The sequence below is a fragment of the Pseudomonas sp. Y3 TE3536 genome, from assembly GCF_053629175.1.
Genome location: NZ_JBRJHU010000001.1, coordinates 6,009,475 through 6,067,145, shown reverse-complemented (window position 1 = coordinate 6,067,145; position 57,671 = coordinate 6,009,475). Strand labels below are relative to the sequence as shown.

Genomic DNA, 57,671 nt, shown 5'->3' with positions numbered 1-57,671 from the left:
GCGGTGAAGCCTGCGCCCCAGTCCTCCCGTTCGAAGGGGATATCAAACTCGGCACAGGCCCAGAGGACTTTACGCACGTTGATCGAAGACGCTCTGCCCAATATCCGTAACATGGTATTCGTCCTTGCTTGTGGAAGGCTGATCGTCCGTCACGGCATGACCTCGGTCAAGGATTAACCGTGGGCGGTGGGCAGGGTTTTTCGTTCGTTAAAAATAATGCTGCAAGGCTGTCCCTTTTTTTCAGGCCGCCTGTCATTAGCGGTAGTAGAGAATAAAGGGAGCCTGTTTCAATGCCTGTCGTATTGCCTTGCCGCCCGCGTGCGGCGTCACTTCGTTCGCGTCCGTTGATGTACCTGGGTTTTGCCATCAGCCTGAGTGCCAACCTGTTGTCTTCGTCAGCCTGGGCCGACGACCTCGCGCGGCGTACTTACACCGTGCCCGCCGGCACGTTGGGCGCCGCACTGACCCGTTTCGCCCACCTCGCCGGGGTCAGCCTTTCACTCGATCCGGCGCTGGTCACTGGCCGGCAAAGCAGGGGGTTGTCAGGCAGTTACAGCGTTGACGAGGGCTTCATGCAGCTGCTTCAAGGCAGCGGCCTGCAGCTGCAATCAGTGGGTAACGGGGCGTTTACCCTGGTGCCTGTGGCGCAAGCGTCGGATGCGCTGGAGATCGCCCCGACCAGCATCGTCGGTGGCCATGTGGGTGCCAGCGACGCGCCGCCTTATGCCGGTGGCCAGGTCGCCCGCCAAGGGTCGCAAGGCCTGCTTGGCTCGCGCGACTTCATGGACACCCCGTTCAGCATGACCACCTACACCAGCGACCTGGTGAAGAACCAGCAGGCACGCACACTGGGTGACCTGATTGCCAGCGACCCCTCGGTGCGTGCGACCAACCCGGCAGGTGGGCGCTTCGAGCAGTTCACCATCCGCGGGTTCAGCTTGTTCAACAGCGATGTTTCCTACAATGGCCTGTTCGGCATCTTGCCGACCTACTCGATCGACATGGAGATGGCCGACCGGGTCGACATCATCAAGGGACCGAGCCAGTTGCTCAATGGTATTTCGCCGCGCGGCAGCGTGGGCGGCGGTATCAATGTGGTGCCAAAGCGGGCAGGTGATACGCCCATTACCGAGTTCACCGGCAGTTATGCCTCGGGCAGCCAGGCCGGCGGTGCGGTGGATGTCGGCCGCCGTTTTGGCGAGGGCGGGCAGTTCGGTATCCGCTTCAACGGCGTCAAGCAGGCCGGCGACACCGAGTGGGATCACCAGCGTGTCGAGCGGGACATGGCGGTGCTGGGCCTGGATTTTCGTGGCGAGCGGCTGCGCCTTTCGACCGACATCGGCCATACCGAGCGTGATACCGATGCCCCCCAGGAGCGTGTGCTGATTGGTGCCAACGCCAAGGTGCCGAGCGCCAATGATGTACACCACAACTACGCACAGGCCTGGAGCAAGGCGCGCACTAATGACACCTTCGGTGCCGTCAATGCCGAGTACGACATCAGCGACTCGCTGATGGCTTATGGCGCAGTCGGCGCGCGCAAGAGCAACCATGACTTCTTGCGCCACAACGTTTCGATCATCAACGATGCCGGGGACTTTACTGTTCAGCCGCGCGATTTCACCCGCGATGAAAGCGTGCGTACCGCCACGGCCGGTGTGCGCAACTGGTTCCATACCGGGCCGGTCAGCCACGAATTGAACCTGGCCGCCACGTACTTCTACATGGACTTCACCAACGGCGGCGCGCGCTATGCCTCCGCGCCCAGCAACCTCTACAACCCGGTGACCACGCCGACACCCGGCACCCCGACCCGGCTCGACCCCAAGGTTTACACCGAGAACCGGTTCAGCGGCGTCGCCCTGGCCGATACCCTTGGCTTTTTCGATGACCGCCTGCTGCTGACCTTGGGCGCCCGCTGGCAGCGGGTGCAGGTTGATGACTGGAGCGACGGCGTCAAAGGTGACACGGCCTACGACGAAGAAAAGGTGTCGCCATCGGCGGGCGTTCTGCTGAAGGTCAGCGAGCAGCTGTCGCTGTACGCCAACTACATGGAAGGCTTGAGCCAAGGCAAGATCGCGCCGTCGACGTCGGTCAACGAAGACCAGATCTTCCCGCCCTTCACCAGCCGGCAGGTGGAAGTCGGGGCGAAGTATGACCTGGGCAAGGTCGGCTTCACCGCCAGCGTGTTTCGCATACGCCAGCCCGCCTACGAAACCAATGCCACTACGCGGGTGTTCGGGCCCAATGGCAAGCGCGATAACCGAGGTGTGGAGCTCAGTGTGTTTGGCGAGCCGCTGGAGGGCGTCCGCCTGCTGGGCGGGGTGATGTACATCGACAGCGAACTGACCGATACCGTCGGCGGCGCCTTCGACGGCAACCGCGCACCGGCAACGCCCGAGTACAACGTCAATGTGGGGGCCGAATGGGATGTGCCGAGGGTAAACGGGCTGACCTTGACCGCACGGGGCATTCACTCGAGTTCGCAGTACCTGGACCAGAACAACAGCAAGCAGATCGACGGCTGGGAGCGTTTCGACCTGGGCGCCCGCTATGCCTTCAAGGTAGACGAGACCCAGGTCACGCTGCGTGCCAGTGTCGAGAACGTGCTGGACGACCGCTACTGGGCGTCGGCAGGGGCTTCGGACGACAGTGAGCCAGGGCTGACGCTGTCTACCCCAAGGACCTACCTGCTGTCGGCGACGCTGGGCTTCTGAGCCCAGGGTCAGAACTTCAACCTGTCGAGGCTGAGGGTGGCTATGCTCTGCTATCAGGGTACCGGTGTGGTCGCTTTCGGCTCCCAGGGCGTTGAATGCTTGCCTGGGCGCCACGAAATTGGCACCCTTGGGCGCCTTGAACCGTCAGTATCACGACAGAAGGAAGTTTGCGTTGAGCTGGGACAAAGTCGGCAAAGTCCTCGTAGCCCTGCTGATTGGCCTGATGGTCATGGTAGTGGCCTATGTGGTGATCAAAGGCAGCCCTCGCCTGGAGGCCTCCCTGACCTACGCCTACCTCACTTACCCGAGCCAATTCAGCGAACGCATCACCAAGGCCAGCGAGCAACTTAAGTACGAGCAATTGCAGGGCCGTATCAACACCATCAGCGAAGGGCAGTTGCATCAGGATCAGGTCGACAGGTTGATCGAACTGGCCCAGGCGCCTTACGCCCAGTTGTTCGCCAAACCGTTCGAGGCGGGGCTGGTGGACCACCGCACCGGTCTGCTCATCGACCTGCGCAACACCGGTAATGCGCCGGTTCGCCTGGTGAAGATTCGCCTGCCGGCCAAGGGCCTGGTGCAAGTGCGCGATGCGGCTGGCAACGACACCATTATTGAAGCCGCCACGCCCCTGGTCGAGATACCCTCCATCGAACCGGGTGGGGCGTGCAAGGTGTGGGTGTACTTCGATGCCGACTACTCGCAGATCCGCCAGGGCGGCGTCAGCATCCGTCATGCCGACGGCGTGGCCGATGTGCAGGTGTACCGCGAGTTCACCGGCTTCCCCGCGCAAGTGGCGCGCTACAGCCGCGAATTGATGGTGCTGTTGGCGGTGTTGGGGTTCAGCGTGCTGGGGTTGGCGTATGCCTGCCTGTCACGCCGACGCGTGCCAGTGTTGCCGTCCTGAACCTATCGATGGGTCACTGTAGGAGCAGCCTTGCGCTGCGAAGAGGCCCGTAGCACCAGTGAAGATTCACGGTGTTGTCGCGGGCCTCTTCGCAGCGCAAGGCTGCTCCTACACAACCGCTATTCGGTATTTGGTTGTGATATTCAGTAACGATCTAGAGAGTGCTGAATTGCTGTGTCTCCTATTGTTCGTAACGACAAGGATCGTTAAACGAGGGGCACACCATGGATTGGGCCAAAGCAAAACTACTACGGCGGGGACGGTTTTCGGAACCCGGCAGGCTATACCTGCTCACCACCGTCACTCACCAGCGCAGGCCGCTGTTTGCAAACCTGCGTGCTGCGCGCCTGGTCATCGGGCAAATGCGCCAATCGGAACGAGAAGATGCCTGCCATTCACTTGCCTGGGTGGTGATGCCTGACCACTTACATTGGCTGATTGAGCTTCACACCGACACACTGTGCAGCCTGATGCGGCAGTTCAAGTCGCGTTCTGGCACTGCACTATGCAAAGCAGGGGTAAGTCGCGGCCAAGTCTGGCAACGTGGTTATCAAGACCGTGCCGTACGCAAGGACGATGACGTGCGCAAGATAGCCAGGTACATCGTTGCAAACCCATTGCGTGCGGGTTTGGTTGAACACATAGGTGACTATCCCCATTGGGACGCAGTGTGGCTCACTGCGGACGTGACCAACCCACTTAACTCACTGTAGGAGCAGCCTTGCGCTGCGAAGAGGCCCGTAGCACCAGCGAAGATTCGCGGTGTTGTCGCGGGCCTCTTCGCAGCGCAAGGCTGCTCCTACACATCCGCTATTCGGTATTTGGTTGTGATATTCAGTAACGATCTAGAGAGTGCTGAATTGCTGTGTCTCCTATTGTTCGTAACGACAAGGATCGTTAAACGAGGGGCACACCATGGATTGGGCCAAAGCAAAACTACTACGGCGGGGACGGTTTTCGGAACCCGGCAGGCTATACCTGCTCACCACCGTCACTCACCAGCGCAGGCCGCTGTTTGCAAACCTGCGTGCTGCGCGCCTGGTCATCGGGCAAATGCGCCAATCGGAACGAGAAGATGCCTGCCATTCACTTGCCTGGGTGGTGATGCCTGACCACTTACATTGGCTGATTGAGCTTCACACCGACACACTGTGCAGCCTGATGCGGCAGTTCAAGTCGCGTTCTGGCACTGCACTATGCAAAGCAGGGGTAAGTCGCGGCCAAGTCTGGCAACGTGGTTATCAAGACCGTGCCGTACGCAAGGACGATGACGTGCGCAAGATAGCCAGGTACATCGTTGCAAACCCATTGCGTGCGGGTTTGGTTGAACACATAGGTGACTATCCCCATTGGGACGCAGTGTGGCTCACTGCGGACGTGACCAACCCACTTAACTCACTGTAGGAGCAGCCTCGTGCTGCGAAGAGGCCCGTAGCACCACCGAAGATTCCCGGTGTTGTCGCTGGCCTCTTCGCAGCGCAAGGCTGCTCCTACACGCTCGTGCTTAGCTGCATTCTTCGTGCAGCGCCAGGCTCTGGCGCTGCTGCTCCAGCAGGGCGGTGCGCAGTGATGCGGGGGCTAGGACACGAATCGACCCTGCCTGGGACAGTAACCAGCCCATCAGTGCACGGCTGTCGTCGACGGTAGCGGCCAGCGCGGCGCCGCCGTCTTGCTGAGGTGCCAGCTGCATGTCTGTGGACAGTGGCTGCTGTTCCAGGCGCCGTGCGAGCGCGTCGTCGACCCAGGCGCGTAGCCCGATCTTGCGAACCGGTGCGAGGGCATCCGGTTGCAGTTGCTGCGACTCGTCCAGGCTCAGCCCAGGTTGCCAGTACCAGCCATAAGGCATGCCTTTACTGTTGCAGTGCAGCGGAAACAACGCCGACAGTTCCACCAGGTCGCGCTCCACGGTGCGCTTGCTGGTGGTGTGGCCCACCTTCGCCAGCGCTGCCTGCAACTGCGTAGAGCTCATGCCTGGGTGGCGCCCCGGCAGCAGCTTGAGCAGCTGCCATTGGCGGGCGATGGTGTGGCGGGTAGGGTGGCTGGGCAAAGGAGGCTCGTCCGTGAATGCCAGGCACTGGGTGCGCCCGGATGGTGGCATTTGGCTATCCTGCAAGCATACCCTGCCCGGGGATGGGATCCAAACTTTTACGGGGCCGTCCCTTGCCATGCTTCTTAAATTTGACCAAAATATCGGTCTTAATTGAGGGCTGATAGCATGCAGAATATTTTCGCTGACGTAGCGGTAAGCGTTTCAGAGCTAAAAAAGAACCCAACTGCAGTAATGTCTGGCGCCGCAGGCATGCCCATTGCCGTACTGAATCACAATCGTGTGATGGGTTACATGGTGCCGGCCGAACTGTATGAAGCCATGATGGAAAAACTGGAAGACATCGAGCTAAGCGAGCTGGCCAAGTCCCGTCTTGGTGAGCAAGGTATACCGGTGTCTTTGGATGACTTATAAGCTTGAGTTCGTCCCTTCAGCGTTCAAGGAATGGGGCAAACTGGGCCATACGTTGCGTGAGCAGATCAAGAAGAAGCTTGGCGAACGTTTGCAGGCACCGAGGGTGCAGGCCGATGCTCTGCGGGAGCTGCCTAATCACTACAAAATAAAGTTCAAGGCTTAAGGCTACCGCCTCGTCTACCGGGTCGAAGATGAGCGGGTCGTTGTTGTGGTAGTTTCAGTGGGCAAGCGTGAACGCAGCGCGGTTTATCAGTCAGCCAAAAAGCGCTAGAGGGGCGTTCACAAGCAGCGTTTTTGCGATGTTGCGATGAACTCCCCCTCACTGTGTCCTACGATTCTTTGTTATCCCCGCACTGTTGCAGGGCCTCGATAAATACTCGCTCGGCCCGGCTCAGCCGTTGTTCCCTGTTCCACAGCAGGTGGATATCCACATCCGCAATCCCCTCCTGCGGTGGCAGCTTCCATAACAACCCCGCCGCCACATCCGCCGCCACCACGTGTTCCGGCAGGCAGCCGATGCCAAAGCCCGCGATCACCAGCCGGCGTACCTCTTCAAGGCTGGGCGAGGACGCCACGATCCGCCCGGAGAACCCTTGCTGGTCCCGGAAGATGGTCAGCGGCGAGAGCATCCCGCCGATCTGGTCGCTGGTGAAACTGACGAAGTTCTCACGTTGCAGGTCGCCCTCCAATTGGCCGAACAAGGCATGGTGCTTGCCGCAGAAAAACGCATAGCGCTGGCGCAGGAACAGCCGCTGCTCCAAACGCGGTTGCGGCCGTCGATTGAGGCTCAAGCCCGCCGTGGCAGTCTTCTCCTGCAAGGCGGCGACGATGTCGGAGCTGCGCATCACCTCGATTTCCAGCTCTACCCGTGGGTGCTGGCGGTGGAAGTCGGCGAGAAAATCGTCGAACTGCTCGCTTTCGATGCGGCTGATCATCAGCAAGCGCACCTTGCCCACCAGTTCGTCCGCCGGTTGCTCCAGCAGGCCGCCGATCTGCGACATTTGCCCATACACCTCGCCGGCCAGCACAAACAGCTGCTCGCCCATTTCAGTCAGCACAAAGCGTGGCCCACGGCGGGCGATGAGTTGCCGGCCGAGCTGATCTTCGAGGCGTTTGAGCGCCTGGCTCACCGCCGGCTGGGTAAGGTGCAGGCGGGCGGCCGCGCGGCTGATGGACAGCTCCTGGCCGATGACCCGGAAGGTGCGCAGCAGGTTCCAGTCGAGGCGGTCGTTGAGCAGGCGGTCGGACATGGTCGGGCTCGATGATAAGCATGGCTAATAATGCGAATAATAAATAGAAAATTGACTAATCATAGCCCTGGGACGATAAATCGCAGCCATGCACCGACCAAGCGCCACCAGAGCGCAACTGTGATGACCCACAACTCCTGCCAGAACAACAAGCAAAGGAGCTCACCATGAAGCCCACCGCTTCGCCCCAGCCACCGCGCAGCGATAGAGGCTCTACAGTGGATTCAAATGACTCCAGCAAAGGTTAGGGGGCTCTGCTCTGGGAAATACCCAAAGGTCCTGCAGGGTGGTGGATCGTGTCGGCGCTTGGGAATGTATTCAAAGGCGAATACCACTCTTCGGTTCCATCGGCTGTGTAAAATGCGCTGTCACGATTGACGCACGTCGTGTCCTATCTGCTCCAGATTGAAGTGAGTGTTGCCGACACTTGACCCGACAGGTTTGTTCTGGCTAGGTGGACTTGCCGTGATACCCCAGGGTGTTTGATAGATAGAACCCTCATCGAACGTATTGACAGGTCGCAGGTTGAACCCGGCGGCTACAAGTGAATTGTGGTGTGAGTGCATTAAACCAGGGTCTGGAGCACCTTCACGTTGGCCAAAGCCAAGTATCACCACGCCGGTAGTCTCGTTGGTGTAGTAATAGCCGGTGGGTATTAGTGGTTCAATCTGCGGGAGTTCAGAAGGATATTTAGCTTCCGTTCCTTTTGTATTGGTATTATATCTTAAGTATGTACGGCTATAACCTTTTGGGATTTTTGGACTTTTTATGTGGCTGAAACCAATTGCGTGTAAGCGCTGTTCCGAATTGTCAGCCAAAAACTGGAGTATTGAGCTACCTTGGGTGTTAAGTTGTTGGTTGAACGTTACAGGCCATCGCCCGGAGGGATCAGCGCTGTTTATTGGATCCCCCGCGCAGTAGGCGTACGCGTTAAAGCCCCCTTTGCCAAACGGGCTCAGCGCATCGGGGCTGCTGAAGCGCCGTAATTGTGGATGATAGAAACGGTGCCCATTTCCCAGCGGGTAGGTGCCAGATATAGGATCTATCCATTGTCCTGTGAAGCCCAATAGTGGCGCGCTCTCAGCAGCGAAACGATGGCCATAAGGCGTATAGACTGTCCCCTGATACTCATCGTTGAAACTGCCCAAAGCCGAGCCTTGCTGGTCTGTCTGTAGCATCTGATTGTGCCACGTTCCACTTACTGGCGTGCCCTGCGCCACTCCGATATTGAGTGCCCAGATTACGCGCTGACAACCCTGGGTGTTCAGCCGTGTTGCCAGGCGGTTACCGTTGTAAAAGTGATAAGTGTGAGGGCTGTTTAGCTGGGAAGCCGGCGGCGTTGAGCGTTGTGGCGTCAGCTGTTGAGCATGAAGGCTGCGTATTGAATCATTCATTATCGCGACCTGCTGGAGGGAGATGTCCCAGTTTGGATCGCTCCGGCCGCCCCTCACAACTGGCAGTTTTACTAGGCTCTGTCCCTACACCCCACCCCGCCGCACATGCTTCACCAGCACCTTCTCCAACAACTCCCACATCGCCGGGTCCGTACTGAACGCCACATTGAAGCGCATCCACCCGGTCGGCTTGGCATCGACCATGAACAGCTGCCCAGGCCCAAGCATGATGCCTTTCTCCAACGCATCATCCAGCAGCTCCGCGCTGTCGGGGATGGCGGGGTGGCGGGTCCAGATGTACATGCCTTCATCCGACTCGGTGAACAGCTCGAAGCCCAGCCGGTGCAGGTGCCGGCCCACTTCCTGGTGCGCCTCGGCCAGGCGCTGGCGCAGGCGTTTGAGGTGTTTGCGCCAGCGGCCGTCGATGATCGCGGCATACACCACGCGTTCCATCACCTGCGAGGTGGTGAGGCCTGAGCGCATTTTCAGGTGCACCAGTTTCTGCATCAGCTCCGGGTTGGCCATCATGTAGCCAACCCGTACGTTGGGCGAGATGCTCTTCGAATAGCTGCCGACGTACACCACCTGCTGCAGGTGGTCGAGGCTGGCCAGGCACGGTTGCGGTTCGGCGACCATGTCGGCGTACAGGTTGTTCTCGACCAGGCGGAAGCCATGCTGGCTGGCCAGTTGCAACAGCCGATGCAACTGCGGCAGCGGGGTGCGCGAGCAGGTCGGGCTGTGCAGGTGCGGCTGGGTGAAGAACGCGGTCGGGCGGTGATGCGCCAGCAGCTGCTCCAGCTGGTTCAGGTCGTAACCAGCAGGGGTGCGGGGTACGCCGACCAACGTCGCGCCCTGGGTGCGCAGGATGCTCATCAGGTTGGGGTAGCCGGGGTCGTCGACCAGCACCACGTCCCCTGGGCGCACCAGGGTGCGCGCGGCCAGGTCCAGGGCCTGGCTGGCGCCATGGGTGAGCATCAGCTGCGCCGGGTTGGCGACGATCGACAGCTCCTGCTGCAGGTTTTGTGCGGTCAGCGTGCGCAGTTCGGCCAGGCCCATAGGGTCGCCGTAGCCGGACAACTCCAGCGGGCTGCCAGCAACCTGGCGCAGGCCGCGGCGCAGGCCTTCCTCGTACATCCAGTCATTGGGCAGCCAGCCGCAGCCGGGCTTGAAGGGCAGCTGGCGGATCTCGAAGATCTGCTGCAGGTACCACTCGGAGTTGAACGTTGGTCGACTGGTGTCGGCCTCGACATTGTGTTTGTCCAGCAACTCGCCAGCCGCGCGGTTGATGAAAAACCCGGCATTGCCGCGGCTGACCAGCAGGCCCTGGGCGACCAGGCGGTCGTAGGCCTCGACCACGGTGAAGGTACTCACCGAGTAGGTCGCGGCAAAGGCGCGGATAGACGGGACCTTGGCCCCAGGCTTGAGCGTCTGGTTGTCGATCAGCTCGCGCAAGCCGTCGATGATCTGGTTGACCAACGGGGTGGGGGCGTCTGGGTGTAATTCGAACATTCGAGGGCCTTTCAGGGTGCGTAGCGTCAGGTGCCTGCAGGGTGTACTGCATTGGCGACCTGTACAGTGCAGTGCGAGATTCATGCCACTGTGCATGGCTCTCTGCGTCGGACATTTTTACATTAGGTGTCGGATATCGCCACATAAAGCATGTTCAGTTCGCTCGAAGGGCAAACCTTCGGGCGCGTCAGCAGGCCGCCATGGATGGCCTGCGTGTGTTTGCTCACACCATCCTGCCCGCATTAGCACTGATGTACAGGTGAGGCCGCTAGCCATCGGGGTCTCACAGTTTTCCTTGGATAAAAAGAAGCACGGGGTACACAACTGATGGACGCAACATCCACAACCACCACCGCGAAAGGCGGGCACGAGAGCAAGCTCAGTGCCTCCCTCAAGTCGCGCCACCTGACGATGATGTCGATCGCCGGGGTTATCGGCGGCGCCTTGTTCGTCGGTTCCGGCAGCGTGATCCACAGCGCCGGCCCGGCCGCTGTCCTGGCCTACCTGGCAGGCGGCATCCTGGTGGTGCTGATCATGCGCATGCTCGGCGAAATGGCGACGTCCTCGCCTGACACCGGCTCGTTCTCCACCTACGCCGACCGCGCCATTGGCCGTTGGGCAGGTTTCACCATCGGCTGGCTGTACTGGTGGTACTGGGTCATCCTCATGGCGTGGGAAGCCTATGTGGCGGGCAAGATCCTGCATGGCTTCTTCCCTGACGTCAGTGTCAACGTGTTCGTGCTGGCCACGACCCTGCTGCTGATCACCGTCAACTTCTTCAACGTCAAGCATTACGGCGAGTTCGAGTTCTGGTTTGCCTTGATCAAGGTGATCGCCATCGTCTGCTTCCTGGTGGTGTGCACCGCAGCGGTGATGAACGTCTGGCAGTTCGGTGAAGTGCGTGGCATCAGCCACCTGACCGCAGAAGGCTTCATGCCCAACGGCATCACCACGGTGATTGGTGCGTTGCTCGGGGTGATGTTCGCCTTCCTCGGCGCAGAGATCGTGACCATCGCCGCGTCCGAAGCCAAAGACCCGGCCGCGCAGATCGTCAAGGCCACCAACTCGGTGGTGTGGCGTGTGTGCTTGTTCTACGTTGGCTCGATCTTCCTGATCGTCTGCCTGGTGCCGTGGAACGACCCGCACCTGGGCGTCTCGGGCTATGGTGCCTACCGCCGTACCCTGGAGCTGCTGGGCGTGCCGTATGCCGAGTTGCTGATGAACTTCGTGGTCCTGACCTCGGTGAGCAGCTGCCTGATCTCCGGTCACTACACCGCTTCGCGCATGCTGTTCTCGCTGTCCCAGCGTGGCGACGCGCCGTCGTTCTTCAAGATCACCCGCGCCGGCACCGGCGTACCGGTGTACGCGATCATGGGCTCGTGCGCCGTGGCGGTGGTGTGTGCGCTGATCAACTTCAGCGAAACCCTGCGCCCGAAAGACGTGCTGGACACCCTGATGAACACCACCGGCATGATCGCGCTGCTGGTGTACCTGGTGATCGCCTTCTCGCAGCTGCGCATGCGCCGCAAGCTGATTGCCGAAGGCAAGGAAGTGCGCCTGAAGATGTGGCTGTTCCCGTGGCTGACCTACCTGGTAATCGCGTTCATCGTGGCTGCCCTGGTGACCATGGCGTTCATGCCTGACTACCAGATCCTGGTGATCTCCACCGGAATTGCTGCCGCAGTCGTGGTAGCCATGGGTGTGGTGCATCAGATCCGTAGCGCCAAACGCCACTAAGCTTCAGTTGTGGTTCGAGACGGCCGGCTCCCTTGGGGACCCGGCCGTTTCGCGTTGTTGGGCCGGGTGTTTGTCCGGCGGCATGTGAAAACGCTGGTTCATCCACGGCGAGCCGAGGAGGGCGGCAGCGGCGATCAGGGCCAGTATGGCGAGGGCCAGGAATGTTTTCATGGGCAGGCGCATATAAGGACTGACTTCAAGGATAGACGCTCGGTTCCGGCCCGCGAATAGACCCTAAGTGCCACTACTTGGCTTATGCTGGGCACATTGCCCGCCCAAAGGAGCCGCATATGGCCTGGTCCGCCACCCAGTATTCCCTCTTCGAAAACGAGCGCACCCGCGCCGTACGCGACCTGTTGACCGCCGTGCCGCCACGCCCGGTCCGCCATGCCACCGACCTGGGCTGCGGCCCGGGCAACTCGACCGAGGTGCTGCTGCAGCGCTACCCCGATGCCCAGGTGACGGCGTTGGACAGCGACCCGGACATGGTCGAAAAGGCCCGGGAGCGCAAAAGGCTGTGTGTACCACGCGTGCGCTGCGCCATTGCCGACATCGCCCAGTGGTCCGCGCCAGAGCCGCAAGACCTGATCCTTGCCAATGCCTCGCTGCAATGGGTGCCGGACCACGCTTCGCTGTATCCGCACCTGGTCAGCCAGCTGAGCGAGGGCGGCAGCCTGGCGGTGCAAACCCCTGACAACCTTGACGAGCCAGCGCACCGGCAACTGCGCGAAATCGCCAGCAAAGGCCCCTGGGCCGCCAAATTCGCCGATTTCCAGCTACCGCCCAGGCACAACGCCGCGTTCTATTACGACCTGCTCAGCCCGCGGAGCGCGCGGGTGGATGTGTGGCGTACTACGTACCATCATCCGTTGGAGGGTGGCGCCGAAGCGGTGGTGGAGTGGTTCAAGGGCTCGGCGTTGCGGCCTTACCTGGCCAGGCTGGACGAACAAGAGCAAGCCGCCTTCCTGCAGATGTACCTGCAGGCGATGCAGCACGACTACCCACCGGCCACCGACGGTAAGGTGCTGTTGCCGTTCCCGCGCTTGTTCGTGATCGCTACGCGGTAGGGCGGCGCCAGCGCCCGAGCACGTAGCCGTAGATGCCGAGGTTGAGCAGCAGGACGATGGCGCCCAGCAGCCATTGGATCTGCGGCGTCAGCCCGGCCGGATAGATCAGCGGCCAGATGTAATGTTCGACGAAACCGCCGTGGTAGCCCGCGTCGCCGGCGGCGAAGCGCATGCGGTTTTCCCAGTCGGTCAGCGGGCATTCCAGGTGCAGCCCTTCCACCGCCAAGCCCCAGGCCAGGGCGGGCAGGTGGACGAGCAGGGCGGGGCGCCACTTGAGAACCAGCAGGCCACCGAACAGCACCCACAAGATGAAGGCCAGGTGCAACAGCACCAGAGCGTCGGCGGCAAATCGAAAGAGCATGGGGCGTGATCCTCGTGATCCTCGTGATCCTCGCGATCCTTGTAGGAGCAGCCTTGTGCTGCGAAGAGGCCGGTACAGGCACCATACATCAATGCTGCCTGCACCGGCCTCTTCGCAGCACAAGGCTGCTCTTACCAAGCAAACATTGGGGATGCAGCTTTACAGCCCTTCCTCAACCATTTGCAAGAACGTCGCCACCACCCGCCGCGTACGCTGCTCGCTGAGGCACACCAGCGTCTCGGTCAAATGCCGCTGACAGTCGACAATCGGCAACGCACACACCCGCGCATCCGCGCCAAACTCCGCCGCCGACACAACCCCCACGCCAATCCCCACCACCACCGCTTCGCGCGCCGCCTCCCGGCCTTCCACCTGGATCGCCGGCCGAATCCGCAGCCCGGCGCGCTGCATTTCTTCTTCCAGCGTCTGCCGCGTCACCGACCCAGGCTCCCTCAGCACCAGCGGGGTATCATCCAGGTCCGCCAGGCTGATCGAGCCCCGGCTGGCCCAAGGGTGATGGTGGCTGACGAAGGCAACCATCGGGTCGCGGCGCAGCGGCAGGCAGTGCAGGCGCTCATCGTCGACGTCCCGTCCCAGCAGTGCCAGGTCCGCCTGGTAGCTGAACAGCCGGGCCAACGATTCATCAGTGTTGCCGGTTTCGACCTTCACCTGGATGCCCGGGTAGCGCTGGCAGAACCGCGCAATCTGCGGCAGCACGTGCACCGGCGCGTCAACCGCCAACACCAGGCTGCCGGTGTGCAGGGCGCGTGAGTCCTGCAGCAGCTCGTGGGCTTCGGCTTCGCAGGCGAACAGGCGTTGGCTGATGCCCAGCAGGCGCTCGCCCAGGTCGGTCAGTTGCACCGAACGCTTGTTGCGGTGGAACAGCAGCACGCCGAAGCGCTCTTCCAATTTGCGCACCTGGTCGGAGACAGCCGGCTGGGTCAGAATCAGTTTTTGCGCGGCACGGGTGAAGCTGCCGTGCACCGCCACCGCGTGAAAGGCCTTGAGTTGAGCGTGGGACACCGACATGACGACTCCAGTAACAAGCTGGGCTTATGAGTGAAATACGATAAATCGATTTTATTTATCAGTCATCAGCTGTTTCCATACCTCCCAGCCCCGTCGCAGCCACAAGCGCCGGTCGGGGCCATGGCGCTGATACAGCGCCATCTGACCCGATGACGGGCCCCGCCATCGCTGTGCGTAACACAAGAACAAGACAGGCGTTTCTTCACATTCTGCCGGCACACTTGAGCAAGAGGTCAGACTCACATGAACCATTCCCTAGCCACGTTCAAACGCTGGCGTATGCAGATTTTCGCAATCACCTGGCTGGCCTACGCCGCCTTCTACTTCACCCGCAAGGCATTCTCGGTCGCCAAGCTGGGCATCGCCGAAGACCCAGGCTTCATGCTCGACAAGGCCGCCATGGCCAACCTTGACGCGATCTACCTGGCCGCCTATGCCGTGGGCCAGTTCACCTGGGGCATGCTTGCCGACCGCTTCGGCCCACGTGTGGTGGTGCTTGGCGGCTTGCTGATCTCGGCGGCGGCGGCGGTGGTGATGGGCAGCTACGCCACCTTCCCAATCTTCGCCACCTGCATGTTGATCCAAGGCCTGGCGCAGTCCACAGGCTGGGCCGGTTTGTGCAAGAACATCGGCAGTTTCTTCCCAGCCGCGCAGCGCGGGCGGGTACTGGGGTTGTGGAGCTCGTGCTATGCCTTTGGCGGCCTGGTGGCCTCGCCGTTTGCCGGCTGGTGGGCTTACACCCTGGTCGGCACCTGGCACGCCGCGTTTTTCTCCAGTGCCGTGGTGGTCGCCCTGGTGGCTGTGCTGTTTTTCTTCCTGCAGCGCAACAAGCCAGAAGACGTCGGCTTGCCCGCCGTAGAGCCCGAGCCGCAGAGCATGGCACCGGGCGCGAACCTGTGCAGTGTCTGGGCGCCGTTGCGCGAGATCCTGCGTAACCGCACGGTGTTGACCCTGGGCCTGGCCTACTTCCTGCTCAAGCCGGCGCGCTACGCCATTCTGCTGTGGGGGCCAGTGATCGTCTTCGAGCAAATGCCGTCGGTGGGCAAGGTCGGCGCGGCGATCATCCCCACGGCCTTCGAACTGGCCGGGCTGCTGGGGCCGATCATGATCGGCCTGGCCTCCGACAAACTGTTCGGCGCGCGGCGCATGCCGGCGTGCGTGATCAGCCTGGTGTTGTTGACGGTGACGCTAGCCGCGTTCATGGCGGCCATGCACACCGGCAGCGTGATGCTGGTGGTGGGCCTGCTGTTCGTCATGGGCCTGACCTTGTATGGCCCTGACTCGATGATCAGCGGCGCGGCGGCCATCGACTTCGGCACCGCCAAGGCAGGTGCCACCGCAGCAGGCTTCGTCAACGGCTGCGGCTCGGTGGGCGCCGTGCTTGGCGGGCTGCTGCCGGGTTATTTCGACGGCGTCACGGTGTTCATCGTGTTCGCCGGTTGCGCACTGTTCTCGGCGCTGGTGCTGCTGCCGCACTGGAACAGCCGCCCGGCCACCGCGGTGCAGCGCAACGACGTGGCACCGAACACCAGCATGGCAATCAAGCCACTGCGTACCTAAAGGAAAGCGAGCGAATGAGACCCTTCTGGCTGCAACAGGCCCTGGATTCGGCGCAGGAAGCGGCGTGCCCGCCGCTGCAAGGCGACAGCCGTTGCGATGTGTGCATTGTCGGCGGCGGCTACACCGGCCTGTGGACTGCGTTGATGCTCAAGGAGGCGGTGCCGGCGCTGGATGTCGTGCTGATCGAGGCCGACATCTGCGGCGCTGGCGCCAGTGGTCGCAATGGCGGTTGTGCGCTGTCGTGGTCGGCCAAGTACTTCACCCTCGAGCGCCTGTTTGGGGCGGCTGAAGCGGTGCGCCTGGTGCGCGAGTCGGAACGCAGCATCGGTGCCATCGGCGCGTTTTGCGCGGCCAATGGCATCGACTGTGACTACCGCCTGGACGGCACGCTGTACACCGCCACCAACTCGGCCCAGGTCGGTGCCACCGATGCGGTGATCGCCGCGCTGGAGCAGCGGGGGGTGAATTCGTTCCAGCGGCTGCCGCTGGACCAGGTGCAACGCCTGGCGGGGTCGGCGCGGCACCTGGAAGGCTGGTTTTCGCCTGCCGCCGCCACCGTGCAGCCCGGGCAGTTGGTGCGCGGCCTGCGGCGGGTGGCGTTGCAGCGTGGTGTGCGCATTCACGAAGGCACGGCCATGACGAGCCTGGCACACGGTGCGCCGGTACAGGTGCGCACGGCCCACGGCACGGTGCACGCGGACCGTGTAGTGTTGGGCCTCAATGCCTGGATGGCGCGGGCGTTCCCGCAGTTCGAGCGCAGTGTAGCGATTGTGTCCAGCGACATGGTGATCACCGAGCCGTGCCCTGAGCTGTTGCACGAAATCGGCCTGGACAGCGGCGTCAGCGTGCTCGATTCGCGCATTTTCGTGCATTACTACCACAACACCTCCGATGGCCGACTGATGCTCGGCAAGGGCGGCAATACCTTCGCCTATGGCGGGCGCATGCTGCCGGTATTCGACCAGCCCTCACCCTACCGGCCGCTGCTGCGTGAAAGCCTGGGCGAGTTTTTCCCGGCGTTGGCGGGCGTGCCCTTGGCGGCCAGCTGGAATGGGCCGTCGGACCGCTCCGTCACGGGCTTGCCGTTCTTCGGCCGGTTAGACGGGCAGGGCAATGTGTTCTATGGCTTTGGCTATTCCGGCAGCGGCGTCGGGCCGTGCCACATGGGTGGGCAAATCCTGTCGTCGCTGGCGCTGGGCCTGGACAACCCCTGGACCCGCTCGCCATTGGTCAACGGGCCGCTGGGGCTGTTTCCGCCAGAGCCGATTCGCTACCTGGGGTCGCTGATGGTGCGCAATGCCATTCGCCGCAAGGAGCGCGCCGAGGACCGCGGGCTGCGGCCACGGCACCTCGATGTACGCCTGGCACGTTTTGCGGCGGCGGCGGGGAAGGCCGACAAAGCATGAGATTTCTTGTCGATCACATGCCCGAGGGCGTATAAACTGCACCCACTTTTGGCCGGTCGCTTCCTGAACTGGCCGTTGAAACAAGAGAGTCGACATGGGCGCACAGTGGAAAGCCAAACATAGAGAAACAGCGGCCAATGCCAAAGGCAAGATCATGGGCAAGCTGTCCAAAGAGATCCAGATCGCTGCCAAATCGGGCGCCGATCCCGACATGAACCCGCGCCTGCGCCTGGCGATCGTGCAGGCCAAAAAGGCCTCGATGACCCGCGAGACCCTGGACCGGGCAATCCGCAAGGGTGCCGGCCTGGACGGTGATGCCGTGCAGTACCACGCGGTCAGCTACGAAGGTTTTGCGCCGCACCAGGTGCCGCTGATCGTCGAGTGCCTGACGGACAACATCAACCGTACCGTCGCGCAGATCCGCGTGCTGTTCCGCAAGGGCCAGCTGGGTGCGAGCGGTTCGGTGGCCTGGGACTTCAACCACGTCGGCCTGATCGAAGCCACCCCGAGCGAAGGTGCCGACCCGGAAATGGCCGCCATCGAAGCCGGTGCCCAGGACTTCGAGGAAGGGGAAGAAGAGGGTTCGACCCTGTTCATCACCGACACCACCGACCTGGACGCGGTGCAAAAGGCCCTGCCGGAGCATGGTTTTACCGTGACCTCGGCAAAGATCGGCTACACCCCGAAGAACCCGGTAAGTGCTGCCAGCTTGAGCGCTGAGGCATTGGCCGAGGTCGAGGCGTTCCTCGAGGCGATCGATGAGAACGATGACGTGCAGAACGTCTATGTCGGCCTGACCGACTAAAAGCCGGGGCCGCTTTGCGGCCCATTCGCGGGGCAAGCCCGCTCCCACAGGCCTCCGCTAACCTCAAACACGGCGGAGCTCTGTGGGAGCGGGCTTGTCCCGCGAATGGGCCGGTGAATTTGATAAAGGGGAGCCTGCATGAACCCAACTTTCGCCTCCCTGAGCCTCGCCCATCTACGCACCCTCGACTGCCTCCTGCAGCTCAAGAACCTCAGCCACGCCGCCGAGCGCCTGGGTGTCAGCCAATCTGCCCTGAGCCGTCAACTGGCCCACCTGCGCGAAGCATTCGACGACCCGCTGCTGGTGCGCCAAGGCCGTGGTTACGTGCTCAGCGAGCATGCCGAAGCCCTGGTTGAGCCACTGCGCCAGGTCCTAGAAGAGCTGCACGCCCTGCGCCAACCGGCTGTGTTCGACCCCGCTCGCTGCGAGCGCCGTTTCTGCCTGGCGGCCTCGGACTACGTCGCCGAGCATATGCTGCCGCTGCTGGTGGCGGCGCTGGAGCACGAAGCGCCCGGCGTCTCCCTCGAGTACCGCACCTGGCAGGCTGGCCAGTACGCGTTGCTGGCCAGTGGCGAGATCGACCTGGCCACCACCTTGTTCGACGAGTCGCCGCCCAACCTGCATGGTCGTCTGCTCGGCGAGGACCGCGCGGTGTGCCTGATGCGCCGCGACCACCCGTTGACCGCCCATGACACGCTCAGCCAGGCAGCCTATCTGGCGCACAAGCATGTGCGCATTTCCGGGGGTGGCGACAAAGACAGCTTCATCGACCGCCACCTGCGCGCCCAGGGCCTGCAGCGGCGGGTCAGCCTGGAAGTGCCGTTTTTTTCGGCCACCGTGCAGGTGATCGGCAACAGCCAGGCGGTGGCCACGGTCCCGGAGCACATCGCCCGGCAACTGTGCCGTTTGCATGACCTGGCATGGCGACCGTTGGGCTTCATCGATCACAGCCAGCGTTACTGGGTGGTCTGGCACCAGCGCCTGCAGGCCTCGGCCGAGCACCGCTGGTTGCGCAACCGGGTGTTCGAGCTGTGGCGCCAGTCCCAGTTCGGCGTGCAAGGGGGGCATGCGCCAACGCCATAGGAGGTATGCACGAAGCGGGGTTCTTTGCAGGGCGGGTGGCACCTAGACTGATGGGCCTGTAGTGCCAGTGCCGGCCTCTTCGCGGGCAAGCCCGCTCCCACAGAATCCGCACAGTGCTCAAGCTGTGATTCACCTGTGGGAGCGGGCTTGCCCGCGAAGAGGCCGGCCCAGGCAGCAAACTGCCCAATGGAGACCGCCCGTGACCCCAGAACAATTCCGCCAGTACGGCCACCAATTGATCGACCTGATCGCCGACTACCGCCAAACTGTGGGCGAACGCCCAGTCATGGCCCAAGTCGAACCGGGCTACCTGAAAGCGGCCCTGCCTGAGTGCGCCCCGCAGCAAGGCGAACCCTTCGAAGCGATTCTCGACGACGTCAACAACCTGGTCATGCCGGGCCTGTCGCACTGGCAGCACCCGGATTTCTACGGTTACTTCCCGTCCAACGGCACCTTGTCATCGGTGCTGGGCGACTTTCTCAGTACCGGCCTGGGTGTGCTTGGCCTGTCCTGGCAGTCCAGCCCAGCCTTGAGCGAGCTGGAAGAAACCACCCTCGACTGGCTGCGCCAGTTGCTCGGCCTTTCAGGGCAATGGAGCGGGGTGATCCAGGACACCGCCTCGACCAGCACCCTGGTGGCGCTGATCTGCGCCCGCGAGCGGGCCAGCAATTACGCGTTGGTCCGCGGTGGCCTGCAGGCCCAGGCCAAGCCGCTGATCGTCTACGTCAGCGCCCACGCCCACAGCTCGGTGGACAAGGCCGCACTGCTGGCCGGTTTTGGCCGTGACAACATTCGCCTGATCCCCACCGACGCGCAGTTCGCCCTGCAGCCAGAAGCGTTGCGGGCAGCCATCGAGCAGGACCTGGCGGCAGGTAATCAGCCCTGTGCGGTAGTCGCGACCACCGGCACCACCGCCACCACGGCACTCGACCCACTGCGCCCGATTGGTGAAATCACCCAGACCCATGGCCTGTGGCTGCACGTTGACTCGGCCATGGCGGGGTCGGCGATGATTCTGCCCGAGTGCCGCTGGATGTGGGACGGCATCGAGCTGGCCGACTCGGTGGTGGTCAACGCGCACAAATGGCTGGGTGTGGCCTTTGATTGTTCGATCTACTACGTGCGCGACCCGCAGCACCTGATCCGGGTGATGAGCACCAACCCCAGCTACCTGCAGTCGGCGGTGGATGGTGAGGTCAAGAACCTGCGTGATTGGGGTATTCCGCTGGGCCGGCGGTTCCGTGCTTTGAAACTGTGGTTCATGTTGCGCAGTGAAGGCGTCGAAGCGCTGCAGGCGCGCTTGCGCCGTGATTTGGATAACGCTCAGTGGCTTGCTGGGCAGGTCGAGGCGACGCCGGGTTGGACGCTATTGGCACCCGTGCAGTTGCAGACGCTGTGCATCCAGCATCGGCCGGCGGGGCTGGAAGGGGAGGCGCTGGATGTGCATACCAAGGCTTGGGCCGAGCGGCTCAATGGTTCTGGGGAGGCGTATGTAACGCCGGCGACCCTTGATGGGCGGTGGATGGTGCGGGTGTCGATTGGCGCATTGCCGACCGAGCGGGAGCATGTTGAACAACTGTGGCAGCGGCTGCAGGAAGTGATCAAGGGCTGAAAACGCTGGGGCCGCTTTGCGGCCCATTCGCCGGCAAGCCGGCTCCTACAGGGATTTGCGCACACCTGTAGGAGCCGGCTTGCCGGCGAAAGGGCTGCGCAGCAGCCCCCTGCGATCGATCAGTGGCTTGCCGTCTGCAAGCTGCCTTTACGGCTGGCTTCGTACGCGGCCTTTTCCATCGGCTTGGCTTGCGGGTTGCCGAGGTCTTCCATCGACAGGCGATGGGTTTCCGGTGCGATGTACGCCGCCAGGGCGCAGATGCAGGTGATGAAGAACGCCATGCCACCCACGACCAGTGGAATGTTGTCCGAGCCCGGTGGCGCCACCAGGGCGAACAGCGCCGGCAGCATGGCCGTCAGCATGGTGCCGATGTTCTGCGCAATGGCCATGGCCGAAACACGGTAGCGGGTCTGGAACAGCTCAGGGTAGAAGCTTGGGAACACCGCGTTGTAGCCCTGGTAGACCATGCCCCACATCACGATCGAGGCGGCGAAGGCCAGCGGTACGTTCTGGATGCTGATCGCATACAGGTAGACGAAGGCCAGCAGGCCCGAACCCAGGCACCCGGCGATCATGGTCGGGCGACGGCCGATCTTGTCGGAAAGGTTGCCGACGAATGGAATCACCAACACCGCGACGATGTTGCCGACCACCGGAATCCACAGGTACACGCTCTTGTCGAAGCCGATGCCATAGGCCGGCTGCACCGCGTAGGCCGCGCCGAAAATGGTCGCGACAACCGGGATCACGTTCATCAGGGCCATGAACATCACCAGCACCATGTGTTTCCAGCTGTGGCGGAAGGCCTCGCTGACCGGCGATTTGGCGACTTTGTCCTGCTTCTCTTCTTTCACGAAGGCAGGCGTTTCGTGCACTTCTTTACGGATGATGAAACCGGCGATCAGCACCACGGCGCTCATCAGGAACGGAATCCTCCAGCCCCAGTCGTTGAAGGCTTCACTCGGCATGAAGTAGGCCAGTGGCAGGAACACCGCCGCCGCCAATACCTGGCCGGCTTGTACGCCCTGCAGGGTGAAGCTCGCGTAGTAGCCTCGTCGGCCGAACGGCGCGTGTTCCATGATCATCGAACTGGCGCCGGAGATCTCGCCGGCTACCGCGAAGCCTTGGACCAGGCGCAGCAGCACCAGCAAGGCGGGGGCGAGGATGCCGATGTCGTGGTACGTCGGCAGCAGGCCGACAGCCATGGTCGACACACCCATCAGGAACATGCACAGCAGCAGTACGTTCTTGCGTCCGCGGGTATCACCCCAGTGGCCGAGCACGATGGCGCCGACCGGGCGGGCCAGGTAGCCGACACCGTAAGTGGCCAGCGAGGCGATGATCGCCATTTTCGGGTCGGTGTTAGGGAAGAAGATTTGCGGGAAAATCAGGGCCGCAGCCTGGGCATAGATGAAAAAGTCGTAGTACTCGAGTGCCGAGCCTATCCATCCACTGGCGGTCGCTTTCTTGGCTTGAGAGCTGGAGTGAGCCATCGGTGTCTCCGTTGTTCTTGTTGGTTCCCGCACGGCGCAAGGCGAGCGTGGGGTTATCTCGGGAGTGGGGTCAAACGTGAAGTGCGGGCGTATTCCGCGCCAAGGCCGTGACAGGCAGCCAGGAGACAGGTGCGGATCGCAAGGCGAGAGCAGTGTTCATAGGTCGGTACCCGGTTTTATTGAACTTATTATGTTGTGGCGTTGGGCTTGTTAGCGCAGGTTCTGCCGAACGACCGTCTGGCAAGAAGGCGGCGGTCGGTGTGCCTGCGTCTGGTTTCATGTTGACCACGGGGTGGCGGTCTAGCAATTCGCGAAATCCGGTTTTGTTCGGTAATCGAACACAAAACTAACCATTCCGTACAAAGAGATTGATGAGGCGACTTTACCTGCGAATAATCCATCATGCCAGGCACCGTTACCGTGGTTTTCCTGCGCCGTCGTCCCCTAACAACAAGGAACTCCCGCCATGCAGCGTTCGATTGCCACCGTGTCCTTGAGCGGCACTCTGCCGGAAAAGCTCGAAGCCATCGCCGCCGCCGGTTTCGACGGCGTCGAAATTTTCGAAAACGACTTGCTCTATTATGCCGGTAGCCCGCGTCAGGTTCGCCAGATGTGCGCGGACCTGGGTATCGCCATCACCCTGTTCCAGCCGTTCCGCGACTTTGAAGGCTGCCGCCGCGACCGGCTGCAGCGCAACGTCGACCGCGCCGAGCGCAAGTTCGACCTGATGCAAGAGCTGGGCACCGACCTGGTGCTGGTGTGCAGCAACGTCCAGGCCGATGCCCTGGGCGACGAGCAACTGCTGGTGGACGACCTGCGCCTGCTGGCCGAGCATGCCGGCAAGCGTGGCCTGCGCATCGGCTATGAAGCGTTGGCCTGGGGCCGTCACGTCAATACCTACCAGCAGGTCTGGAACCTGGTGCGCCAGGCCGACCATCCGTCGCTTGGGGTGATTCTCGACAGTTTCCATACCTTGTCGCTCAAGGGCGACCCGAGCGCGATCCGTGACATCCCGGGCGACAAGATTTTCTTCGTGCAGATGGCCGACGCACCGATCCTGGCCATGGACGTGCTGGAGTGGAGCCGGCATTTCCGTTGCTTCCCGGGGCAGGGCGAAATGGACCTGGCCGGCTTCCTCGCGCCGATCCTCGCCACCGGCTACCGCGGCCCGCTGTCCCTGGAAATCTTCAACGACGGCTTCCGCGCCGCGCCACCTCGGCAGAATGCCGCCGACGGCTTGCGCTCGCTGCTGTACCTCGAAGAGCAGACCCGCCTGCGCCTGGAGCAGGAGGCCGTGGCGGTGGAACCGGGCGTGCTGTTCAACCCGCCGGCGGCGAGTGCCTATGATGGCGTGGAGTTCCTCGAATTCGCCGTCGACGAGGCGGTGGGTGCGCGCTTGAGCAACTGGCTGAAACGCCTGGGCTTCGCCGACGCCGGCAAGCACCGCAGCAAGGACGTGCAACTGTTGCGTCAGGGCGACATCAACATTGTCCTCAATGCCGAACCCTATTCGTTTGGCCACAACTTCTTCGAGGCGCATGGCCCGTCGTTGTGCGCCACGGCGTTGCGCGTCAAGGACCAACAAGCTGCCTTGAAGCGCGCCACGGCCTTCCGTGGCCAGCCGTTCCGTGGCCTGGTCGGCCCCAACGAGTGCGAAGTACCCGCCGTGCGCGCGCCCGACGGCAGCCTGTTGTACCTGGTAGAACAGGGCACTGCTGGCCAGACCCTGTATGACACCGACTTCAGCCTGGACAAAACCGCCACTGCCAGCGGTGGCCTGCGCCGTATCGACCACATGGCCCTGGCGCTGCCGGCCGAGTCGCTGGACAGCTGGGTGCTGTTCTACAAGAGCCTGTTCGACTTCGCCGCCGACGACGAAGTGGTGCTGCCCGACCCGTACGGCCTGGTCAAGAGCCGTGCGCTGCGCAGCCAGTGCGGCACCTTGCGCCTGCCGTTGAACATTTCCGAGAACCGCAACACCGCCATTGCCCACGCATTGTCCAGTTACCGCGGCTCGGGTGTGCATCACATCGCCTTCGATTGTGATGACATCTTCCGTGAAGTGGCGCGTGCCAAGTTGGCTGGCGTGCCGCTGCTGGAAATCCCGCTCAACTATTACGACGACCTGGCGGCGCGCTTCGACTTCGACGACGAATTCCTCAGTGAACTGGCGTATTACAACGTGCTGTATGACCGCGATGCCCAAGGCGGCGAACTGTTCCACGTGTACACCGAGCCGTTCGAGGAGCGCTTCTTCTTCGAGATCATCCAGCGCAAGGGCGGCTATGCCGGGTATGGCGCAGCGAACGTCGCCGTGCGCCTGGCAGCCATGGCCAAGGCCCGTAGCGGGGCAGCGCGCAAGCCGGTGCTTTAAGCGCCTTCAAGAGGCAGTCGCGTTCTGTGATTGTCACAACCCTGTGGGAGCGGGCTTGTCCCGCGAATGGGGCTACGCGGGGCATGGCACCGGCTTTGCCGGTGTTCGCGGGGCAAGCCCGCTCCCATAAGGGTCGGCAACTCACTGGCAATGCCACACAGGGTTCACCGCCCTTCGGCCACCATCAACAACGCCTGCGGCACCGCACTTTGCGGATGCTGCGGCTCCTGCAGGCTGACCAAGCGCAGCCCAGCCATGTCCAATGCATTCAGCCAACTGGCCAAAGTGCGGAAGTACCAAGGCATCGGCCGCCAGTCCCCGGCAAACCCTGCGAACGACTCTTCCCGCCAGCCATCCTGATAATCGCCCGCAGCCACACTCCAGGGGTGCAACGTCTGGATCACCACTGCACCACCCGGAGCCAGCAGCCCATTCATCGCCGCCAACAAGGGGATGACGTCCTGCTGCAACAACGCAAAATTGGCACAAACCAAATCGTAGTCACGGCCAACGCTGACGTCGCCCTCGGCCAGCTGTGCGTAACTGGCAAGGTGTACCTCGGTGGAGCCTGCCGCACGGGCCGCCTCCACCAGGGTGTTGTCGCCATCTACGCCGACCGCCTCGATGCCGCGATCAGCCAGCGCCCGCAGCAACCAGCCTTCACCACACCCAAGGTCGAGCACGCGCTCGGGTTGCTGGCTGAGAATGGCCAGCAGGATAGCCTGGTCTGTCACCTGCCGACGGCTCTCGATGGCGCCACTGCGCACCGCGTCGATCCAGGCCTGGGCGTTGTGCTGCCAGCTGTGCAGCAGGTTGTCTTCGGGGTTGTGCATGGGGGGGCTCCGCCGCCTTGGGTGAGTTGAAGCATAGGCCGCGAGCGCGCGCCTTTGCGGCTGAATGCTGGCCCATATTGAACTTGCTTTGCGCGCCAGCGCTAACTTACCATTGAAAATAGTTCTCACTTGCGTAGACAAGACCGCCCATGAGCGACGTGCTGCCCAGCCCTGACAATCACATACGCAATGTCGAGGCGCTTTACACCGGCCACCAGGGCTGGTTACACGCGAAATTGCGCAGGCGCCTGGGCAACGCGGTGGATGCGGCCGACCTGGTTCAGGACACGTTCACCCGTATCCTCGCCTCCAAAGCCGTCGTATTCGATGAGCCCCGCGCTTATCTGAGTTGCGTCGCTGGCGGCATTCTCGCCAACTGGTGCAAACGTAAATCGCTGGAGCGTGCGTACTTGGCGGCACTTGAGCACCTGCCTGCCCCTGAAGTGCCTTCGCCAGAGACGCGCTTGCTGATCCTGGAAACCCTGCACGAGATCGATGCCATGCTCGATACCTTGCCGCCATTGGTCCGGCGCGCGTTTCTGCTGTCGCAGTTGGCTGGCATGAAGTACGAGGCGATTGCCGAGCAGCTCGGTGTATCGCTGATTACCGTCAAACGCTACATGAAGCAGGCATTCGTTCAGTGCTTGAGGCTGGTCGACTAGATGGCCGATGCACAGCGCGCCGAGCCGGTAGACGCCGAAGCGCTCGAAGAAGCCGCCGAGTGGTTGATGTGCATGAGCGCAGGCGACGTGACCGATGCGCAGCAGGCCGACTGGCTGGCCTGGCGCAACAGCAGCCCGGCCCGAGCAAGCGCTTGGCAGCGCGCGGAGCGGTTGATGGGCAAGTTGGGTGGCCTGCCACCGGCACTGTCGATGCCTGCACTGGACCGCCCGGCCGACCCTGGCCGTCGTGCACTGGTCAGCCGGCTGGCCCTGCTGCTGGCCCTGGCCCCGGCCAGCTGGGCAGGTTGGCGGCTGACCGAGCAACAAGGTTGGGCAGCTGATTACCGCTCCGGCATTGGCGAACGCCTTGACCTTACCCTGGCCGATGGCACGCAGGTTGTGCTCAATACCGACTCCGCGATCGATGTACGTTTCAATGCCGGCGAGCGGTTCATTCGTTTGCTCCGTGGCGAAATCCTGGTGCAGACGGCCCCCGACATCGTGGTCCCTGCTCGCCCGCTGTGGGTAGGGACGCGGGAGGGGCGCATGCAAGCCTTGGGCACCCGGTTCACCGTGCGGGAGGGCGGCGGGCGCACCTACCTGGCGGTCATCGAAGGTGCGATTCGCATCGAACCTGGCAATGCCGATCACCTTGCCCGCCGCGTCGTGCAAGCCGGCCAACGCGCTGACTTCGACGCCAGAACGATCGCTGCACCAAGGCCGGTAGACGAGGCTGTCACGGCCTGGACCCAGGGCATGCTGCTGGCGGACAAGATGAGGCTGGACGCTTTCGTTGCCGAGCTGGCGCGTTACCAACGGGGGTTCATACGTTGTGATCCAGGCATTGCCGACCTTCGCGTATCGGGGGCATTTCCCATCAGCGACCCGCGTCGAACGTTGAGCATGCTGGAGTCGACTTATGCCCTGCGGGTGGAGGCGCACATGGGGGGCTACTGGACGATGCTTGCGCCGCGCTGACCGCACTGCAAAAAAAGTCGTGCCCAGGTGATACTTTTTTCCGCCTCGGCTGGCAGTAGGAGTGAACACCTCCATTCCTGGTCAGAAGGACCCTCCTGTCATGCCTGTTGCAAGTCGTCCCCAGCTCGCCATTGCAATCCGTCGCGCCCTGTTCAGCTGTGTGCTGGTAGCAGGTGCCAGCCATTCATGGGCGGCGCTCGCACAACCACTGGAGGCGACGGCTACCAGGCCGTACGACATCGCCCCAGGGCCGCTCGGCCGGGTCATGGCCAGCTTCGCGCTGGCCTCGGGTGTGGCCCTGTCGTTCGAGCCTGCATTGACGGAAGGCCTGTACAGCCCAGGCCTCAACGGTCGCTACTCCCCGCGTGATGGCATGGCGCAACTGCTCGCCGACAGTGGGCTCGAACTGGTCGAGCTGGGCGACGGCAGCTTCAAGCTGATCAGGCAAGTGGCAAGTGGCGACGGCCTGACCCTGGCCGCGACCACCATCGACGCCAACAGCATGCGCCACGAAACCCTGCCAGAGGCCTATGCCGGCGGGCAAGTTGCCCGTGGCGGGCGGTTGGGCATGCTGGGCAACAAGGATGTGATGGACACGCCCTTCAACGTCACCAGCTATACCGCCAAAACCCTGGCGGACCTGCAGACGGTCACCGTCGCCGATGCCCTGGAGCGTGACCCTTCGGTGCGCTCCACGGGGCAAACCGGCGGCATCGTCGATTCGTTTTTCATTCGTGGCTTCCCTGTCGGTGAGGGCAACCTAGGGGAGCTGGCTTTCGACGGCGTGTATGGCGTGGCGCCCAACTACCGCGTGTTTACCGAATATGCCGAGCGCGTCGAAGTGCTCAAAGGGCCAGGCGCGCTGATGTACGGGATTTCGCCTAACAGCGGGGTCGGCGGCGTGATCAACATCGTCCCCAAACGCGCCCTGGCCGAGGACCTGACCCGTTTCACTGCCAGCTACAGCTCCGACACACAAACCGGTGGCCACCTCGACATCAGCCGCCGCTTTGGTGATCAGCGGCAATGGGGCGTGCGTTTCAACGGCAGCCTCGCCCAGGGCGACACGGCCATTGATGACCAGCAACGGGCCTTGGATATCGGTGCCATCGCCCTGGATTACCAAGGTGAGCGCCTGCGCCTGAACCTGGACTTCATCAGCCAGCGGGAGCGCTGGGATGCCGCGTCGCGGCCCTTCACCGTGGCGCCGGGTGTCGACGTGCCTTCGGCCGCCAATGGCCGCACCAACCTGCCACAGGACTGGGGCTGGTCGGACACCCGCGAGCAATCCGCGCTGCTGGGTGGGGAATACGACCTGAGCGATTCGTTAACTGTGTTTGCCCATGCGGGTGGCGGCAGGGCGGATGTCGCGCGGATGTCCGACCAGGTGCCGAAAATCCTCAATGACGCGGGCGACACCAGCAATACTCCGGGCTACTACAAGTTCAATGTCGACCGCTCCACCGCCGACGTGGGCGTACGCGGGCTGTTCGAAACCGGGCCGATCAACCATACCGTCACGCTCATGGCGACCCGTTACCAGGATGAGCTGTCGCGGGGCATCAACAATGGCACGGAAATAATCTCGAACATCTATCACCCCGTAGCGGTGCCCAAGCAGTACATCAGTGCGCCAAACGTGAATCGGGTGTCTGAAGCCGAGTTGTCCGGCGTAGCGATGACCGACACCTTGGCGGTGCTCGATGACCGCGTGCAACTGACCCTGGGCGTGCGCAGGCAAGCGATCGAGTCGCGTAACTACAGCACCGCAGGCGCGATGACTACCCGCTACAAAGACAGTGCGACAACGCCCGTTGTCGGGGTGGTGGTGAAACCCTGGGAGAACGTCTCGCTGTACTACAACTACGTCGAAGGCCTGAGCAAAGGCGATGTGGCACCGGCCACGGCGGGCAATGCCGGTGAAGCCTTTGCCCCCTATGAAACCAAGCAGCACGAACTGGGGGTGAAGTTCGAACGGGACACCTTCATGACCACCTTGGCGCTGTTCCAGATCGAAAAACCCAGTGGTGAACTGGGCGCTGGCAACCTGTTTTCGGTGCAGGCGCAGCAGCGCAACCGTGGCATCGAGTTGAGCTTGTTCGGTGAAGTCGCGCCCGGTACCCGCTTGCTGGGCGGCGTAACCCTGCTGGACGGCGAACTGACCGATTCGGCCACGGCGGCCAACAAGGGCAATGAGCCTGTGGGCGTGCCCGATGTGCAGGCCAACCTCTGGGCCGAGTGGGACACGCCTTGGGTCGAAGGTGTCACCTTGACCGGTGGCGCGATCTACACCGGCAGCCAGTACATCAACCAGGCCAACACCCAGGAGCTCGATGCTTGGACACGTTTCGATGTGGGCGCGCGCTACACCACCCACATCGAAGGCCGTCCTACCACCTTCCGGGCCACGGTGCAGAACGTCTTCGACCGTGAGTACTGGTCGGGGGTCGCTTCGTATGGCGCGATATCGCCTGGCTACCCACGCGCCCTGCAGCTGTCGGCGACGGTCGATTTCTGAGGCCGGTTCGGCCTGGGCGCACTCAGGGTTTTGCGGTCACTTGTTCATACGCCAGGGTCATGGTGTGCCAGGTATGCGTGTCTGCAGGTATCAGGTGTTCTATGCGCAGCGAGGCCACGGTCACGTCCAGCGGCATGCCAAAGGTGGTGAAGGTGGAAAGGAACTTCAGCTCACCGTGGGCCGAGCGCAGGCGCGTCAACACGACCGGCGAAGGCGATGGGGCAATCGCCAGCGCGGCGGGGCAGGGCAGGTCTTGCAGTAGCTGCGCCAACTGAGGGTTGCCCGCCGCTTCCCGCGAGGCCCTATGCCACGCGGTGGCGCGGATTTCATCGGCATTGATCAACTGGTCGCCCAGGCCCTCGGGGCACAGCAGCGTTTCCAGCAGGTTGAGCGGCGCATCATCACGGGGCTGTACCCCCGCCATCTGCAACAGCAGCCCGGCGCTGGTGTTGGCGGCGGAGATGTACCACATGCTATCCAGGACGATCGCTGGAGCGGGGTTGTTGGCCTGCAAAATATGCGCAATCGCCTCGTGCACCATTGCCATGGCGGGCGCATTCAGCGGCGACGCGGTGTAGCGGGGCGCATAACCTGCCGCGAGGAAAACCTCGTTGCACTCCTCCAATGGTAAGTCCAACGCAGAAAGCAGGGCATGCAACGTGCCTGGGCTTGGTTTGGCGCGACCGGTCTCCACGCAGCTCAGGTGACGCTGGGATACGTTGGCGCGTAGCGCCAGCTCAAGCTGACTCAAACCTGCCTGTTGACGGTGCCGGCGCAAGTGGTTGCCTGCCGGGTTACCGGCTGAGGCGGTCGGGTGGAAAGGGTGGTTACTCATGGGGCAACTCTGACGGGTCGTGAGCGGGGCGTCGATGACCTGTGAGGTCATTGAGCAGGCTGCAACCATAGCACTACCTTGGCGCGGTATTGGTTAAGGAGCGTTGCAGATGAAAAGCACGTGGATCGCGCTGGCTACCCTGATGTCGTTTTCGCTATACACCGGCTGGACGATGTTCATTGCAGAGCAATCATTGCTCGCATTTGGCCTTGAACTGATGGCCCGGCCTGACACTGCGCAGGTTGTAATCGACTTGTACGTGATGGCTGGGCTTGCGTGCGCCTGGATGATCTCGGATGCCCGTTCGAAAGGGCGATCGTGGGTACGGGTTGCCCCTTTTTTGCTGCTCACGGCTGTGTTTGTGTCGGTGGGGCCGCTTCTGTACATCGTGTTTGAAGGCTTTGGCAGGCGCTCGGCACATCCTGCTCAGGAGGGGGCGTGATGCACGGCGCCCTGTCGGTCTATGCGGTCTGTGTGGTCGCGCTGTTCCTGAAGATGCTGGCGATCTCTTGCTATCAAGGCTACTACCGCCTTCGTTACAGGGCCTTCACCAATGGTGAAGACGCAGCGTTCTTTGGGCGCTTGGCCAATGTTGAAGAACTGCCGCAGGTCAGCCGGGCGGGCAGGGCTTGGGCGAATGATCTGGAGAATATTCCGGCGTTTTTTGCCTTGGCCGGCTTGGCTATTGCGCTGAATGCTGCTGCGGTCGTCATTGTTTGGCTGAGTGTGGTGTTCACCGTTGCCAGGGTGGCGCATACGGTGTGCTACTTGAGGGGGTTACAGCCCTGGAGGACAGTCAGCTTTGCGGTGGGGCTGCTGTGCTTGCTGGGGCTGGTGGTAACGGTCTTGCAGGCTTGTTGATTGTAAGTAGGCTTTAGGAACTTGGTGCGCAAAGCGCCCCAACAATCTCAAGCTTAAACAAAGCGAGAGCAGGTCAGTTACTCACCATCAACTCCGGCCCAAGGTAATTGTTGACCAGCTCGATATCGTCATCCCCCAGGCTGCCCACCGATGACGCCAGGCGCAGGCGCGACATCAGGTAGTTCAACTTGGCCTCGAACAGGTCATGCCGTGCGTCGAACAGCAATTCCTCGGCATTAAGCACATCCGAGTTGGTACTGGTACCGCCCTCCTTGAAGCCCTTGCGTGTCGAGGTCAGCGAGCGTTCGTTGGACGCGACGGCCTTTTCCAGCGCATGGATACGCATGGCGCCACTCTGTACACCTCGGTACTCACGGGTAGTGCCGGAGATGACTTCCTGGCGGGTGGCGTCGAGCTCGTCCAGCGCTTTCGAACTGTTGGCGCTGGCCTGGCGGGTCAGCGCGCTGGTGCTGCCGCCGCTGTACAGCGGGATGTTCAGTTCCAGGCCGATCGACCTGTACTGGTTGCGCTGGTTCAGCTCTGAAATCGATTGGCTGCTGCCCGCGGTGTAACCCGCAACGAAGTCCAGGGTCGGCCAGTGCCCGGCCTTGGCCCGGTTCACCTCTTCTTCTGCCAGTTCGTAGCTGTGCCGGCGGGCGTGAATCAGCGGGCTGTCGGTTTGTGCTTTGACCAGCCAGTCCTGCAGGTTGCCCGGCAGCAGCGGCGGGGTGGTGAAGCCTGGCTGCAAGGTGGTCAGCGATGCCGGGGTTTCACCGATGTACTCCTCGAGCTTGCGGCGGGCGTTGACCAGGTTGTCCTGCGCCTCGATCAGGTCGGCTTCTGCCAGGTCGCGGCGAGCGACCGACTCGTCGATGTCGGTCACCGTGCCGGCGCCCAGCTCCATGCGCCGTTTCGCTGACGCAAGCTGCTCCTCGAAAGCGTTCAGCTTGGCCCTGGCCAGGGTGATGGTTTCGCTGGCCAACAGCACATCGAAATAACTGTCTGCCAGGCGCACGGCGGCATCCTGGCTCTTGGCATCGAACACCGCGACGCTGTAGTCGGCACGCTGCTGGCCCTGGCGGTATTCGGCCATCTTCTGCTTGTTGAACAGCGGTTGGCGCAGGCGCACGCTGGCGCCTTTGGAGTCGTAGTCCAGGTCGTTGTCCTGGCCGCTCTGGCGCTGCGAGCCATTGACCTTGTTGTAATAGGCCGTGGCATTGATCTGCGGCAGCAGGCCGGCTTGGCCGATGGCCCGGTTTTCCAGGCCGGCTTGTTTCTCATGCTCGGCGGCATGGTAGATGGGCCCTTGGTACTGCAGCAGGTCCCAGGCTTGCTTCAGGTCCATGGCACTGGCTGGCACGGACAACCCCAACAGGCACAACATCAGGCAGTGGCGGTTCATCTCATTGCTCCTTGAAAGCGCTGTCGACGCGTTCGAGCATGGGTTTGAGCAGGTAGCTGAGCAGGTTGCGCTCGCCGGTCTTGATGGTGACGGTGGCCGGCATGCCGGGGCGTATGTGGTTGCTGCCCAGCAGGCTCATGCCGGCGGGTGAGACGTCAACCTGCGCCAGGTAGAACGGCTGCTTGCTTTCTTCATCAAGCAGGCGGTCGGCAGAGATGGTTTTGACCCGGCCGGGGATGTTTGGGGTCTGGGCGTGGTTGAAGGCCGGGAAGGCGATGTCCACGGCAAGCCCTGGGACCATTTTGTCGATGGCCTGCACCGGGATCATCGCGTCGACCTGCAGCGGCTCGTCGAGCGGGACGATTTCCATCAGCTTGGCGCCAGGCTGGATAACCCCGCCGACCGTGGCGATGCCCAGCGCCTGGACCATGCCATCGATGGGTGAGCGGATCACCGTGTGGGTCACTTCGTAGTCCAATGCACGCAAGCGGTCGGCCAGGGTGGTGTTTTCCTTGGCGGTGTCGGTCAGTTGCGACTCGACCTCTTTCAAGTAATCGTGCTGGCGCTGAAGCATGCGCAGCTTGATCTCGGTGGCCTGGCTGCGTACCCGGGCGATGTTGTTGAGGTTCTCGGCCTGGCCGGCGGAGAGGTCGGCGTTGCTGCGCTCCAGTTCCAGCAGGCGGTTGCGCGGCACATAACCTTCGGCGGCCAGCACGCGGGTCCCTTGCAGCTCCTGGCCGAGGAAGTTGATCTGCGAGGCGCGGGCGCCGTACACCTGCTGCAGGCCTTTGAGCTGCACGGCCGATGCCGCCAGGTTTTCTTCGAGGATGCTGAGTTCGCCCGCCAGGCCGGCGCGGCGGGTGTCCAGCAAGCGCTGCTGCAAGTCCATTGCCGCCAGCAGGCGTGGGTCTGCGCCGAAGCGCTTGAGCAGCGCGGGGTCGAAGGTTACCGTGTCGCGGTTGTCGCGCTCGGCTTCGAGGCGGTTTTCCACGGTCTTGCTGACAATGTACTGGGCGCTGACTGCGCCCTGTTCGGCCACGGCCCGCAGGGCATCGAGACGAACCAGTTCCTGGTCCTTTTTCACCACGTCGCCTTCGCGCACCAGGATCGCCTCCACGGTGCCGCCGCTCAAGTGCTGCACGGCCTTGCGATTGCTGGTGACCTTGACCGTGCCGGTGGCCACCACGCCGGCATCCAGCGGCGCCAGCCAGGCCCACAGCAAAAAGCCGCCGAAGCCCGCCAGCACCAGCCACAGGCCCCAGCGCACCGGCTTGCCGGCATCCAGGTCGATCAGGCTCTTGGTCTCGGCAGGGATCAGCTCGGTCGGTTGGCTCATGTGCATGATCGGTTACTCCCGTACTTTTACCGAAGCCAGCGGCGCTGCTGCGGCCGCCGGTATCACGCTTGCCTTGCGCAGGGCGGCAAAGACTTCGTCGCGCGTGCCCAGCATCTGCACGCCGCCGTCACGCAGCATCAGCACCTTGTCGACGGCGCACAGCACGTTGGGCCGGTGAGAAACCAGCACCACCGTGGCGCCACGGCCTTTGAGTTCGCCCAGGGCATCGACCAGGGCCTTTTCCCCGACATCGTCGAGGTTGGCGTTGGGCTCATCCAGCACCACCAGGTTAGGTTCGCCATACAGCGCACGGGCCAGGGCAATTCGCTGTTTCTGGCCACCGGAAAGCGGGCTGCCATCGGTGCCCAGGCGGGTGTCGTAGCCCTGCGGGAAGCGCAGGATCATCTCGTGCACGCCGGTGCTCTTGGCTGCGCGGATGACCGCATCGCTGTCCACCTCGGCAAACCGCGCGATGTTGTCGGCGATGGTCCCTTCGAACAGTTCGACGTCCTGCGGCAGGTAGCCGAGCCACGGGCCCAGTTCGCCTTTGTTCCAGGTGAAGATGTCGGCGCCGTCCAGGCGCACCTTGCCGGCCTGGGTCGGCCAGACGCCAACCAGCAGGCGGGCGAGGGTGGACTTGCCCGAGGCGGAGGGGCCGATGATGCCGAGGCTTTCGCCCGGCGCCAGGCTGAAGCTCACCCCGCGCAGAATGGTGGTGTTGGTGCCGGGGGCGCCAGCAAACACGTTCTCCACGGCGAGCATGCCCAGGGGCCGTTGCAGCGACATGCTCGGTGGGCGGCGCGGGTAGTCCTGCAGCAGTTCGGTCAGCCGCCCCCAGGCTGACCGGCAGCCAAGCAGTTGCTTCCACGAGGCGATGACTTGTTCCACCGGCCCCAGTGCGCGACCGGTGAGGATCGAGCAGGCGATCATCATGCCCGGGGTGATCTTGCCTTCGATCGCCAGCAGCGCACCGGTGCCGAGGATCAGCGATTGCAGGGTGATGCGCACGAAGCGCCCGGTGCTGCTGATCAAGGCCGCACGGTCGGACGCCAGCGTCTGCATCTGCAGGATGCGCAGATGGCTCTGGTACCAACGCTTGCTGATCGACGGCAGCATGCCCATGGCCTCGATGACTTCGGCATTGCGCAGGTTGTTGTTGGCGTAGTTGGCAGACGACAGCGCCGCGTGGTTGGCCTCGGCCAACGGCTTGTGGGTGGCCTTCTCGGTGAGGTACGCCAGGCCGGCGAGGATCATCGAGCCGATCATCGTGACCAGCCCCAGCAGCGGGTGGATCAGGTAGCACACCAGCAGGTAGATGGGCGTCCACGGTGCATCGAAGAAGGCGAACAGGCCATTGCCGGTCAAGAACTGGCGGACCTGTGCCAGGTCTTGCAGGGCCTGGGCCGGGTTGCCACCAGCGCGGTTCAGGTTGCGCTCGAAGGCGGCGCTGAAGATGCGCCGGTTGAGGTCCATGTCCAGGCAGTTGCCGACCCGGATCAACACGCGGGTTCGGATCATTTCCAAGGCGGACATCAGCAGGAACAGCCCGACCACCAGCACGGTGAGCATCGTCAATGTGGTGACGTTACGGCTGACCAGGGCGCGGTCGTAGACCTGGAGCATATAGACAGCTGGCGTCAACATCATGACGTTTATCACGCCACTGAAGCCTGCCAGTGAGTAGAAGCTGCGGCGCAGGCGAAAGAGCGCCTCGGCCAGCTCGGAACGGGTGCGCGGCTGCTTGTGCATCTGGGGCCTCCCTCTGTACCAAACCGGAGGCCGTTGCGGCGCTCTGGACTGCTCTAGATGTGGCTTCTGGACGGCACGCAGGCGGGTCGCTCTGTAGGCGAATCATCCGAAAACGCTGCGGTGCCCCACAAGCACGAGCGTAGGTTGCAACGAAACATCTTGTAATATCATTTCGCTCTATAAATTCTTTGAACTTTTTATAAGTCACGTAAAAACAGCGAGTTGCAACGCATTATCATCGAGAGTCATTTTTTCGACGGCTTATTGACAAGGTTTGAACCTACGACTTTAGTCTTGATTATTCGGGCCGCTCCAACGGGCCGCGCTTGACCAGATGTCATCGCACCACCGATTCCGGAAAACCGAACCACGAACTGCGCACGTCAGTACTGACTGGGCGCGGGATGGACCCTGTTGCCCTGTGTCTTTCTCCCGATAGATCGAGGGCAATCTAAATGGCCAATTTCAGCAAGTCGGACCTGGAGTTCATCCTCAAGCAGATCTTCATCGCCGAAGCCCACGCCAAGGGCGCCAATCTCATCGATCTGCTGCCCAACAGCCAGGTGCCGTTTGGCTTGCGCACCGTGGACGGCAGCTACAACAACCTGGTGGCCGGGCAAAGTGAGTTCGGTGCCGCCGACAATTCCTTCCTGCGTTTGCTTGATGCGTCGTACCGCGCGGCCTATGCCGGCACCGGCACGGTGGTCGACGGGCAGCCGCGCACCATCAGCAACCTGATCGTCGACCAGACGCCGAACAACCCCGCCGCCGTCGAAGCCAATGGCGGCGCGGCGCCGGTGATGAGCCCTGGCCTCGATGGGGTGTTCGGCACGGCTGACGACAAGCCTGTGTTCTTCATCCCCAACCAGTCTGCAGACGCGGGCCTGACGGCCGGTTTCAACGCCTGGATGACCTTCTTCGGCCAGTTCTTCGATCACGGCCTGGACTTGGTGACCAAGAGCACTACCGACATCGTGTTCATCCCGTTGCAGCCGGACGACCCGTTGTACGTGCCCAACAGCCCGACCAACTTCATGGTGCTGCCACGTGCCGTGCGCACGGCCGGCGCGGACGGTGTGCTGGGCACGGCCGACGATGGCCAGCCCAACACCACCTCGCCGTTCGTGGACCAGAGCCAGACCTACAGCTCGCACCCCTCGCACCAGGTGTTCCTGCGCGAGTACATGCTCAACGCCGCGGGCGACCCGATCGCCACCGGGCGGCTGATCACCAACCGCGATCTCGGCGCCGACGGCAAGTTCGGCACGGCCGACGATGGCAATGGCGAAAATGGCGGCATGGCCACCTGGGCCGTGGTCAAGGCCCAGGCCCGCGACCTGCTCGGTATCAACCTGACCGATGCCGACGTGCACAGCGTGCCGCTGCTGGCGACCGATGCCTATGGCAACTTCCTGCGCGGGCCCAATGGCATGCCGCAGGTGGTAATGCGCGTCAGCAATGGCGCCGATGGGGTTGCCGGCACGGCCGATGACGTGACCCAACTGGTCGAGGGCAATCGCGCCGCGCCGATCAGCTTGGCCAATGCTGTCAGCACCGGGCACGGCTTCCTCGACGATATCGCCCACAACGCCGCGCCCGTGGTGGTCGGCGGCGTGCTGCAGGCCGACGGCGACACCGCGGTGGGCAACGCGCAGCTGGTGGGCCCAGGTGGCAACAACCTGACCTACGACAACGAACTGCTCGACGCCCACTACATCGCCGGCGACGGCCGGGTGAACGAGAACATCGGCCTGACCGCCGTGCACCACGTGTTCCACTCCGAGCACAACCGCTTGGTCCAGCAATCCAAGGACACCATCCTCGCCGCAGGCGACCTGGCCTTCCTTAACGAATGGCTGGTGGATGACGTTGCCGCGCTGCCGACCACACCTGCCGCGATCGCCGCGCTGGTGTGGGATGGCGAACGCCTGTTCCAGGCCGCCAAGTTCGGCACCGAGATGCAGTACCAGCACCTGGTGTTCGAGGAGTTCGCCCGCACCATCCAGCCGCAGATCGACGAGTTTCTGGCGCCCAACGGTTATGACACCTCGATCAACCCGGCCATCCTCGCCGAGTTCGCCCACGTGGTGTACCGCTTCGGCCACTCGATGCTGACCGAGACCGTCGATCGCTTCGACCCCGAGTTCAACCCCGTTCTTACCGACCCCAACAACCCCGACCAGCAGCTTGGCCTGATCGCTGCCTTCCTCAACCCGCTGGCATTCGCTGGCAGCGGGGCGACGGCCGATGAAGCGGCAGGGGCAATCATTCGCGGCGTGACGCGCCAGGTCGGCAACGAGATCGATGAGTTCGTTACCGAAGCCCTGCGCAACAACCTGCTGGGCCTGCCGCTCGACCTGCCGGCGCTGAACCTTGCCCGTGGGCGCGACACCGGTATCCCCTCGCTGAACGAGGCGCGCCGTGAGTTCTATGCCGCGACCGGCGACAGCCAGCTCAAGGCCTACCTCAGTTGGGTCGACTTTGCCGACCACCTCAAGCACCCGGCATCGCTGGTCAACTTCATCGCCGCCTACGGCACCCATGCGACGATCACCGGGGCGACCACGCTGGCCGACAAACGTGCCGCCGCCATGGCCTTGGTGTTCGGGGGCGATGGCGCGCCGCTCGACCGCCTGGACTTCCTCAACGGCACCGGCGCCTGGGCCAACGTGACCCGGGCCGGCAAAGACGGCGTGCTGGGCACTGCGGACGACGTGAGCGGGGTGACCATCACCGGCGTCGACACCATCGACTTCTGGGTCGGTGGCCTGGCCGAGCAGAAGATGCCGTTCGGTGGCATGCTGGGCTCGAGCTTCAACTTCGTCTTCGAAACCCAGCTGGAGGCGCTGCAGAACGGCGACCGCTTCTACTACTTGTCGCGTACAGCGGGCCTGAACTTCGGCACGGAGCTTGAAAACAACTCCTTCGCCAAGCTGATCATGCTCAACTCCGACGTCACCCACCTGTCCAACACGGTGTTCCTGACGCCGACGTTCACCCTCGAAGTGAACCAGGCCAACCAGTTCACCGGGCTGGGTGCCGACGGCAAGGCCGACCCTACCGGCGGCATCATGATCTACGGCCAGGAAATCGTCCCGCTGGTGATCCGCGACAACCCGGATACCGTGGGCCCCGACAGCAACTACCTGCATTACACCGGCCTGGACCATGTGGTTCTGGGGGGCACTGCGGGCAATGACATCATCATCTCCAGCGAGGGTGACGACACGCTCTACGGCGACGGCGGCGATGACCGCCTCGAAGGGGGCGCCGGCAATGATGCAGTGCTGGGTGGCGCGGGCGATGACATCATCACCGATTCGTTCGGCGACAACCGCCTGGAAGGCAACGCCGGCAACGATGTAATCGTCGCCGGCAGCATGGGCGTTGCCGGCAACCTGATCCTGGGCGGCGATGGCCAAGACTTCATCATCACCACCGAAGACATCAGCACCACGTTCGGCGGCCAGGGCGACGACTTCATCCTCGGCGCCAAGACCAACCTGCCGCCTACCGGCAACGAAGGCGATGACTGGATCGAGAAGGGTACCCAGGACGGTGCGCCCGGCGACAACTTCGCGCCGCTGCTGGGTGACGAAGTGATCGGCAACGACATCTTCGTCGGCGGTGGTGGCTTCGACGAGATGATCGGCGAAGGTGGCGATGACATCTTTGTCGGCAGCGATGCCCAGGACAAGATGGACGGCATGTCCGGTTTCGATTGGGTCACCTACAAGAATGACCAGGTCGGCGTCACTGTCGACCTGAGCCTGGCCGCGCTGGCGCAGCCCCATGGCAACGCGCCGAACCAGAACGCCGGCGTGTTCAACCCGGTCGGCGCCTCGCCGGCCTCGATCCTCGACCGCTTTGCCGAAGTCGAAGGGTTGTCTGGTTCCAAGTTTGGCGATGTGCTCAAGGGTGACGACGTCGATGCAGTCACCATCCTCAACCACGGCGGTGCCACTGGCAGTGCGCTGACCAATGTGGCGCTGATCCACGGGCTGCAGCAGTTCCTGGCTGACGCTGGTTTGCCCACCACCGGCTTTGCCACCGGCAACATCATCCTCGGTGGCAATGGCAGCGACCTGATCGAGGGCCGCGGTGGCGATGACCTGATCGACGGCGACAAGTGGATCAACGTGCGCATCGCGGTGTATGCCGCCGGCGACGTCAACCATACCGGGCCGGAAATCGCCAGCTTCGACAGCATGGTCGACATGATCCCGTTCATGCTTGACCGCACCTATAACCCAGGCCAGCTCAAGGCGGTGCGGGAAATCCTGCCGGGTACTTCGACGGGCGGAGCGGCGTTCGATACCGCTGTGTTCTCCGGTGTTCAGGCCGACTACGTGGTTACCCAGAACAACCGTGGCACGGCTGATGTGTCGGACGATGTGTGGACGGTGACGGATACCGTTGCCGGCCGTGACGGCGTCGACACCCTGCTGCATATCGAGCGCCTGCAATTTGCCGATGGCCAGCGCGTGCTGGTGACCGGCGTGAATGCGCAGCCAACCGGCAGCCCGACTGTCACCGACAACAACGCTGGCGCGATCACCGTGGGCGACATGCTGACCGTTAGCATGGCCGGGGTGCGCGATGGCGACAATGTGTCGCTGGCCAATCCGCAAGGGCTACTCAACAACACCTCGGTGTCCTACTACTGGCAGTTCGAAGCGGACCCGGGCAGCGGTGTGTTTGAGGACATCATCCTGCTGCCGGCCGGCGACCTGGCGTTCCAGAGTGCCGATGGCACGGCGTTCAAGGTCTCGCCAGACCTTGCCGGGCTGTCACTGCGGGTGAAGGCGATCTACCAGGATGCGCACGGCACCACTGAAGTGCTGTTCTCGCAACCCACGGCCGTGGTCGAGGCGGGCGCCCCCGTGGTGCCGACCGCGCCGACGCCGGTGGTTGATGCCAGCGAAGGTGGCGCAGGCCTGCACATGGTCCGTTCCGACCTCAACTTCATCCTCGCGCAAATCAAGATCGCCGAGGCTGATGCCGCCGGGCAGGACATCCTCTCGCTGATACCCAACATTCGTGCACCTCTGGGGCTGCGAGCAGTCGACGGTTCGAACAACAACCTGATGAACCTCAACGGCATCAACAACACCCAGTTCGGGGCGGCCGATAATGTCTTCCCACGCCTCACCGACCCGGTGTTCAACCCCGCTGAAGGCGCGCCTGCCGGCTTCTTCGGCCCAGGCTCGCCGGCCATTCCAGGGTCGTCCTACCAGCAAACCAGCGGCGCAGTGTTCGACTCGCAGCCGCGCACCATCAGCAACCTGATCGTCGACCAGACCTCGAACAACCCGGCCGCCTATGCCACGGCCTATGACCCTGGTGCCGACGGCGTGCTCAACTTCGGCACGCCGGGTAACGACGATGTGCTCAAGGATGGCGTGCGGGTCGTCGCCAGCCCCGGCCTGGACGGGCAGTTCGGCACCAATGACGACCACGACGTGTACCTGTTCGAGAACACCACGGCGGATGCCGGGCTGTCTGCGCCGTTCAACGCCTGGATGACCTTCTTTGGCCAGTTCTTCGACCATGGCCTGGACCTGGTCACCAAGGGCGGTTCGGGTACCGTGTACATTCCGCTGCAACCGGATGACCCGCTGTATGTGCCGGGTGGCAACACCAACTTCATGGTGCTGACCCGTGCCACCAACCAGCCAGGGCCGGATGGCATTCTCGGCAACGCCGACGATATCCATGAGCACAGCAACACCACCACGCCATTCGTGGACCAGAACCAGACCTACAGCTCGCACCCGTCGCACCAGGTGTTCCTGCGCGGCTATCAGATGACGGACCATGGCCCCGTCGCCACGGGCCGGTTGATCACCAACCGCGACCTGGGCGCCGATGGCAAGTTCGGCAGTGCCGACGACAGCGAAATCGGCGGCATGGCGACCTGGAAAGTGGTCAAGGCGCAGGCCAATGACCTGCTCGGCATTCACCTCACCGATGCCGACGTCAACAACGTTCCGCTGCTGGCGACCGATGCCTATGGCAACTTCATCAAAGGGCCCAATGGCTACCCGATGGTGGTCATGAAGGGCGCCGATGGCCTGGGCGGCACGGCGGACGACGTGCTGGTCGAAGGCAACCCGTTGGCGCCGATCGACCTGACCAACGCCGTGCGCACGGGGCACGAGTTCCTCGCCGACATCGCCCACAATGCCGTGCCAGTGTTCAACGGCGGTGTGTTGGCACCCGATGCCGGTACCCAGGTCGGCAACGCCGTCCCGGTCAACCCGCAGACCGGCGCCAACCTGGCCTACGACAACGAGTTGCTGGATGCGCACTACATCGCGGGCGACGGCCGGGTTAACGAAAACATCGGCCTGACCGCCGTGCACGCAATCTTCCACGCCGAGCACAACCGGCTGGTGGCGCAGACCAAGGACACCGTGCTCGACTCGGGCGACGTGGCCTTCCTCAACGAGTGGCTGCTCAACCCGGTCAACGCACTGCCGGCCAGCCAGGCCGAGATCGATGCACTGGTGTGGAATGGCGAGCGGTTGTTCCAGGCAGCCAAGTTCGGTACCGAGATGCAGTACCAACACTTGGTGTTCGAGGAGTTCGCCCGCACCATCCAACCGCGTGTCGACCTGTTCTTCGCCCCGACCCAGGTGTACGACGTCGACCTCGACGCCTCGATCGTCGCCGAGTTCGCGCACACCGTGTACCGCTTCGGCCACTCGATGCTGACCGAGACCGTCGACCGTTTCGACATCGACTTCAACGTGGTCAAAGACCCCTCCAGCGCCGACCCCGACCAACAGTTGGGCCTGATCGCCGCATTCCTCAACCCGCTGGCGTACGCCGCCAGTGGCGTCACCCCCGAGGATGCGACCAGTGCCATCGTGCGCGGGGTTACCCGCCAGGCCGGTAACGAAATTGACGAGTTCGTCACCGAGGCGCTGCGCAACAACCTGCTTGGGCTGCCGCTCGACCTGCCGGCGATCAACATCGCCCGTGGCCGCGATGTCGGTATCCCTTCGCTCAACGCCGTACGCCGCGACATCTATGGGCAAACCGGCGATACCCAACTCAAGCCGTACACCAGTTGGGTCGACCTGGTGCAACACCTCAAGCATCCGGAGTCGTTGATCAACTTCATCGCCGCCTATGGCACGCACAGCACCATCACCGGGGCAACCACCCTGGTGGACAAGCGTGCGGCGGCGATGGCGCTGGTGTTCGGCGGCGATGGTTCGCCGCTTGATCGGCTCGACTTCCTCAACGGCACCGGGGCTTGGGCCAACGTGACACGGCCCGGCAAGGACGGCGTGCTGGGCACGGCCGATGACCTGAAGGGCGTCACGGTGACCGGTGTCGATGCCATCGACCTGTGGATCGGCGGCCTGGCCGAAGCGAAAACTCCGTTCGGCGGCATGCTCGGTTCAACGTTCAACTTCGTGTTCGAGAACCAGCTGGAAAAACTCCAGGACGGCGACCGCTTCTACTACCTGGAGCGCACCGCTGGCCTGTCGATGAACGCGGAACTGGAAAGCAACTCGTTCGCCAAGCTGATCATGGCCAACACCTCGGCCACCCACTTGCCAGGCCTGGTGTTCTCGGACCCGGCGTTCTACCTCGAAGTGGACCGCAGCAAGCAGTACAACGATGGCCTGGGCAATGCCGACCCGCTGGGCGAGAACGGCCAGCAGGTGGTGTTCCGCGACAGCCCGCTGACCGCAGGGCCGGACAGCAACTACATCCGCTATGCCGGTGACGAGCACATTGTGCTGGGTGGCACCAACGGCGCCGATGTGCTCGTCTCCGGCGGGGGGGACGACACGGTCTGGGGCGATGCCGGCAATGACCGCATCGAAGGCGGCAACGGCAACGACCAACTGCGCGGCGGTGCCGGCGACGACATCATCAGCGACATGGGCGGTGACGACAATATCCAGGGCGGCGACGGCAACGACGTGCTGCACGGCGGTAATGGCATCAACCTGATCATTGGCGGTTTCGGCAACGACTTCATCGTCACCGGTGAAGACGCTTCCGAGGCCATCGGCGGCCAGGGCAATGACTACATCCTGGGCAGCAAGGCCAACGAACAGGACATGGGCAACGAAGGGGACGACTGGATCGAGAAGGGCACCTCGGACGGTGCCCCTGGCGACAACTTCGACCCGCTCGGCAACGACCCGATCATCGGCAACGATGTGTTTGTCGGTGGTAACGAGAACGACAAGTTCAACGGCGAAGGGGGCGACGACATCATGGTCGGCAGCCTCGGCTTCGGTGACCGCTATATCGGCGGCTCGGGCTACGACTGGGCGACCTTCAAGGGGCTCGCCCAAGGCGTGACCATCGACTACAGCGACCGCTTCTTCGATGTGCCGCCGGTACCGGGTTCGGGGGCGTCGGCGCTGGTGCGTTTCGACATCATGGAGGGCCTGTCAGGCTCGGCGCACGGTGACTTCCTGCGCGGCGACAACGAAGATGCCGCCTCGCTGCCCACCGCCGGTGCCAATGGCAGCGTGCTGACCAACATCAGCCTGATCAACGGCCTGGCCGATCTGCTGGCCGCTGGCGCGACGTTCTACGACGGCGGCAACATCATCCTCGGCGGCAGCGGCAGCGACCTGATCGAAGGCCGCGGCGGTGACGATATCCTCGACGGTGACAAGTGGCTCAACGTGCGCATCAGCGTACGCGCCAACAGCGATGGCACCGGCCCGGAAATCGCCTCGTTCGACAGCATGGAGCCGATGGTGCCGTTCATGCTCAACGGCACCTACAACCCCGGGCAACTGGTGATCGTGCGGGAGATCCTGAAAGGCACTGACAACTTCGACACCGCGCTGTTCTCAGGCGTGGCGACGGACTACAACGTCGTGGTCGATGGCAATACCGTGATTGTCACCGACCTGGTAGCGGGGCGTGACGGGGTCGATCGGCTGACCGGCATCGAGCGGCTGCAGTTCTCCGACCGGGCCATCGCCTCCGGTGTCGGCACGGCCGCCAACGCAGGCCCGTCGGGCCACCTGGTGATCCTCGACGATGCCACCGGCGTACGCGATGACACACCGGTGGCTGGCCAGCTGCTGCGGGTCACTGACCTGGCCGTGCATGATGCGGACAACGCCAGTGCAAGCAACCCGACCGGCGCGGTCAACGGCCCAGTGGCTTACTACTGGCAGGTCGAGCAATTGCCGGGTTCGGGGGTGTATGAGGACATCACCTTCGTCGCGGCCGGCGAAGTGTCGCGGGCCATCGGCAGCACCTACCGGGTGACCGACGATGTGGCGGGGCTGAGCATTCGGGTGCGGGCGGTGTATCAGGATGCCAAGGGCACCCTGGAAATCGTCGACTCGGCGCCCAACAGCGCGCCGAGCGCCGGGCCGGCCGTGACCGGCTTGCTGATACAGAACCAGACGCTGACGGCCAACCCGGCCACCATTGTCGATGCCGACGGCCTGAGCAACCCGCAGTTCACCTTCCAGTGGCAGTCGAACCGGGGCGTTGGCTGGGTCAACATTGCCGGTGCCATCAACAGCACCTTCGTCCTGACCCAGGCGCAGGTGGGGCAGAACATGCGGGTGGTGGTCAGCTACGTGGATGACTTCGGCGTGCACGAAAGTGTTGCTTCCGACATCCTCGACCCGGTGGCCAACGTCAACGATGCACCGACAGGCGCGGTGCTGATCAGCGACACCACACCCGACCGCGGCCAGGTGCTGACCGCGCTTACCGCTGGCATTGCCGACCTTGACGGGCTGGGTGCGTTCAGCTTCCAGTGGCAGCAAGGCAGCGGCAGCAGCTTCAGCAACATCGTCGGCGCAACGGCGGCCACCTTCACCCCGGGCTTTGCCCAGGGTAACCAGCAACTGCGGGTGATCGTGCGCTACACCGACGGCTTCGGCACGCTGGAGACGCTGACGTCGGCAGCAACCGCGCCCGTGGTGGTGCCGCCCGGTGTGACCCTGGTCGGTACCAACGCGGCCAACACCCTGACCGGTTCGGCGGGTAACGACGTGATCTCGGGCCTGGGCGGTAACGATACCCTCAACGGATTGGGCGGCGCGGACCAGCTGTTCGGCGGCCTGGGTAACGACGTGCTCAACGGCGGTGACGACCCCGACATCCTCAACGGCGACGATGGCAACGACACCCTCAACGGCGGGCTTGGCGCGGACGCCATGAACGGTGGTGCCGGCAACGACACGTTCGTGGTCGACAACGCCGGTGACACGGTGACCGAGGCGCTGAACGGCGGGACCGACCTGGTGCAGACCAGCCTGGCAAGCTACACGCTGACGGCGAATGTCGAGAACCTGACCTACACCGGCAGCAGCAGCTTCACCGGCACCGGCAACGCTTTGGCCAACACCCTCACTGGGGGGGCAGCCAACGATGTGCTCAATGGCGGTGCGGGGGCTGACCGCCTTGTGGGTGGCGTCGGCAATGACACCTACGTGGTCGACAATGCCAACGATGTGGTGGTCGAAGCGTCGGGTGCCGGTACCGACACCGTGCAGACCTCGCTGGGTACCTACACCCTGGCCGGCAACGTCGAGAACCTGACCTTTACCGGGGTGGGCAACTTCACTGCCACGGGCAATGGGCTGGCCAACCTCATCAACGGCGGGGCAGGTAATGACACGCTCAATGGTGACGGCGGCAACGACATCCTCAATGGCAACGCGGGCAACGACACGCTCAACGGTGATGCCGGCAACGACCAGCTGTTTGGTGGGCTGGGCATCGATACCTTGAACGGCGGCGGTGGCGATGACAGCCTCGATGGCGGTGATGGCAATGACTCACTGCTGGGGGGCGCTGGCAACGACACGCTGCTGGGCGGCCTGGGCAACGACACCCTGGACGGTGGCGTCGGCGTCGATTTGCTGCAGGGTGGCGATGGCAACGACACGCTGTTTGGTGACGTCGGCAACGACACCTTGCTGGGCGGTGCCGGCAACGACTTCATCAACGGTGCCGCTGGCAACGATACGGTCACAGGTGGGGCGGGCAACGACACGATGATTGCCACTGACGGCAATGATGTCTTCCAGTTCGCTGCAGGCTTTGGCAACGACCTGATCATCAACTTCGATGCCATCGCGTCGGGCGGCCAGGACCGGCTGGACATCACCGCGCTCAACATCACGGCTGCCACCTTCGCTGCCAGTGTCACCATCGCCGATGTCGGCGCTGATACGCTGGTCAGCATCGGCGCTGCCGACTCGATCCGCCTGGTGGGGGTGGCCGACGCCACGACGGTGACGGCGGCAGACTTCATTCTGGCGGGGTGAGTGGCTGAGCGTTCGTCGTCCCAGAGTCGACGCATTCTCGTGTAGGAGCAGCCTTGTGCTGCGAAGAGGCCGGTGACAGCACAGCGTATTTTTGCTGCTGTCACCGGCCTCTTCGCAGCACAAGGCTGCTCCTACCAGGTTCGCGTAGGGCAGTGTTGAACCCGTCCAGGTTCACTCACGGCTCAATGCGGCATGCAGTTTCAGCTCTTCATCGATAAAGGCCGCAATCATCGCCCGGTACACCCGTTCCACCACGTCGGGCGACGCCCCGGTATCGCTGGCAATTGCACGCACCTTGGCAATCACCTGCTCGACCCGCGCCGGTGCGCGCACATCGTCGGTGGTCTTCTTGAAGGTGGCTGCCTGGGCGACCAGTTGGCCGCGTTGGGCGAGCAGCGCGACCAGGTTCTGGTCGATGTGGTCGATGCGCGAGCGAACGTCCTCGATCGATGTGCAACTTACGTCCATGTAGGGGGCTCCATGTTGATGGGCAAGCAAGTCGACCGACATTAGCACAGGCGCAGCTCAATGCCCCACCAGCTCGCCCAGCAACCGCTGTTTGTAAGCGTGCAGCACCGCACTGTCGCGCTCACGCGGGTGCGGCAGGTCGATGTGCAGGTCCTCGCGGATTCTGCCAGGGTGGGCATCCATCACGATCACCCGGTCACCCAGGTACAGCGCCTCCTCGATGTCATGGGTGACCATGATCACGGTGCACCGCTCCTGCACCCAGATGCGCTGCAGCTCTTGCTGCAGCCTCACCCGGGTCAGGGCATCGAGGGCGCCGAGCGGCTCGTCGAGCAGCAGCACCTTGGGTTTGTTCACCAGCGCCCGGGCAATGGCCGCGCGCTGGGCCATGCCGCCGGAGAGCTGGTGCGGGTAGGCGTGCTCGTAACCGCTCAGGCCCACCAGCTCGATGTGCTCAGCCACCAGGCGGTCCTTGTGCGTGGCTGGCATGGTGTGGTTTTTCAGGGCCAGGGCGATGTTCTGCTGCAAGGTCATCCATGGGAACAGGCGGTGGTCCTGGAACACGATGCCGCGTTCCAGGCCTGGCCCGCGCACGGGTTGCTGGTCGAGCAGGATCTGCCCTTGATAGTCCTGGTCGAGGCCGACGATCAGCCGCAGCAGCGTGGACTTGCCACAGCCGCTGGCGCCGACAATGCTGACGAATTCGCCAGGTTGGATGTTCAGCTCGATGTCCTTGAGCACTTGCATCGGCTTGCCCTTGAGGGCGTAGGTCTTGCTCAGGCCACGAAGGGTCAGTGCGCCGTGGGTGGCGGTGGTGGGTAGAGCATGGGCGATGGCGTTCATGGTCGGGCCTTTCAACGGGTCGGGCGCCAGCGCAGCAGGCGGCGTGAGAGGAGGGTGCAGAGCCAGGACATCAGGTAGCCGCACAGGCCGATGCACAGCACGCAGACCACGATGATCTCCATGCGCGCGCCGGCTTCGGCGGTCATCATCAGGCTGCCGAGGCCGGCACCGGAAGACAGGAACAGCTCGCTGCCGACCGAGGTCACCCAGGCGAATGCCAGTGCCTGCAGCACGCCAGCGGAGATGCCCGGCAAGGCGGCAGGCAGCAGGATCAAGCGCAGCTGCTGGGCGCGGCTGAGCATCAGCACGCGGGCGGCTTCACGGTGCTGGCCCTCGACCTGGCGCAGGCTTTCGAAGGTGTTGAGCACCATGGGGTACAAAGCCGCGAGGCTGACGATCAGCAGCTTGGCGCTTTCGCCGTTGCCCAGCCACAGGGCGATCAACGGGATCCAGCCCAGCATCGGCACCTGCCGCAGGGCATGGAACAGCGGTGCGATCAGGCGGTTGGCAGGGGCGGACAGGGCCATCAGCGCGCCCAGCCCGATGCCACCGACAATGCCCACCGCCAGGCCGGTGCAGGTGCGCACCAGGCTTGCCCACAGGTTGATCAGCAGCTCGCCGCTGCCCAGCAGTTCGACCCATGCCGACCCTACCTGCGCCAGTGGCACGAAGGCGTAGGCGCCGGCGGCGTCCTGGCGCGAGGCGTATTCCCAGGCGCCGAGCAGCAGCAACGGCAGCACCAGTCCGCGGGTATTGTGTAGTTTCATCACGGCCTCCTCAGTGGCTTTGCCAGCCAGACAAGCGCCGCTCCACGCGGCGCAGGGCAAAATCCAGGGTGAAGCCGATCACACCGGTGATCACCACCCCGACCATCACGACATCGATACGCAGCATCTGCCGGCCCATTTCGATCATCTGCCCCAGCCCGCTGTCGGCGGCCAGCAGCTCGCAGGCCACCAGCACCACCCAGGCGCGGGTCAACGCCACGCGCACGCCGGTGACGATCGCGGGCACGGCAGCGGGCAGGGCAATACGGCCGACCAATGTAGTCCAGCGCAGGCGGTACACCGCTGCAACCTCGAAGTGACTGCGCGGGATCGCGCGCACCCCTTCACAGGTGGCCAGGGCCACGGGGAAGAACGCGGTCTTGGCGACGATGACGATCTTGAAGGTTTCATCGACGCCAAACAGCAGCACGAACATCGGGATCAGGGCAATGCTGGGCACTTGGCGAAGCGTGTGGAACAGCGGTGCGCAGTAGGCCTCCACGGTGTTTGACAAGGCCAGCGCCGTGCCGAATGCCAGGCCGCCGAGCGCGCCGCCGACAAAGCCCAGGGCCAGGCGCGAGAGGCTGCCGGAAAGGTGTTCCTGCAGCTCGCCGGTGGCCAGCAGTTCGGTGAAGCTGTGCCAGACCTCCAGCGGTGGCACCAGCAGGTTGGCAGGGAACAGCCCAGCGTTGGCCAGCACGGCCCAGAGTGCGAGCAGGGCTGCAGGTGAGATCAACCAGGAGAGGGGCGAGAGCAAGCGCATGGCGGGCCTTGGGGGAGCAGACGATAGAAAGGGCTATCGCAAGAGCTGTGCCAGGCGCTGAAGGCCCGGAAATACGGGGGATGAGAATGTGGTGGTGCTGGAGCAGCACAGGGCTGCTGCTCCAGCAGCAGGTCGTCAGCACTACGTCTGCTGGCTTCTTCGCGGGCAAGCCGGCTCCCACAAGTACGGCGCTAGCTTTGGAGGCTACACAGTTCGGGTGGGAGCGGGCTTGCCCGCGAAGAAGCCAGCGCGGTCGCTGATCAGAAATCGTAACTGACGCTGGTGTAGTAGAACGCCCCCTGCGCCCCCTCGGGGCTGGTGATGGAATACTTCGGCACCCCATACAGCTGCGCGCCTTCGAGCTTGTCTGGATGGCTGTCGAACAGGTTGATCGCGCCCGCCGACAAGGTCAGGCCCAGGTCGAAGCGGTACGACACATCCAGGTCGGTCACCCACTGCGCCGCAAACGTCTGGTCCAGCGCCGGGTTGGCGGCGTTGCGGCTCTGCCATTCGCCATAACGGCGCTGGGCCACGGTGACGCTCCAGCCGTCATACAGCCAGTTGGCGCTCAAGGTCAGTTTGTCCTTGGGCGTACCGTCCTCGATCAGGCCTTGGGTGTTGCGGCCGATGATCTGGTTGCCGGGGATGCTGCCCACGTCGTCCAGCCCGGTGATACGGGTGTTGTTGCGCGCATAGCCGCCGTTGAAGTCCAGCCGGCCCCAACCGCCCAGCTCGAGCTGGTAGTGGCCGGCCAGCTCGAAGCCATCCGTGCGGGTGTCGGCGATGTTGGTGTAGAACGCCGCACTCTGGATATTGGCGTAGGGCGTGCCGGCAAAAATCGGCGTGACTACTGACGACGGCAACTGGTCGGACAAGGTGATGCGGTTGTCGATGTCGATGCGGTAGGCATCCAGCGTCACCGAGGCATTGGGCAGCGGCCGCCAGACCAGGCCCACGGAGAAGTTGGTCGACTCTTCGGGCTTGAGCGACTTGCCACCCAGCAGCGCCGCTTCCGGGCTGTCGGCCCGCAGGGTGCGCTGTTGCACCTCGACCCAGTTGCCACTGCCCGGCGGTTGCTCCACCACCTGCACGCTGAACGAGGACAACCCGCTCTGCACCAGTGAAGGCGCGCGGTAGCCGGTGCTGGCGCTGGCCCGGGCGGCGATTTCGGGGGTGAAGTCATAGCGCAGCGACAGTTTGCCGTTGGTAGTGTCGCCAAAGTCCGAGTAGTGCTCGCTACGCACCGCCACGCCGGCCTGGAATTTCTCGGTGAGCTGGGCTTCGACATCTAAGTAGGCGCCTATCACCCGGCGGTCGAGCGACACCGCATCGACCTGGGTGATGCCCGAGTAATAACCGGGAATACGCCGGCCAGAAACCGGGTCGACGGTGTTGAACAGCGGCCCGTTGGACCAGCCGGCGGCGTCACCCTCGGTCAGGTCGAAGTTCTCCTGGCGCCAGGCCAGCCCTGCCGAAACGGTCAGTGGCTTGAACAGCCAGTCGTTGGCGAAGTCGCGTGTCCAGTCCAGGGTCAGGTTGGTCTGGTCGGCTTCGCGCCGGCCGGTGTAGAGGGTCGAGGGGCTGGCAGTGCCCCAGCTGGGGTTGATGGCGTCGCGGTCGGTGGAGTCGACGCGGTTGTTGCCGTAGTTCAGCGCCAGGTCGAAATTGCCCAGTGCTTCATTCTCCAGGCGCAGGCCACTGGTGACGGCGAAGTCTTCCAGGCCATAGCGGGTGACTGGCAAGCGGCCGTCGGGGTAGCGCGCCAGCGCCACGCTGCCGTAGTTGCTGCGCAGGGTGGTGGGCGGGTCGAAAAAGTTCTCGGCGTCGGTGTTCTTGTGCGCGTAGGTGGCGAAGCCATAAGCGCTCAGGCCCTCGCTCAGGCCCATCTCGGCGTTGGCGGTGAAGTTGTACTGGTCCGAGACGTTGCCCGAGCCCCAGCGCCAGTTGCGGTAGCGGTTGTTCTGCTCACGCGGGGTGTCGATGCTGGTCGAGCCGGGGTAGAACAGGCGGTTGTCGTCGCGCGTGTCGCTGGCCGGGTCCTGGCTGCCGGCGTCGAAGGCCAGGGTAAGGAAGCCGTCGTTGGGCAGGGCAAAGCCTTTCCAGCCGCTGAGCTTGCGTTGCAGGCCATCGCCTTTCTTGTAGCCGCCGAAGCGGTAGCCGGCGTTGCCGCCGTCGTCGCGTTCCTTGAGGACGATGTTGATCACCCCGGCGATGGCGTCCGAACCGTACTGGGCGGCGGCGCCATCGCGCAGGATTTCTACCCGCTCGATGGCCGACAGTGGGATCAGGCTGAGGTCCACTGCCGCCGCGCCACGGGCGTTGACCAGGCCTTGGCGGGTAACGTTGGCGCTGGTGTGGCGGCGCTTGCCGTTGACCAGCACCAGCACCTGGTCGGAAGCCAGGCCGCGCAGCGAGGCGCCCTGGGCGATGGAGCCGGCAAAGGCGCCTTGCGGCGATTGTGGGAAGCTGAACGACGGTGACAAGGCCGTGAGCGCGGCGGACAGGTCGCTGGCGCCGGTTTCCTGCAGTTTTTCGCCACTCAGGACGTCGACGGGCGCAGCGCTTTGCAGGGCGGTGACGTCGCTGCGGTGGGTGCCGACCACGACCACGGTGTCGAGGTTGGTGGCGGGTTCGGCGGCGAATGCGGGCACGGCAAGGCTGCCGATGGCCAGGGCGATGGCGCTGGCCAAGGGGGTGTGGTGGGGCATGTGGGATGTCCTTTTAGAAGGCGTGAGTGCCTTGGGGCTGCTGCGCAGCCCATCGCGACGCAAGGCCGCTCCTACACACAACGGTCGCGCGCTCCTGTAGGAGCGGCCTTGCGTCGCGATGGGTCGCGCAGCGGCCCCAAAGGCAGAAAAAATCAGAAGCGGCTGGTGACACTCAGCCCGACCGTGCGTGGGTCGCCATAGGTGATCACGTACTGCCCGGCAGTCCCGTTAGGCCGGCCATGCACCTGGTAGCGGCGGTCGGTGAGGTTGTTGACGAAGCCGGTCACGCTCAGCTTGTCGTCGGGGCTGAACCAGGTCAGGCGGGCGTTGGCCAGGGTGTAGTGGGGCTGGCTGAGGGTTTCGTCAGCGCTGCTCTGGCGGTCGGCAAGGAAGTATTCCTTGTCGCGGAAACTCACGTCGCCGCCGGCCACCAGCTTGCCGCCGACCTGCAACGGAAAGGTGTAGTCGGCACCCAGCGACACCACGTTGCGCGGCGAGCGCACGAAGCTGTTGCCGCTGTAGTCGCCGGTCACCGCGCCAGTGGTGGGGTTGGTGTTTTTGAAGTCGGTGTATTCGGTGTCGAGGAACGACACCGCCGCACGCACGTGCAGGCGGTCGGTCGGCTGGCCTTCGATCTCCAGCTCCGCACCTTTGACCGTGCCCTTGGCGCCGTTGGTCAAGGCGGTGGTGAGCACGCCGTTGTTGACCGTCAGCAGGTTCACCTGAATGTCCTTGTAGTCGTAGTAGAAGACGTTGGCGTTAACCGTCAGGCGGCGGTCGAACCACTCGGATTTCAGGCCCAACTCGTAGGCATCCAGCTCTTCCGGGTCTACCGTGGTCAGCTGTGCAAGGCTGGTCGATAGCCCGGTGTTGAAGCCGCCGGAGCGGAAGCCATGGGCATAGCGGAAGAACACCCGCAGGTTGTCGTTGATGCGGTACTCGGGGGTCAGGTCGTAAGTCCAGGCTTCCCAAGTCTTGTCTTCCTGACGATTGCCGTTGGTGCCCACGCCTGCCAGCGGGATCAGCGGGCCGTTGGCGGTGGCGCGGGTCAACTGGGTCAGGTCCAGGTCGATGTCTTTTTTCTCCTGGGTCCAGCGCAGGCCACCCGTCACGCTGAAGTCATCGGTGAAGTCGTAGGTCAGGTTGCCAAACAGCGCGTAGCTGTCGGTGCGGTGGTCATAGCCCAGGTCGCGGAACGCGGTGGTGCCGACCTGGTTCGAACCGGTGCCGTTGGGTGTCGGGCCCGGGGTGACGATGCGCTGGGCCGCGCTGTCGAGGTCTTCATGGAAGTAGTGCGCGCCTGCCAGCCAGTGCAGCGGGCGGTCTTCCGGCGATGCCAGGCGCAGCTCCTGCGACCACTGGCGGTAGCTGTTGTCGGTGATCGACGCGCCGTTGACCTCGTACGGGGTGTAGTCGGCGTCGCTGGTCGAGCGGTTGCGGATGTAGTCGTAGGCGCTGATCGAGGTCAGGGTGTAGTCGCCCAGGTACCAGTTGAAGGTCAGCGACGCGCCGTCGTGGTCGAGGCGGTAGTCCTCGTTGACGTTGAGCGAAATGTCGCGGCCATTGGGGCGCTCGTAACCGACGTTGTAATAGCGGCCCACCGGCAGCGCGCCATTGCTGCCATCGCCCTTGAACTGGCGGCTGTGCAGCTTCAGCAAGGCGTCCAGGTCGGGGTTGAGCTGGGCGAGGAACTGCAGGCGGATGGCTTTTTTGTTGACGTCGCCATAGGTGTTGCCGTCGAAGTCGTTGTGCTGGAAGCCATCGCGTTCTTCGGAGTACAGCGACACCCGGCCGGCCAGTTTTTCGTCCACCAGCGCGCCGCCGATGGCACCGGTGAGGATCCGTTCGTTCTTGCTGCCGACGCCGACCGTGCCGTAGCCGTCGGTGTCGAAGGTCGGCTTCTTGGAGATCACGTTGACCGCGCCCGCCGTGGTGTTCTTGCCATACAGGGTGCCCTGCGGCCCGCGCAGGATCTCGATGCGTTCGAGGTCGAACAGCGGGCCGCCGCCGGCGATCGGTGCGTTGAGGTAGACGTCGTCGGCGTAGATGCCCACTGGGTAGACCGTCGCGGCGCCGGTGTCACCGGTGCCCAGGCCACGGATGTACCAGCGCGGCCGGCCATCGCCGTCGGGGTTCTTGGCCGAGGCGTTAGGCACGAAGGTGGTGATGTCGCCCATCGAGCGCACGCCGTCTGCAGTGATGCTGGTGCCCTTGATCGCCGACACGGCGACCGGGACTTCCTGCAGGGTCTGTTCGCGGTGCTGGGCCGTGACGGTGACGGTTTCCAGGGCGGGCTCGGTCTTGGCGTCTTCGTTGGCGGCGACGGCCTGGCCGCCGGTGCCGGCCAGCAGCAGCGCGAGGCTGATCTGGCGGGCCAGTGGGTGGAGCTGGTGCATGGTGAATCTCCCCGTATGTAAAGCGTTGTTGGGGAGAGCTAGAGCAGGGACTGTGCCATGTTTTTAAGTTGTTGAATTATATGAATTTAATTGGTTTTTTAGGGGGCCGTTGCCGGTAGGGCAGCAGTGGGGTGCTTGGCGGGTGCTGCTGGGGCAGCAGCGTTTGGTTGAGCATGTTGGGGCCGCGTTGCGGCCCTATCGCCGGCAAGCCGGCTCCCACCCGAACTGTGTAGCCTCCAAGGCTAGCGCCGCACCTGTGGGAGCAACTGTCTTTGAGGATTTTTTTGAAGTTGCTCCCACAGATACGCCGCAGGCCAGGAAGCTGCGGTGAACCTGTGGGAGCGGGCTTGTCCCGCGAAGGGGGCGCATAGCGCCCCCAGGGTCACACAGCCAACCGCGAAGTCGAGCCGATCACACGCTCCAGCACGCTGAAGTCGATCCACTCCCGCACATCGAACCGGCGCGGTATGAACCCCCACCTGAACAGGAACTCGGTAAAGTCCTGCAGCGCATCGATCGAGCGGCTGTCCAGGGTCGTGCGCAAGCGCCGGTGGGCATCGTCGCCATAAGCCGCCGCCACCCAGTACTCGCTGGTGTTCAGCTCACGGGCAAGAAAGCGCCGGGTCTCTTCCGGGTTGGCCCACGCCCACTGCTCGGTGCGCAACACCGTGTCGACCAGTGTACGGCTGGCATCGAAGTGCTCTTCCAGCAAATGCCGGTCCACGGTCAATGTGCGCGGTGTGCCGTTGTTGCTGCGGATCAGCGGGTCGGGGTGGCTGCCGGTATCGACGACTACACGCAGGCCAAACTCGTGGGCCAGGTGCACCGCATGGGCGCCCTTGAGGAAGATCGCATCGATGTCGCCGCGCAGCAGGCCGATCAGTTCGTTGTTGCGGCGGCTGAAACGGCTGGTGTCCAGGCTCACTTCGGCGCCATACAGGTGCTGCTTGGCGTCGTCGCTGTAGGTACCGCCGTAGGGGTAGTCGACCAGTTCGACATCCGCCACGCTCAAGCCTTCGAGCTTCAGCGCGTTTTCCAGCCCGCGCAGGGCCTGGGCGCGGGTGAAATCGATCTGCACATTGGCCCACTTGGGCAAGCCGAAGCGACGGTTTTTCAGGTCGCGGATACTGCGCACACCGCTTTCTTCGGTGGTCAGGATCAGTTGCACTTCATCGCTCCACGACAACCCCAGCACGCGGGTCTCGACACCACTGGCGTAGGCCCAGATTGCCGGGATGTTGCCGCCGTGGCGCACTGAGTTCTGCAGGTGGTGGTCGTAGTGGGCTTCGCGCACTTCCCGTTCGCTGGATTCGCGCAACGACTGGATGTTGGTGCCGAACGGCGCAAAGGCCTCGGCCAGGCGCCCGGATTGCACGGCAATGCCGAGGCCGGTGGGCACGGGGCTGTGGGTGTACCAGAGCGTTTCCAATGGCTTGGTCATGGGGTAACGGGCTTCCTGTCCAGGGGAGTGGGGGCCAGCAAGTGGTCCAGGGGTTGGCGGGCGATCCAGTCACGTACCTCGAACCGGTTGGGGATGAAGCGCCAGCGTTTGAGAAATTCGACAAAATCCTGCAGGGCGTCGATGGCCTGGTCATCCAGGCGGGTGCTCAGGCGCAGGTGGGCATCGGCGCCGTACGCGACCGTGACCCAGTATTCGCTGCTGTTGGTTTCACGGGCCAGGTAGCGGCGGGTTTCGTCCGGGTGCTGATGGGCCCAGCGTTCGGCGCGCAGTACGGACGAAAGCAGGGTGCGCACCACCTGCGGGTGTTGCGCCAACAGGTGGCTGTCCACGGCGAGGGTGCGCGGCGTGCCGTTGTTGCTGCGGATCAACGGGTCGGGGTGGCTGCCGGTGTCTATGACCGTGTGCAGGGCAAAGGCATGGGCCAGTTGCACGGCGCTCGCGCCCTTGAGAAAGATCGCATCGACCTCGCCGCGCAACAGCCCGGCCAGCTCCAGGTTGCGGCCTTCGCTTTGCGTGCTGGACACCGGTGTACCCGCCACATTGCGCACCGGGCGGTCGCTGAAGGTGCCGTCGTAGCGGTAGTTGACCAGCGCTACGTCGCCCACTTGCAGGCCTTCGAGTTTAAGGGCGTTTTCCAGCCCGCGCAGGGCTTGCGCGCGGGTGAAGTCGATCTGCGCCGAGGCCCAGTCGGGCAGGCCGAAGCGCCGGCCCTTGAGGTCCTTGACCGTGTGGATGCCGCTGTCCGGGCGGGTCAGGATCAACTGCGCTTCATCGGCCCAGGACAGGCCGATCACACGGGTTTCGCGGCCTTGCGCGCGGGCCCAGATGGCCGGGATGCTGCCGCCGTGGCGGACCGAGTTGAGCAGGCTGTGGTCGAAATGCGATTCGCGCACGGCCTGCTGGTCGGCTTCGCGCAGGGATTGTACCTGGGTGCCAAGGCTGGCCAGGTCATCCTGCAGCCAGCCTTGCTGCACGGCGATGCCCAGGCCGGTGGGGACTGGACAGCGGGTGTACCAAAGGGTATCGAGGGGTGTGCTCATGTT

General features: G+C 63.5%; 41 protein-coding genes and 1 pseudogene (1 of these 42 running past the window's edge). 20 read left to right on the top strand and 22 right to left on the bottom strand.

What is annotated here, in order from left to right:
- A protein-coding gene (locus tag AB7M33_RS27125; protein ID WP_274887323.1) for a glutathione S-transferase family protein crosses the window boundary here: on the bottom strand, window positions 1-113 show its beginning. The gene continues 511 nt to the left of window position 1, outside the view; only the first 113 of its 624 coding nucleotides appear in the window; it begins with the start codon at window positions 111-113; its stop codon lies off the left edge, out of view.
- A 177-nt stretch (window positions 114-290) separates the two neighbouring features.
- Here AB7M33_RS27125 and AB7M33_RS27120 point away from each other — a divergent pair, with 177 nt between their 5' ends.
- From AB7M33_RS27120 to AB7M33_RS27105, 4 genes are all read left to right on the top strand, one after another.
- The gene (locus AB7M33_RS27120) at window positions 291-2,717 is read left to right on the top strand and encodes a TonB-dependent siderophore receptor (protein WP_454244108.1); all 2,427 of its coding nucleotides are present in this window, start codon (window positions 291-293) and stop codon (window positions 2,715-2,717) included.
- 172 nt (window positions 2,718-2,889) lie between these two features.
- Window positions 2,890-3,624, top strand: a complete 735-nt coding sequence (locus AB7M33_RS27115; protein WP_454244107.1) for a hypothetical protein — start codon at window positions 2,890-2,892, stop codon at window positions 3,622-3,624.
- 224 nt (window positions 3,625-3,848) lie between these two features.
- A complete protein-coding gene (locus tag AB7M33_RS27110; RefSeq protein WP_099429840.1) occupies window positions 3,849-4,337 on the top strand; it encodes an REP-associated tyrosine transposase in 489 nt (162 codons plus the stop codon).
- 202 nt (window positions 4,338-4,539) lie between these two features.
- Complete coding sequence (locus tag AB7M33_RS27105) at window positions 4,540-5,028, top strand: REP-associated tyrosine transposase (protein ID WP_099429840.1); 489 nt, start codon at window positions 4,540-4,542, stop codon at window positions 5,026-5,028.
- Between the two features lie 100 nt (window positions 5,029-5,128).
- On the opposite strand, the gene AB7M33_RS27100 is transcribed toward AB7M33_RS27105, so the two are convergent.
- Window positions 5,129-5,671 (bottom strand): WYL domain-containing protein, encoded by a 543-nt coding sequence (locus AB7M33_RS27100; protein ID WP_454244261.1) that lies wholly within the window; start codon window positions 5,669-5,671, stop codon window positions 5,129-5,131.
- A 168-nt stretch (window positions 5,672-5,839) separates the two neighbouring features.
- Between AB7M33_RS27100 and AB7M33_RS27095 the strand changes: the two genes are divergently transcribed.
- The gene (locus AB7M33_RS27095) at window positions 5,840-6,085 is read left to right on the top strand and encodes a type II toxin-antitoxin system Phd/YefM family antitoxin (protein WP_027593796.1); all 246 of its coding nucleotides are present in this window, start codon (window positions 5,840-5,842) and stop codon (window positions 6,083-6,085) included.
- Window positions 6,075-6,356: pseudogene (locus AB7M33_RS27090) on the top strand (type II toxin-antitoxin system RelE family toxin). The gene AB7M33_RS27095 and the pseudogene AB7M33_RS27090 overlap by 11 nt, the downstream one beginning before the upstream one ends.
- Before the next feature lie 58 nt (window positions 6,357-6,414).
- Here the strand turns inward: AB7M33_RS27090 and AB7M33_RS27085 are convergent.
- The 3 genes from AB7M33_RS27085 to AB7M33_RS27075 all read right to left on the bottom strand — a co-directional run bounded on the left by AB7M33_RS27085 (window position 6,415) and on the right by AB7M33_RS27075 (window position 10,238).
- On the bottom strand, window positions 6,415-7,335 hold the full coding sequence (locus tag AB7M33_RS27085) for a LysR family transcriptional regulator (RefSeq protein ID WP_454244106.1): 921 nt from the start codon (window positions 7,333-7,335) through the stop codon (window positions 6,415-6,417).
- A 368-nt stretch (window positions 7,336-7,703) separates the two neighbouring features.
- Complete coding sequence (locus AB7M33_RS27080; RefSeq protein WP_454244105.1) at window positions 7,704-8,729, bottom strand: RHS repeat-associated core domain-containing protein; 1,026 nt, start codon at window positions 8,727-8,729, stop codon at window positions 7,704-7,706.
- Between the two features lie 84 nt (window positions 8,730-8,813).
- Window positions 8,814-10,238, bottom strand: coding sequence for an aminotransferase-like domain-containing protein (locus AB7M33_RS27075; RefSeq protein WP_027593793.1), 1,425 nt, complete (start codon window positions 10,236-10,238; stop codon window positions 8,814-8,816).
- 327 nt (window positions 10,239-10,565) lie between these two features.
- Here AB7M33_RS27075 and AB7M33_RS27070 point away from each other — a divergent pair, with 327 nt between their 5' ends.
- On the top strand, window positions 10,566-11,975 hold the full coding sequence (locus tag AB7M33_RS27070; RefSeq protein ID WP_027593792.1) for an amino acid permease: 1,410 nt from the start codon (window positions 10,566-10,568) through the stop codon (window positions 11,973-11,975).
- A 3-nt stretch (window positions 11,976-11,978) separates the two neighbouring features.
- Here AB7M33_RS27070 and AB7M33_RS27065 read toward each other — a convergent pair whose 3' ends face one another.
- Window positions 11,979-12,158 (bottom strand): hypothetical protein, encoded by a 180-nt coding sequence (locus AB7M33_RS27065; protein ID WP_099429838.1) that lies wholly within the window; start codon window positions 12,156-12,158, stop codon window positions 11,979-11,981.
- A gap of 107 nt (window positions 12,159-12,265) precedes the next feature.
- On the opposite strand from AB7M33_RS27065, the gene tam reads away from it, so the two are divergent.
- The gene (gene tam / locus AB7M33_RS27060) at window positions 12,266-13,042 is read left to right on the top strand and encodes a trans-aconitate 2-methyltransferase (protein WP_027593790.1); all 777 of its coding nucleotides are present in this window, start codon (window positions 12,266-12,268) and stop codon (window positions 13,040-13,042) included.
- Here tam and AB7M33_RS27055 read toward each other — a convergent pair.
- Window positions 13,032-13,403, bottom strand: coding sequence for a DUF2784 domain-containing protein (locus tag AB7M33_RS27055; protein WP_454244104.1), 372 nt, complete (start codon window positions 13,401-13,403; stop codon window positions 13,032-13,034). The genes tam and AB7M33_RS27055 overlap by 11 nt on opposite strands.
- A gap of 159 nt (window positions 13,404-13,562) precedes the next feature.
- Complete coding sequence (locus AB7M33_RS27050) at window positions 13,563-14,432, bottom strand: LysR substrate-binding domain-containing protein (RefSeq protein WP_454244103.1); 870 nt, start codon at window positions 14,430-14,432, stop codon at window positions 13,563-13,565.
- A 243-nt stretch (window positions 14,433-14,675) separates the two neighbouring features.
- On the opposite strand from AB7M33_RS27050, the gene AB7M33_RS27045 reads away from it, so the two are divergent.
- From AB7M33_RS27045 to AB7M33_RS27025, 5 genes are all read left to right on the top strand, one after another.
- The gene (locus tag AB7M33_RS27045) at window positions 14,676-15,992 is read left to right on the top strand and encodes an MFS transporter (protein WP_099453580.1); all 1,317 of its coding nucleotides are present in this window, start codon (window positions 14,676-14,678) and stop codon (window positions 15,990-15,992) included.
- Between the two features lie 14 nt (window positions 15,993-16,006).
- Window positions 16,007-17,398, top strand: a complete 1,392-nt coding sequence (locus tag AB7M33_RS27040; protein ID WP_454244102.1) for an FAD-dependent oxidoreductase — start codon at window positions 16,007-16,009, stop codon at window positions 17,396-17,398.
- Between the two features lie 94 nt (window positions 17,399-17,492).
- Window positions 17,493-18,203, top strand: coding sequence for a YebC/PmpR family DNA-binding transcriptional regulator (locus AB7M33_RS27035; protein WP_085273298.1), 711 nt, complete (start codon window positions 17,493-17,495; stop codon window positions 18,201-18,203).
- Window positions 18,204-18,341: 138 nt separating this feature from the next.
- Complete coding sequence (locus AB7M33_RS27030; RefSeq protein WP_099453582.1) at window positions 18,342-19,286, top strand: LysR family transcriptional regulator; 945 nt, start codon at window positions 18,342-18,344, stop codon at window positions 19,284-19,286.
- 199 nt (window positions 19,287-19,485) lie between these two features.
- On the top strand, window positions 19,486-20,898 hold the full coding sequence (locus AB7M33_RS27025; RefSeq protein WP_454244101.1) for a DOPA decarboxylase: 1,413 nt from the start codon (window positions 19,486-19,488) through the stop codon (window positions 20,896-20,898).
- A gap of 119 nt (window positions 20,899-21,017) precedes the next feature.
- On the opposite strand, the gene AB7M33_RS27020 is transcribed toward AB7M33_RS27025, so the two are convergent.
- Entirely contained in the window at window positions 21,018-22,391 is a 1,374-nt protein-coding gene (locus AB7M33_RS27020) for an MFS transporter (protein WP_027593782.1), read from the bottom strand.
- A 466-nt stretch (window positions 22,392-22,857) separates the two neighbouring features.
- On the opposite strand from AB7M33_RS27020, the gene quiC reads away from it, so the two are divergent.
- The gene (quiC, locus tag AB7M33_RS27015; protein WP_027593781.1) at window positions 22,858-24,765 is read left to right on the top strand and encodes a 3-dehydroshikimate dehydratase QuiC; all 1,908 of its coding nucleotides are present in this window, start codon (window positions 22,858-22,860) and stop codon (window positions 24,763-24,765) included.
- A gap of 164 nt (window positions 24,766-24,929) precedes the next feature.
- On the opposite strand, the gene AB7M33_RS27010 is transcribed toward quiC, so the two are convergent.
- The gene (locus tag AB7M33_RS27010; protein WP_454244100.1) at window positions 24,930-25,598 is read right to left on the bottom strand and encodes a class I SAM-dependent methyltransferase; all 669 of its coding nucleotides are present in this window, start codon (window positions 25,596-25,598) and stop codon (window positions 24,930-24,932) included.
- Window positions 25,599-25,747: 149 nt separating this feature from the next.
- Here AB7M33_RS27010 and AB7M33_RS27005 point away from each other — a divergent pair, with 149 nt between their 5' ends.
- The 3 genes from AB7M33_RS27005 (at window position 25,748) to AB7M33_RS26995 (ending at window position 29,756) form a co-directional block, all read left to right on the top strand.
- Window positions 25,748-26,260: a sigma-70 family RNA polymerase sigma factor gene (locus AB7M33_RS27005; RefSeq protein WP_265967422.1), complete on the top strand. Its 513-nt coding sequence runs from the start codon at window positions 25,748-25,750 to the stop codon at window positions 26,258-26,260.
- On the top strand, window positions 26,261-27,238 hold the full coding sequence (locus AB7M33_RS27000; RefSeq protein ID WP_454244099.1) for a FecR domain-containing protein: 978 nt from the start codon (window positions 26,261-26,263) through the stop codon (window positions 27,236-27,238).
- A gap of 100 nt (window positions 27,239-27,338) precedes the next feature.
- Window positions 27,339-29,756: a TonB-dependent siderophore receptor gene (locus AB7M33_RS26995; protein WP_454244098.1), complete on the top strand. Its 2,418-nt coding sequence runs from the start codon at window positions 27,339-27,341 to the stop codon at window positions 29,754-29,756.
- Between the two features lie 22 nt (window positions 29,757-29,778).
- On the opposite strand, the gene AB7M33_RS26990 is transcribed toward AB7M33_RS26995, so the two are convergent.
- The gene (locus AB7M33_RS26990; RefSeq protein ID WP_454244097.1) at window positions 29,779-30,591 is read right to left on the bottom strand and encodes a helix-turn-helix domain-containing protein; all 813 of its coding nucleotides are present in this window, start codon (window positions 30,589-30,591) and stop codon (window positions 29,779-29,781) included.
- A 109-nt stretch (window positions 30,592-30,700) separates the two neighbouring features.
- On the opposite strand from AB7M33_RS26990, the gene AB7M33_RS26985 reads away from it, so the two are divergent.
- Together AB7M33_RS26985 and AB7M33_RS26980 are read left to right on the top strand one after the other, a co-directional pair.
- Window positions 30,701-31,033: a DUF2834 domain-containing protein gene (locus tag AB7M33_RS26985; protein ID WP_454244096.1), complete on the top strand. Its 333-nt coding sequence runs from the start codon at window positions 30,701-30,703 to the stop codon at window positions 31,031-31,033.
- Complete coding sequence (locus AB7M33_RS26980; protein WP_454244095.1) at window positions 31,033-31,452, top strand: MAPEG family protein; 420 nt, start codon at window positions 31,033-31,035, stop codon at window positions 31,450-31,452. The genes AB7M33_RS26985 and AB7M33_RS26980 overlap by 1 nt, the downstream gene beginning before the upstream one ends.
- Window positions 31,453-31,525: 73 nt before the next feature.
- Here AB7M33_RS26980 and AB7M33_RS26975 read toward each other — a convergent pair whose 3' ends face one another.
- The 3 genes from AB7M33_RS26975 to AB7M33_RS26965 are packed head-to-tail and all read right to left on the bottom strand — an operon-like array spanning window position 31,526 to window position 35,939.
- Window positions 31,526-32,854, bottom strand: coding sequence for a TolC family outer membrane protein (locus AB7M33_RS26975; protein WP_454244094.1), 1,329 nt, complete (start codon window positions 32,852-32,854; stop codon window positions 31,526-31,528).
- 1 nt (window position 32,855) lies between these two features.
- Window positions 32,856-34,196, bottom strand: a complete 1,341-nt coding sequence (locus tag AB7M33_RS26970) for an HlyD family type I secretion periplasmic adaptor subunit (RefSeq protein WP_454244093.1) — start codon at window positions 34,194-34,196, stop codon at window positions 32,856-32,858.
- A 6-nt stretch (window positions 34,197-34,202) separates the two neighbouring features.
- Window positions 34,203-35,939 carry a type I secretion system permease/ATPase gene (locus tag AB7M33_RS26965; RefSeq protein WP_085273306.1) on the bottom strand — a complete coding sequence of 579 codons (1,737 nt, stop codon included), beginning with the start codon at window positions 35,937-35,939 and terminating at the stop codon, window positions 34,203-34,205.
- A gap of 455 nt (window positions 35,940-36,394) precedes the next feature.
- Between AB7M33_RS26965 and AB7M33_RS26960 the strand changes: the two genes are divergently transcribed.
- The gene (locus AB7M33_RS26960) at window positions 36,395-47,221 is read left to right on the top strand and encodes a peroxidase family protein (protein ID WP_454244092.1); all 10,827 of its coding nucleotides are present in this window, start codon (window positions 36,395-36,397) and stop codon (window positions 47,219-47,221) included.
- Between the two features lie 171 nt (window positions 47,222-47,392).
- Here the strand turns inward: AB7M33_RS26960 and AB7M33_RS26955 are convergent, their stop codons facing one another.
- The 8 genes from AB7M33_RS26955 to AB7M33_RS26920 form a co-directional block, all read right to left on the bottom strand.
- Window positions 47,393-47,689, bottom strand: a complete 297-nt coding sequence (locus tag AB7M33_RS26955) for a chorismate mutase (protein WP_454244091.1) — start codon at window positions 47,687-47,689, stop codon at window positions 47,393-47,395.
- 57 nt (window positions 47,690-47,746) lie between these two features.
- Window positions 47,747-48,532, bottom strand: coding sequence for an ABC transporter ATP-binding protein (locus tag AB7M33_RS26950; protein ID WP_454244090.1), 786 nt, complete (start codon window positions 48,530-48,532; stop codon window positions 47,747-47,749).
- Between the two features lie 11 nt (window positions 48,533-48,543).
- Window positions 48,544-49,299 carry an ABC transporter permease gene (locus tag AB7M33_RS26945; RefSeq protein ID WP_454244089.1) on the bottom strand — a complete coding sequence of 252 codons (756 nt, stop codon included), beginning with the start codon at window positions 49,297-49,299 and terminating at the stop codon, window positions 48,544-48,546.
- Window positions 49,300-49,309: 10 nt separating this feature from the next.
- Window positions 49,310-50,062, bottom strand: a complete 753-nt coding sequence (locus tag AB7M33_RS26940) for an ABC transporter permease (RefSeq protein ID WP_454244088.1) — start codon at window positions 50,060-50,062, stop codon at window positions 49,310-49,312.
- 260 nt (window positions 50,063-50,322) lie between these two features.
- Window positions 50,323-52,770, bottom strand: coding sequence for a TonB-dependent receptor plug domain-containing protein (locus AB7M33_RS26935; protein WP_454244087.1), 2,448 nt, complete (start codon window positions 52,768-52,770; stop codon window positions 50,323-50,325).
- A 152-nt stretch (window positions 52,771-52,922) separates the two neighbouring features.
- Window positions 52,923-55,166, bottom strand: coding sequence for a TonB-dependent receptor (locus AB7M33_RS26930; RefSeq protein WP_454244086.1), 2,244 nt, complete (start codon window positions 55,164-55,166; stop codon window positions 52,923-52,925).
- A 382-nt stretch (window positions 55,167-55,548) separates the two neighbouring features.
- On the bottom strand, window positions 55,549-56,607 hold the full coding sequence (locus AB7M33_RS26925) for an ABC transporter substrate-binding protein (protein WP_027593764.1): 1,059 nt from the start codon (window positions 56,605-56,607) through the stop codon (window positions 55,549-55,551).
- A complete protein-coding gene (locus tag AB7M33_RS26920) occupies window positions 56,604-57,668 on the bottom strand; it encodes an ABC transporter substrate-binding protein (RefSeq protein WP_186678656.1) in 1,065 nt (354 codons plus the stop codon). Before AB7M33_RS26920 ends, AB7M33_RS26925 begins: the two co-directional genes overlap by 4 nt.
- Between the last annotated feature and the right edge of the window lie 3 nt (window positions 57,669-57,671).

What these genes read in the sequence shown, in the direction of transcription:
- AB7M33_RS27120 (WP_454244108.1), top strand. Translation starts at nt 291, where the DNA reads ATGCCTGTCGTATTGCCTTGCCGCCCGCGTGCGGCGTCACTTCGTTCG.
- AB7M33_RS27110 (WP_099429840.1), top strand. Translation starts at nt 3,849, where the DNA reads ATGGATTGGGCCAAAGCAAAACTACTACGGCGGGGACGGTTTTCGGAA.
- AB7M33_RS27105 (WP_099429840.1), top strand. Translation starts at nt 4,540, where the DNA reads ATGGATTGGGCCAAAGCAAAACTACTACGGCGGGGACGGTTTTCGGAA.
- AB7M33_RS27095 (WP_027593796.1), top strand. Translation starts at nt 5,840, where the DNA reads ATGCAGAATATTTTCGCTGACGTAGCGGTAAGCGTTTCAGAGCTAAAA.
- AB7M33_RS27085 (WP_454244106.1), bottom strand. Translation starts at nt 7,335, where the DNA reads ATGTCCGACCGCCTGCTCAACGACCGCCTCGACTGGAACCTGCTGCGC.
- AB7M33_RS27080 (WP_454244105.1), bottom strand. Translation starts at nt 8,729, where the DNA reads ATGAATGATTCAATACGCAGCCTTCATGCTCAACAGCTGACGCCACAA.
- AB7M33_RS27075 (WP_027593793.1), bottom strand. Translation starts at nt 10,238, where the DNA reads ATGTTCGAATTACACCCAGACGCCCCCACCCCGTTGGTCAACCAGATC.
- AB7M33_RS27070 (WP_027593792.1), top strand. Translation starts at nt 10,566, where the DNA reads ATGGACGCAACATCCACAACCACCACCGCGAAAGGCGGGCACGAGAGC.
- AB7M33_RS27065 (WP_099429838.1), bottom strand. Translation starts at nt 12,158, where the DNA reads ATGCGCCTGCCCATGAAAACATTCCTGGCCCTCGCCATACTGGCCCTG.
- tam (WP_027593790.1), top strand. Translation starts at nt 12,266, where the DNA reads ATGGCCTGGTCCGCCACCCAGTATTCCCTCTTCGAAAACGAGCGCACC.
- AB7M33_RS27055 (WP_454244104.1), bottom strand. Translation starts at nt 13,403, where the DNA reads ATGCTCTTTCGATTTGCCGCCGACGCTCTGGTGCTGTTGCACCTGGCC.
- AB7M33_RS27050 (WP_454244103.1), bottom strand. Translation starts at nt 14,432, where the DNA reads ATGTCGGTGTCCCACGCTCAACTCAAGGCCTTTCACGCGGTGGCGGTG.
- AB7M33_RS27045 (WP_099453580.1), top strand. Translation starts at nt 14,676, where the DNA reads ATGAACCATTCCCTAGCCACGTTCAAACGCTGGCGTATGCAGATTTTC.
- AB7M33_RS27040 (WP_454244102.1), top strand. Translation starts at nt 16,007, where the DNA reads ATGAGACCCTTCTGGCTGCAACAGGCCCTGGATTCGGCGCAGGAAGCG.
- AB7M33_RS27035 (WP_085273298.1), top strand. Translation starts at nt 17,493, where the DNA reads ATGGGCGCACAGTGGAAAGCCAAACATAGAGAAACAGCGGCCAATGCC.
- AB7M33_RS27030 (WP_099453582.1), top strand. Translation starts at nt 18,342, where the DNA reads ATGAACCCAACTTTCGCCTCCCTGAGCCTCGCCCATCTACGCACCCTC.
- AB7M33_RS27020 (WP_027593782.1), bottom strand. Translation starts at nt 22,391, where the DNA reads ATGGCTCACTCCAGCTCTCAAGCCAAGAAAGCGACCGCCAGTGGATGG.
- quiC (WP_027593781.1), top strand. Translation starts at nt 22,858, where the DNA reads ATGCAGCGTTCGATTGCCACCGTGTCCTTGAGCGGCACTCTGCCGGAA.
- AB7M33_RS27010 (WP_454244100.1), bottom strand. Translation starts at nt 25,598, where the DNA reads ATGCACAACCCCGAAGACAACCTGCTGCACAGCTGGCAGCACAACGCC.
- AB7M33_RS27005 (WP_265967422.1), top strand. Translation starts at nt 25,748, where the DNA reads ATGAGCGACGTGCTGCCCAGCCCTGACAATCACATACGCAATGTCGAG.
- AB7M33_RS27000 (WP_454244099.1), top strand. Translation starts at nt 26,261, where the DNA reads ATGGCCGATGCACAGCGCGCCGAGCCGGTAGACGCCGAAGCGCTCGAA.
- AB7M33_RS26995 (WP_454244098.1), top strand. Translation starts at nt 27,339, where the DNA reads ATGCCTGTTGCAAGTCGTCCCCAGCTCGCCATTGCAATCCGTCGCGCC.
- AB7M33_RS26990 (WP_454244097.1), bottom strand. Translation starts at nt 30,591, where the DNA reads ATGAGTAACCACCCTTTCCACCCGACCGCCTCAGCCGGTAACCCGGCA.
- AB7M33_RS26985 (WP_454244096.1), top strand. Translation starts at nt 30,701, where the DNA reads ATGAAAAGCACGTGGATCGCGCTGGCTACCCTGATGTCGTTTTCGCTA.
- AB7M33_RS26980 (WP_454244095.1), top strand. Translation starts at nt 31,033, where the DNA reads ATGCACGGCGCCCTGTCGGTCTATGCGGTCTGTGTGGTCGCGCTGTTC.
- AB7M33_RS26975 (WP_454244094.1), bottom strand. Translation starts at nt 32,854, where the DNA reads ATGAACCGCCACTGCCTGATGTTGTGCCTGTTGGGGTTGTCCGTGCCA.
- AB7M33_RS26970 (WP_454244093.1), bottom strand. Translation starts at nt 34,196, where the DNA reads ATGCACATGAGCCAACCGACCGAGCTGATCCCTGCCGAGACCAAGAGC.
- AB7M33_RS26965 (WP_085273306.1), bottom strand. Translation starts at nt 35,939, where the DNA reads ATGCACAAGCAGCCGCGCACCCGTTCCGAGCTGGCCGAGGCGCTCTTT.
- AB7M33_RS26960 (WP_454244092.1), top strand. Translation starts at nt 36,395, where the DNA reads ATGGCCAATTTCAGCAAGTCGGACCTGGAGTTCATCCTCAAGCAGATC.
- AB7M33_RS26955 (WP_454244091.1), bottom strand. Translation starts at nt 47,689, where the DNA reads ATGGACGTAAGTTGCACATCGATCGAGGACGTTCGCTCGCGCATCGAC.
- AB7M33_RS26950 (WP_454244090.1), bottom strand. Translation starts at nt 48,532, where the DNA reads ATGAACGCCATCGCCCATGCTCTACCCACCACCGCCACCCACGGCGCA.
- AB7M33_RS26945 (WP_454244089.1), bottom strand. Translation starts at nt 49,299, where the DNA reads ATGAAACTACACAATACCCGCGGACTGGTGCTGCCGTTGCTGCTGCTC.
- AB7M33_RS26940 (WP_454244088.1), bottom strand. Translation starts at nt 50,062, where the DNA reads ATGCGCTTGCTCTCGCCCCTCTCCTGGTTGATCTCACCTGCAGCCCTG.
- AB7M33_RS26935 (WP_454244087.1), bottom strand. Translation starts at nt 52,770, where the DNA reads ATGCCCCACCACACCCCCTTGGCCAGCGCCATCGCCCTGGCCATCGGC.
- AB7M33_RS26930 (WP_454244086.1), bottom strand. Translation starts at nt 55,166, where the DNA reads ATGCACCAGCTCCACCCACTGGCCCGCCAGATCAGCCTCGCGCTGCTG.
- AB7M33_RS26925 (WP_027593764.1), bottom strand. Translation starts at nt 56,607, where the DNA reads ATGACCAAGCCATTGGAAACGCTCTGGTACACCCACAGCCCCGTGCCC.
- AB7M33_RS26920 (WP_186678656.1), bottom strand. Translation starts at nt 57,668, where the DNA reads ATGAGCACACCCCTCGATACCCTTTGGTACACCCGCTGTCCAGTCCCC.